We start from the raw sequence: 42,136 nt of genomic DNA on the forward strand, positions 1-42,136 counted from the left end.
CTTCAACGCGGACCTCGGCGCCGGAGCCGGTGCTTCGGTGATCCGTGGCGTCTCGGTAGGTGCGGCCACGAGGGCGATGCGTTCGTTGATGCCGGCTCGCAGCGCCCGGCGGCGGGCGTTGCGCGCGGCCTGGATCTCCTTGAGGCTGACCTTCTGGTCGTGGTGCTCTTGGTTGACGGCCTTGCAGACGAATTCGTCGTGATCGAAGACGCGGATCTCGGTGATGTCGCGGGGGTCGTAGCGGATCACGACCGAGCGTCCGACGTAGCCGGCCAGAGTTGGCGAGACGTAGCGCAGGCCCTGGAAGCGGATGCCATCGCGGCGCACGACGCGGGTCTTGGCGACGGTCAACAGCAGTCTGTCGAGGTCTTCCAGGCTCTCGGGCATTCGGGGCAGCCAGCCATCGGCGATCCACGCGCTGCGCGGGGAGGTTCCGAGCTCGCTGTGCGTGCGGTCGTTGTAGGTGGCCACGAACGCCTCCAGGGCGCTATCGAGGGCGGCCAGGGACAGTTTCGGTGTCGGCCAGGGGTGCCCTTCGGTGATGTGTCCGGGCAGGGTGGCGAGTAGCTCGGTGTTGATGGTGCCGAAGAACCGCTCGATCTTGCCCCGTCCCTGGGGTCGGGCGACGGTGGAGTGGATCAGTCGGATGTGGAGGTCGACGGCGGTGTGGGCGAGCTGGTCACTGGTGAAGTCGCTGCCGTGGTCGACGTAGAGCACGTCGGGCAGGCCGCACATCGGCCAGGCCGGGTCGGTCTTGTGCCAGATCGCTTGGCGCAGCGCCAGGGCGGTGTTCATCGCCGACGGTGCGCCCAGGAAGACTGTGTAGCCGCAGACCGCCCGGGAGCAGTCGTCGAGGATCGTTGTCAGCCATGGCCGTGCGGGCTTGCCGTCGGTGCCCACCACCAGGATGTCGAGCATGGTGTGATCGGATTGCCACATCGCGTTGGGCAGCTCTGCTTGCCGGCGTAGCACCAGCTCGTGCTTGTCGCGGTAGGACGCTGCGCCCTCCAGGGCGAGGGTGACCATGCCGGGATCCAGGGTCCGCACGATGTCCCACACCACCGAGTAGGAGGGGACCGGCCATCTCCGGGCGGCGCAGATGCCGGTGACTTTGCGGTGGATGGTGGCGATGGCCGGCCGCGGCTTGCTCAGTGCCAGGCCCTCGATCAGGTGGACGAGGTCGGGCGGAAGGCGGCGGGAGCCGGTGTCCGCCCGCGAGGCTGTCTCCAGTCCGGCGTAGCCGTCGGCGCGGTAGCGGGCGTGCCAGCGCTCCAGGGTCCGCAGCCCAACATCGGTCTCGCGAGCTAAGCGCGCGAGGGGCACCTGGTCCTCGACGTGGAGCCTGAGGATTCGCCACCGCGCTCGAGCGTCCACGACGCACCTACTGCAAGGCGTTCTCGCGCCCGCGCTCGGCGCGCTGAAGGGCGCGGTAGACCGTCGAGCGGCCCACGCTGAACAGCTCGGCCAGCTCGCCCACAGTGTGCTCGTCGGCGGCATGTAGCTGGACGAGGTGAGCTTCTTGCCGGGGGGTGAGTTTCGGTGACTTCCCGCGCAGCCGGCCCTTGGCCTTGGCGACCTTCATCCCCTCGCGGGTGCGGGCACGGATGAGGTCGGCTTCGAATTCGGCGACCATCGCCAGCACGTTGAACAACAGTTTCCCCATCGGGTCGGTCGGGTCGTACACCGATCCGGCGATGCTCAGCTTCACTTCCCGCGCCGCGAGGTCGTCGGCGATCTGGTGGGCATCACGGACCGAACGCGCCAGCCGATCGAGCTTGGTGACCACGAATGTATCGCCGTCCCGACACGCTGCCAGCGCCTGCTGCAGGCCCTCACGGTCGGCGTTGCGGCCCGTGAGCCCGTGATCGACGTAGATGCGCTTGGGATCGACGCCGAACGCCGCGAGTCCGTCACGCTGCGCGGTCAGGTCCTGCTCGTCGGTGGAGACTCGGGCATAGCCGACCTTCAAGGGGGACATGCTCCCCAGTGTGTCATATAGCCTCCCTTCACCGGACAGTTCACCGGACGGGTCTTACGGGACAGCCCGCCAGGCGTGCCGTCGTTCCTCTCGATAAGTAGCGGTGGTGTCCGGTGAGGGTTCCCCTTACGGGCATGCGATCTGGGCTGACGCCTGTGAACGAGTGTTCAGTACGCGCTGTATAGTTCAGTTCATGCTGACTATTGCTTCGCGTCTCGACGTGATGAACCGCCTGGGTCGTGCACTGGCCGACCCCACTCGATCCCGGATCATCTTGACCCTGCTCGACCATCCCGCTTACCCGGCGGAACTGGCCCGAGATCTGGACCTGACACGCCCGAACGTGTCCAACCACCTGGCATGCCTGCGCGATTGCGGGATCGTCGTCTCCGAGCCCGAGGGTCGTCGGACACGATATGAGATCGCCGATTCGCACCTGGCGCAGGCGCTGACGGCACTGGTCGATGCCACCCTGGCAGTGGACGAAGACGCCCCGTGCATCGATCCCGCCTGCTCGCTTCCCGGATGCGACGCAGCTGGGGAGGGCGCATGATCCTCACCTCGGTCTTGCAGGCGATGGGCCTGTTCGCAGCGACCAACATCGACGACATCATCGTGCTCTCCCTCTTCTTCGCGCGAGGGGCAGGCCAGCGCGGCACTACCGCCCGCATTCTGGCCGGCCAGTACCTCGGATTCGCCGGCATCCTCGGTGCCGCGGTCCTGGTGACCATCGGTGCCGGAGCATTCCTGCCCTCGGCAGCCATCCCGTACTTCGGTCTCATCCCTCTGGGCCTCGGCCTCTGGGCCGCATGGCAGGCCTGGCGCGGAGACGATGACGACGATGACGACGAGGCCAAGGTTGCCGGCAAGAAGGTCGGCGTGTGGACAGTCGCAGGCGTCACCCTTGCCAACGGCGGCGACAACATCGGCGTCTACACCCCTGTCTTCCTCAGCGTGGAACCTCTCGCAGTAGTCGCCTACTGCATCGTCTTCCTCGCGCTCGTCGCGGTCCTGGTGGCCCTGGCAAAGTTCGTCGCCACCCGCCCCCCGATCGCCGAAGTGCTCGAACGCTGGGAGCACATCCTCTTCCCCATCGTTCTCATCGGCCTCGGCATCGTGATCCTCGTCAGCGGCGGAGCCTTCGGACTCTGACGTAGCGGCAGCGATCCAAACGGCCCCGACCGGGCGCACCCCTCTCGGTTCAGACCGCGACACCTACCTGCAGCCAGTCCTGTGCGATCGCGGCAACAAGACCGCCACGGAGCGCTGCAAAAACCCCGCCACCAAGCGAACGAAGCCACAAACTGTTCCGAAACCCATGTCTAAAACCTCTGGTTCAAAACCAGCCTTGTCGGCGAGTTATGGAACACTGCGAGCTTGTGAGCGAACTTTTGGGCTATGCGAGGGTCTCGACGACCGATCAGACCCTCGATCTGCAGAGCGACGCGCTGAGGGCGGCGGGGTGTTCGCGGATCTGGACCGAGACCGCCAGCGGTGCCACGACCGCCCGGCCGCAACTCGACGACCTGTTCTCGCACCTGCGGGCTGGCGACACCCTGGTGGTGTGGCGGCTCGATCGGCTCGGCCGCTCCCTGCCGCATCTGCTTCAGGTGGTCACCGATCTCGAGGAACGGGGCATCGGGTTCCGGTCGGTGACCGAGTCGATCGACACCACCACGGCCGGCGGCAAGCTGATCTTCTCGATCTTCGGTGCGCTCGCCGAGTTCGAGCGCAACCTCATCCGTGAACGCACCTCGGCCGGACTTGCAGCGGCCCGAGCTCGGGGCCGGGTCGGGGGCCGGCCGCCGAAGATGACGGCGAAGAAGATCAAGCAGGCGAAGTTGATGCGCGACAACGGAATGAGTCAGGTCGAGATCGCGGAGATTCTTGGGGTTGGTCGTACGACGCTGTATCGGCATTTGCAGTAGAGGTGGGGTGACCACAGTCCGGCAGTCACGCCCTGCGGAAACGCTTCGCCCGTAATGAACTGTGCGAGCGCCGACGCAGCGAAGGGCTGATCGTTCCGCGGCGTTCGGGTTCGACCGTGCTGTCCCGCACGGCCGGGTTGGGTGAGCGCCGAAGGTGGATTCGGCCAGATCACCACCGGTGGCGAGGTCACACGTGTGCCGCGGGACCGTGTCAGCCTGTGCGGACAGCACGGCGCCATGCGGTCTCTCGCAGCAGCCGCAGTCCGTTGAGGCCGACGAGGATGGTGGAGCCTTCATGGCCGGCCACCGCCAGCGGCAACGGCAGGGTGCCGACCAGGTCCCAGGTCACCAGGGCCGCGATGACCGAGGCGGCGATGGCGAGGTTGGCGATGACCACGCGTCGGGCCCGCCGTGCCAGGTGGATCACCGTGGGGATGGTGGTGAGGTCGTCGCGGACGACGACCGCGTCGGCGGTCTGCAAGGTCAGGTCCGATCCGGCGCCGCCCATGGCGATACCGACATGCGCAGCGGCCAGCGCGGGGGCGTCGTTGATGCCGTCGCCGACGACGACAACTTTTTCTCCGTCGGCCTGCAGCGCGCGTACGGCGGCGACCTTGTCGTCGGGCAGCAGCCCGGCCTGTACCTCGCTGATGCCGACCTCGGCGGCGAGCCGTGCGGCGACGACCGGATTGTCGCCGGTCAGCAGCGTGGGGCGGTGCCGATGAGCGCCCGAGTGGCGGCCACGGCGATCGCTGCCTGCGGGCGCAGTGTGTCGGTCAGGCCCAGCACCCCGACGGGATGATCGTCGCGGGTGACGACCACCGCGGTGTAACCCTGGTTCTGGAAGTCCTCGACCACGGTAACGGCGGGGGTGTGGGTGCTGTGTCGTTCGAGCAGCGCGGCCGGGGCGCCGACAGTGACGATGTGGTCGTCGATCAGGGCGGAGACCCCGCGGCCCGGCAGTGCGGTGAATTGCTGTGCTGCCGGCCAGGTCAGGGTGCGGGTATGTGCGGCGCGCATGATCGCCGCGGCGAGCGGATGCTCGCTGGGGTGTTCGGCAGCGGCCGCCCACCGCAGCACTTCGTCGGGGTCGACTCGCGGGTCCACCGCCTCGATCCGGACGAGTTCGGGGGTGCCGTGGGTCAGGGTGCCGGTCTTGTCGAATGCGAGGCGGGTGGCGGTGCCGAGCTGTTCCATCACCACGGCGGATTTGACCAGCACCCCGTGGCGGCCGGCGTTGGCGATGGCAGCCAGCAGCGGTGGCATCGTTGCCAGCACCACCGCACACGGGGACGCGACGATCATGAATGTCATCGCCCGCACCAGTGCACGTTCGAGCGGTTCGCCGAACAGCAGTGGGATGGTGAACACCGCGAGGGTCACCGCGACCATGCCCACCGAGTAGCGCTGCTCGATCTTCTCGATGAACAACTGCGTGGTGGCCTTGGTGCGGCCGGCCTCCTCGACCAAAGTGGCGATGCGGGCGATCACCGAATCGGCGGCCCGGCGAACCACCCGCAACCGCAGGACACCGGTGCCGTTGACGGTCCCGGCGAACACCTCGTCCCCGGCGGTCTTGTCCACCGGCAGGGGCTCGCCGGTGATGCTGGCCTGATCGACCTCGCTGCCCCCGCCGATGACCGTCGCATCGGCCGGGATCCGCTCCCCGGGGCGCACCAGCACCAGGTCGTCGACCTCGAGTTCGGCCGCGGCAACCGAGTGTTCCCGGCCGTCGGCATCGAGGCGGGTGGCGGTCTCCGGGGCGAGCTCCAGTAGTCCGCGCACCGAGTCCTCGGTGCGGGCGGTCGCCCATGCTTCCAACGCGCCGGAGGTAGCGAAGATGACGATCAGCAGTGCGCCGTCGGTGATCTGCCCGATGGCCGCCGCGCCGATCGCGGCGAGGACCATCAGCAGATCCACATCCAAGGTCTTGTCCCGCAGCGCCCGGATCCCGGCCGCGCCGGGTTCCCAGCCGCCGGCGGCGTAGCAGGCCAGATACAGCGCCCACCATGTCCAGGTCGGCGCACCGGCGAACTGGGCGATCAGACCGAGGAGGAACAGGACGAGGGCTGCGCCGGCCCAGCGGACCTCGGTGAGTTCGAACAGGGTCGTACGGCGTACCGCTGTCGACGGGGGCGTCGGATGCGGATGGGTGGATGTGGCGGTCGGTGCGACCACAGGTCACCTCCAGGGCGACAGACAACAGATGCGAACCACGATAACAGAACAAATGAAGAGGTCTTCATGTATTGATTTCGGGGTAGGCTCCGCGGTCATGGGACACGGAATCGAGGGCCGCGACCGCCCGGCCGCCCGGCTGGACGCCGAGTCCGCCGCCCATGTCGCCACCACCTTGCAGGCCTTGGCGACGCCGAGCCGATTGTTGATCCTCACCGAACTGCGCCACGGCCCGCGCCCGGTCACCGAACTGGCCGAGGCCGTCGGAATGGAGCAGTCCGCGGTCTCCCACCAGCTTCGCCTGCTCCGCAATCTCGGCTTGGTTGTCGGCACCCGAGCGGGCCGTTCCATCGTCTACAGCCTCTACGACAACCACGTCGCCCAACTTCTCGACGAGGCCGTCTACCACAGCGAGCACCTGCGCCTGGGATTGTCCGATCAACCCGAAACCGCCGGCTGAGCCCCTCCCGCGACCGATGCCGAGGCGAGGTGCACTTGGTACCGGTCCCCTCGGTCGGCGGCGCCGAGTGGTGGGACCGCGCTCGGCAGTATCGGGTCACTCGAGGGTGTAGAGATCGTGCGCGGTGGCGGCATAGGCGGTGTCGGCATCGACGGCCAGCAACGCCTCGACCGGACCGACCATTGCCTTCTGTTCCCAATTTCGACCGGTGTGGCTGCGCCAGGCGACACCGTCGGTGTCGACACCCCACAGGGATCCGTCACCGGCGGCGGAGAGCAATACCAGTGTGGGGGCCTCGGGAATGGTGGTGAAGGTGCGGGCGGTATCGGTGCTGTGCTGCAGCCCCTCGGCGGTGGCCGCCCAGACACCGCTGTCGGTGACAGCCAGTGCTGCGGCGGCCAGCGGGGCTCCCGAACTCCACGTGGTGCCGGCGTCGGTGGAGACCAGCAGTCCGGTGGTTCCGTCGAAGCCGACGAGCACCGTCCCGTCGGTGGCCAGGGCGTGGAAGTCCACCTCTCCGGTCAGGGATTTCGGGGTCCATGTCCGTCCGCCGTCGATGCTGTCGATCAGTCCGAGCGGGTTCGGTGCCGAACTCGACGGTCCGGGATGTCCGGAGGCGAAGAGCCGATCGGTGCCGGGCACCCCGGTCAGTCCCATGAAGTCGTCGTCGGAGGTGCCGACCCGGGTGGTGCGCCCGTCGACGCCGAGGGTGACCAGGCCGGTGTGAGTGCCGGCCAGGATCGTGCCGTCGGCACCGAGGTGTAACCCGTGCAGGTGATCGAGGGCAGGGGTCAATGCCACCGCGGGCACCTCCGCGGTCGGGACAGACCCCGATCGGGTCGGTGTCGTAGCGGGCTGCTGGGTCGAGCATCCGACGAGCACGGTCAGGGCAGCGGCGACGAGCACACCCCGGCAGGGGCGCGCGAACGATATCCACATGGACGCAGAAGAACTTTCTCTCTGGGGCAGGGCCACGCAGGTCAGGTGCGGGCTAAGTGGGCGGGGTCGAGGTCGAGGCGGCGCAACAGTTGTGCGTTGAGGGCAACGACGATGGTCGAAACCGACATGAGCACCGCGGCCACCGCCGGGGAGATCGCCACCCCGACGAAGGCGAGCACACCGGCGGCCAGGGGCACAGCGATGATGTTGTAGCCGGTCGCCCACACCAGGTTCTGCCACATCTTCCGGTAACTGGCGTGGGAGAGCTCGATGATCGACAGCACCGCCCGCGGATCGTTCGCCGCCAGCACCACCCCGGCGGATTCGATCGCCACATCGGTACCGGCACCGATCGCCACCCCCACGTCGGCGCGGGCCAGGGCCGGGGCGTCGTTCACCCCGTCGCCGACCATGGCGACCTTGTGCCCGCGCTGCTGCAGTTCGGTGACCTTCGCGTCCTTGTGCTCGGGCAACACCTCGGCGAAGACCTCGTCGATGCCGAGATCGGCGGCGACGGCGTCGGCGACCTGCCGGGCATCACCGGTGATCATCGCGACCTTGACTCCGCGGGCGTGCAGGGCGTCGATCGCCTGGCGGGACTCCTCCCGGACCGCGTCCTCGAGCGCCACGGCACCGAGCACCCGATCACCTTCGGCGATGTGCAGCACCGACGCTCCGCGCTGCACCCACTGTTCGGTGACGGCGGTGACCTCCTCGGGTACCGACAACGCCAGGTCGGTGAGCATCGCGGGGCCGCCGACGGTGACCTCGGTGCCGTCGACGACCGCGCGCACGCCACGGCCGGGCAACGACCGGAAGTCGGTGGCGGTGATCTTCTCGCCCGTCGGGACACCGGTGTCCGCTGCGGCCACGATCGCACGCGCGACGGGATGTTCACTGTCGGCTTCGACCGCGGCGGCGCGGGCCAGCAGATACGACTCGCCGATCCCATCGGCGGTCGCGACGCCGGTGACCTGGTGCTGGCCCTGGGTCAGGGTGCCGGTCTTGTCGAACAGCACCACCTCGACGGTGCGCATGCGTTCGAGGGCGAGACGGTCCTTGACCAGCACCCCGGCCTTGGCGGCGCGTTCGGTGGAGATCGCGATCACCAGCGGGATCGCCAACCCCAGGGCGTGGGGACAGGCGATGACCAGCACGGTGACCGTGCGCACCACCGCTTCGTCGACGTTGCCGAGCAACGCCCACACCACGAAGGTGAGCAGCCCGGTGATGGCGGCAAAGTAGAACAAGAACGCCGCGGCCTTGTCCGCCAGCGCCTGTGCCCGCGAGGAGGAGGCCTGAGCGTCGGCGACCATGCGTTGGATGCCGGCCAGGGCGGTGTCCTCACCGATGGCAGTGATCCGTACGCGCAGGGCGCTGTCGGTGGCGACGGTGCCGGCGACCACCGTGTCACCGCTCTCGCGGGTAACGGTCTTCGATTCGCCGGTGATCATCGACTCGTCGACCTCTGCGCGCCCGTCGACGACCGTGCCGTCGGCCGGGACGCGGGCCCCGGCCCGCACGAGCACCACGTCGTCGAGGGTCAACTCCGACAGCGGCACCTCCTCGGTGCCGTCGTCGGTGATCTTCTCGGCGGTGTCGGGCAGCATCGCCGCCAGCGCGTCGAGCGCTCCCGAGGCCGAACCGAGGGCACGCATCTCGAGCCAGTGCCCGAGCAGCATGATCACGATCAGCAGCGCCAGCTCCCACCAGAAGTCCAGGTCGAAGCCGCCCAGGCCGAGCGTGGTGATCCACGAGGCGGCGAAGGCGACGCTGATGGCCATCGCGATCAGCAGCATCATTCCCGGGCGGCGCGAACGCAGTTCGGCCCAGCCGCCGGTGAGGAACGGCATGCCGCCGTAGGCGAAGATCACCGTGCCCAGCACCGGCGGAATCCACATGGCCCCGGGGAAGTCCGGCATGGGATAGCCGAGCAGCTCGGCGACCATGTGGCTGAACCCCACGACCGGGATCGACAGGATCAGCGACACCCAGAAGCGGCGGCGGAACATCTCCCCGTGCGCGCCGTGCCCGGCGTGCCGGTCGTGGCCGCCGTGCCCGGTGTGTTCGGCGGACCCGCCGAGGTGGGCGAGGTGTTCGCCGTGCCCGGCATGCGCATCTTCCGCGTCGGGCGGCGGGCTCTGTGTGGAGGTGCCGTGATCGTGTCCGGCCGGCGCCGGATGGGAGTGTCGGTGTTCCGGGTGCGACATCGAAAAGCTCCTGTCTGGGGCGGCCGACGGGGGTGAGCGGGGTGCGTTAGAGGGTGTCGAGCAGTTGGCGCATCGTCTCGATTTCCTGCTGCTGGGTCTCGACGATGCTGCGGGCCATCACCACCGTCTCGGGGAACTGTCCCTCGGCGATCTCGGTCCGTGCCATCTCGACGGCGCCTTCGTGGTGGGTGATCATCTGCTTGAGGAACAGGCGGGCCGCGTCGGTGCCCTGGGCATCCGATAGTGCCTGCATGTCCTCGTCGCTCATCATCCCGTCCATCCCGCTCATGCCGTCGCTCATCCCATCCATGCCCATGCCCGTGCCTTCGTCCGTGCCGGGCATGTCGTGAGCCCCGTCGGGCATCGAGGTGGGTGCACCCCACTGATCGAGCCAGGACTCGAGTTGGTCGATCTCCGGACCCTGCGCGGCCTTGATCTGCTCGGCCAAGGCACTGACCTCGGCGGGGATGTTGTCCTTGGCCAAGATCATGTCGCTCATCTCGATGGCCTGACTGTGGTGCGGGATCATCATCTGCGCGAACATCACATCGGCATCGTTGTGTGCCGCGGTCTGTTCGGTGGGCGTGCTCGCCGAAGCTGGCGAGGTCGAGGTCGCGGCCGTGGTGCCGGTGTCGGAGTCGCTGCAGGCAGCGGCGGTGAACACCACCGCCAGGGCGGTGACGCCGGCAGCAAGGGTCTTCTTGTTCATCAGGGTGTGTTCCTTTCTCGAACGAGCACAGGCATCGTGATGGCCCAGTTCGGCCTCGCCGGTCGGCAGGACCCAGGTCACGCCAGGTAGGACACGGTGGTCATCATTCCGGCTTCCTGGTGATAGGCGTTGTGGCAGTGCAACGCCCATTGACCCGGGTTGTCGGTGTCGAATTCGATCTCGACGGTGCGCATGGGCCCGATGGTGACGGTGTCCTTGCGCAGTCCGGTATCGGTGAGCGCGAAGGTGTGTCCGTGCAGGTGCATGGGGTGGAACATGTCCGACATGTTGCGCATCCGCATGCGCACCCGTTGCCCTTCGTTGACGGTCAGCGGTGCACTGTCGGGGTGGGCGCGACCGTTGAGGGTCCAGCGGTACGGCGACATGGTGCCGCCCATGTCCACGCTGTGGTACAGATCGTGATCACGTTCGGTCAGCCGCACGTACTCCCGTGGCGCAAGGTCGGTGCCGAGCAGTACCCGCCGATCGAGCTCGTCGGGACGGGGTTGTGGTGGCAGCTCGCCAGAGGCGGTGCGCACCACGGCCTGCCCGTGCCCGGTCTTGCCCTCGGCCTGAGCGAACAGCGGGAACACCCCGTCGTCGAGGGTGACGAGTACGTCGACACGCTCACCCATGCCGATGAGCACTGCGTCGGTGTCCTGCGGTACGACCGGGAAACCGTCGGTGTGGGTGACCGTCATCCGGTGTCCACCCAACGCGACCCGGAAGGCGGTGTCGGCGGCGGCGTTGACGAACCGGATCCGTGCTCGTTGTCCGGGTGCGGCGGTCCAGACCATCGGATCGTCGGGCACGCGCCCGCCGAGCAGGAAGTGGGGATAGCGCACGTCCCCGGCGCCCCCGAGCAGCGGGGAGAGCATCGTTTCCCCACCCATGTCCATATCCGTGGCGTCGTGGTCCATCGTGCCCATCGCGGCGCCGTCACCGTTTCCTGCTCCGCTGCCGATGCCGAGCTCGCGGGCCACCTGGTCGGGGGTGCGGCCGGTGCCGTCGAGCCAGTCGTCGAGCACCACGATCCATTCGTGGTCGTAGTCGCCCGGCTCGGCCGGATCATCGATGATCAGCGCACCGTAGAGCCCGCGGTCGAGTTGCAGACCCGAATGCGAGTGATAGAAGTACGTGCCCGCATGAGGGACGGTGAACTCGTAGACGAATCGGTCTGCGGTGGCGATCGGGTCCTGGGTCAGCCCGGGAACACCGTCCATGTCGTTGCTCAACGCCAGCCCGTGCCAGTGCACACTCGTCTCCGCTGGTAGCTGGTTGTCGACCTCCACCCGCAGGAGATCCCCGGCTCGGGCACGGATCAGCGGTCCCGGCACCTGATCGTCATAGGCCCAGGTGGACACGATGCGTCCCCCGAGGTCCACCTCGACCGGACGCGGCGTCAACCGGGCCGAGACCACCTGCTGGCCCGGGACACGTCGCTGCTGCTCGAGACGACGCACCACCGGTGACGTGGCGGCCACCGGCACGCCGGTCGCCGCCCCCGCCCCGGAACAGGCCGCCAGGACTCCGGCACCGGTCAGCATCGAGCCGATCAGGAAGGCTCGGCGGGTCAATCTACCCACGGACCTGCCCTCGCCGATCAGCAATCGCAGCGAGGTTGCCGGTCTGCGTCAATACCTGCCGCCGGGCGACGAACTCATCGGAGTCGATGTCGCCTCGGGCGAACCGCTCTTCGAGCATCCGCAGCGGATCACCCTCATGCTCGATGCCAGCAGGACCGCTCGTACGGTCGGCGCGGAACATGACGGCCACCAGATAGATCACCACCGTCCAGAACGCGAGCATGCACACGGCCATGACGGTCCATCCCGCCCAACCGATGTCACCGACCCAGCCCATCATGATCGTCTCCATCCCTCGGTTTCGTAGCTTCAGCATCGGGTTCCCACCCCACAGGTTCGATGGAGGTCGTATGAAGATTTGCTCAAGAAACTCCTTGTCGCGTCGCCGCGATACCGGCACCGCGACGGTGCTGGCGATGATGGACCCCATGACCTCCTCTGCTCGACCACCCGCACCCGGCAGCGACCCGGCGACGCCGGCGCGTCCCTCCACCGGCTTGCGGGCGATGGTCGTCGAGGACGAACCGTCACTGGCGGATCTGGTGGGCTCCTATCTCGAGCGGGACGGTTTCGAGGTCGCGGTCACCGGCGACGGCGCCGAGGCCGTTCCCCTCGCCCGGCAGGTCGATCCCGATGTGGTGGTCCTCGACCTCGGACTGCCGGGCCTGGACGGGGTGGAGGTGTGCCGGCAACTGCGGACCTTCTCCGACGCCTACGTCGTGATGCTCACCGCCCGCACCGAGGAGATCGACACCCTGATCGGGCTGTCCGTCGGCGCCGACGACTACATGACCAAACCGTTCAGCCCCCGCGAGCTGACAGCGCGCATCCAGGCCATGCTGCGCCGTCCCCGCACCACCATCGCCGCGACCGTTGCGCAGCCACACCGCTTCGGGGACCTGGCCCTCGACGTCGACGGCCGCGAGGCCACCGTCGCCGGGCGGCCGATCGCCCTGACCCGCACCGAATTCGACATCCTTGCCGCCCTGGCACGCGATCCCGGAGTGGTGCTCACCCGCACCCAGCTGATCGAAGCGGTATGGGGGCCGAGCTGGGTCGGTGACGAACACCTGGTCGACGTGCACATCGGGCACCTGCGCCGCAAACTCGGCGACGACGCCACCCGCGGCCGCTACGTGCGCACCATCCGCGGTGTCGGCTACCGAATGGGCACCGGATCATGACCGCCCGATCGTCCACACCAGGCGGGTCCCTGCGCCGCACCATCAACACCGCGAGTTTCGGCACCCGACTGTTCCTCGCCCTGACCGTGGTGGTGCTCGGCTGCGCCGTCAGCGCCTGGATCGTGGCCTCGGCGCTCGCACCCGGCATCTTCCACGATCACCTCGGTCAAGCCGGCATCGACCACAACTCCAACCAGGCCCATCACGTCGAAGAGGCCTTCACCTGGGCGATCATCCTCGCCTGGGGACTGGCCATCGCCATCGCGGTGCTGCTGTCCCTGGCGGTGAGCTGGTACATCGCCCGGCGCGTTCAACGGTCGCTGACGGCGGTGACCACCTCCACCGCCCAGATCGCCGCCGGCCGCTACGACACCCGCATGCACAGCCCCGGACTTGGCCGCGAATTCGACGATCTCACCGTCACCGTCAACGAAGTCGCCCGCCGCCTCGAAGCCACCGAAACCACCCGGCGCCGGATGCTCGCCGACCTCGGTCACGAGATGCGCACCCCGATCGCCACTTTCGACTCCTACCTCGAAGCCCTCGAAGACGGCGTCCGCAGCCTGGACGAGGACACTCTGCAAATCCTGCGTGCCGCCACCCAACGCCTCGACCGCCTCGCCCAGGACATCACCGCCGTCTCCCGCGCCGAGGAACATCTCACCCGCATCATCCCGGTCCCCACCGACACCGCAACCCTGATCACCGCAGCCGCCGAGGCGGTCCGCACGCGCTACGACGACAAGAGCGTCACCCTCGAGACCTGCATCGAGCACTCCGTGCCGGTCACTGTCGACCCGGACCGGTTCGGGCAGGTCCTGGGCAACCTGCTCGACAACGCGCTGCGCCACACCCCCGACGGGGGCACCGTCACCATCACCTGCCGGCAGACCGACCCCACCTACGCCGAGATCGTGGTCGCCGACACCGGAGAAGGTATCGCCGCCGAACACCTCGATCACCTCTTCGACCGCTTCTACCGAGCCGATCTCGCCCGCAACCGCCGCCACGGCGGCAGCGGAATCGGCCTGACCATCACCCGCGCACTCGTCGAGGCCCACCAGGGCCGGATCGGCGCCGACAGTGCTGGCCCTGGCCGCGGGGCACGGTTCATCATCGACCTGCCCATCAGCAGCGCACCGCGGATGTAGGGCGCTCACCTCACGAAGTTCCTACTCCGCCAAGCATCGGATTCGGCCACGAATTGACTGCTGCAAAGAACCAGGAGCCACTTCAACTGCCAGAGTCAGGGCGTCCATCCCGGCGCAACGAAGTCTCACCACTGCTCTGGCCCTGTACTCGAAATCATGCTGGTTAGGGATCGTCTAACAGCACATGCAAGTGCGCCCGAAGATGGAGAAGATCGGCTTGCGGTCGGCGGCGGTGTCGATCACTTGGCACCGCGGGTTGTCTCGGCATAGCACCTACGGGATGGGGCGCTCGCCTTTGTCGATCCGCTGTTTCCGCAGGAGGTACTCGTCTTCCGAGATCTCCGCCAGAGCGGGCACAACAGGGCCGGCCCACCCACCGTCGATGGTGTGGGGGCAGTAGCCGACGGCAAAGCTTGCAGGCTCGTCCTCGAGACCGACCCAGTCCACCAGGATGTGCTGCATCGCAGGACTTGTGATCCGACCCGGATGGCCGTGGAACAGCATCGGAGGCTGCCTTTGTGGGTTGAGGATGTCGCGGTCGGTGTCGCGGCCGCGATAGGCCACGGGCACACCCTGGCGTACGCGCCTCGTCGCGATCGCTTCATCCCCTCCCATGTCGTCAGTATCTCCTCCGACAACCATGAGCCGGATCTGCGGATCGGCATCGATCCGATTGCGGGCATGAGTGCTGGCGATGAAATGCGGATGCGCGCGATATCCGGCATCCATCTCGGCAAGCCGGTCACGAAACCACGAGGACCGTACGAGTCCGGCGCGTTCCCATGCCTGGTGCACGCACCAGCGCGCGAAATCGTGCTGCCGATCGTCGGCGAACCGTTGCGCGTTGCTGACCCGGCCGTAGTTTCTTCCGGCGGATTCTCCATGGCCAGCTCGTGTCTTGAATGTCCGACAGCGCCATTGATGAGCGACGCACTGCCGGTGTCGCGCCACCAGGCACCCACGACACGGGGTAAACACCACCCTTATTCGGGTGCGTGGCCGAAATGTAACGCTAGAGGCGAAAGTCCATATGTGTTTGTCGGTGGTCCCCGCTTTTTCTCCCTCCTCGGAGCGGTGGGGCCGCTCGGTCCGCGCATTCCTCCCCGTTGTGTGTGGGCCGGCGGGAAGTCCGGTGGTGCACACCCGGGCTTTCCGCACAGCAGTTGTCGCCAGTGTCAGGATGCGGGGATCGCCGAGGCGGAAGGAGACGTGGGTGCGCACTCCGGTACGGGCCGCCACTGTCGCGGTGGCCCTGGGTGTGGTCGCGGCAGTGGGGATATGGACGGTCGGTGCTGTATCCGGTCTCGATGGTGTCGTTGCCGGCGACGGTGTCGCCGAGACCGGGGCGGGCGATCACGCCGCGGTGTCGAGTCGAGGTGTGGTTCGCAGCTGGGATTTCGAGCGCATGCAGGGTGTGATCGACGGCGATGAGGTTCCCGGGGGATGTCATGTCGACTTCGCGGCCGTTGCGGTGGACGGCTTTCCCGCTCTGACGCCGGGCCACGAGGTGGAGTTCGAATGGGTCCGCGCCAAGAACCCGGCGGCGGGTGTCGAATTCGAATTCGAGTGTGTGCGGGCATGGCCGGCCGGAGAACAACCCTTCCGTCGTCCTGCCGGATTCGGGGCGCGGGCGTGGTCGGTCCGTCTCGACGGCCGCATCGAGGAAGAGCACTTCGTAGGCGAACCCTCCACACCTGTCCCCGCCCCGTCTCGGGTGACCGGCCACAGTGTCGGCACAGTCCGGGAGTGGAACGACGAACAGGGCTGGGGAGTGATCGATTCCGACCAGACCCCCGGCGGATGCTGGGCGCACTACAGCACCATCATCGGCGAGGGCTTTCGCACCGTAGCGGTCGGAGCCACCGTGGTCCTCGACTGGGAACAGGTCACCGATCAGGACGGCTACCACTATCGCGCCACCCGAATCGAGCAGCAGTCCGGCTGACACCGACCTCACCGCATGGTCTGCAGGTCGTCAGGCTCCGAACGACCCCGACCGTTCCGATGACGGCTGACCATGGAAACGAGACCGGTCGCGAGGCTGCCCGCGACCATCGCACTGTTCTCGGAGAACGGACGACCACAGCGTTAGTCGAGGAAATAGGCGAGGACTTTCTCGTCGGAGTCCAAGACCTCGTCCGAAGCCACCCCGAGCTCGAGTGCGAGCTCGACGGATCCGAGGAGGGCCACCTCCACGTCGGGGGAGAAGGCCCGTTCGAGCACCCCAAGATAGTCGGACATGCTCGCCTCGAGCTTGTCGATGAGCTCCTGGTATCGGGCGGCGAGTTGCTCATCCAGCGCCCGCTGTTCGTCGAGGTACTGCACGATCAGCGACGCCTCCCGTTTGGAGAGGGAAGACGAGACGGCCTTGTACATGATGATGCCGACGGTATTGCCGATCACGGCACCCAGTACCGGCACCGGGATGAGAGCCTGCCCGACGAAGGAGGACAGGGCGCTGACGGCGGTCTCCAGGCAGACGAGCTCCGCGTTCTCGATGAATTCCAGCTCGTCGATCTCGCCGCGACGGAGCTTGTTCGCCTGCTCGGCGACGCCGAAGGCCGCGGTGACGATCGAGCTGGCGACGGCTGCGGGGGTGGCGGTGACGTTCGTGAGCATGTAGATGCTGGCCCCTCGGATACCGCCTTTGGCGGCACCGAGATGTGCTTCGCCGGCGATGTCGGTCCAGTCCTCGACGGTGAACTCTTTGAGCTGCTTGCCCTTACGGCGTTTGGCGACCACGGCCAGCACCAGGGCGGTCCCGCTCTCGATGGCGGCGGCCGCAAGCGTGGCCTTCGCGCCCTCCGCCAGGGTCGGCCGACTTTGTTGGTAGGCGGCTTCGCGCAGGGACTGGTCGGTGGAGCGGAGGGAATCCGCCTCCGTCTCCAAAGTCGCGGCGTAAGCGCCTTTTTGAACCTCGGAGTAGGTCAGGTGGGAGGGCTCGAGCGACTCGATGCCGACCGATCCCTCGCGGAAGAACGCCTGGATCCGCTCCCAGTCCGTGAACGACGGGCCGTCGCCGCCGCGCGTCAGGAGTGTTCCGGCTTCCTCGCGTGGCAGGGCGTGCAGCTTCTGGATCACCTCGAAGTGGTCGCGGGGGATCTGGTATTTTCCGCCGCGGGCGACGAAGTCGGGATACTTGCGGAGGTGTTCGGTGATCGCGCCGAGGCCGAAGCGGCCGCCGGCCGCGACGAATTTCTGCTGGATCTCCACGCCGTTGCGCATCAGGTCCACGGGGCCGTTGTCATTGATCCACTGGTAGACAGCGTCCTCACCACGGATGTGGCTGCGAGCGTTGCCGACGCCGACCTCTGCGACCTCGGCGATGAAGCCGTGCATACCCTTGAGCCCGCCCCGGTTGGCGGCGACCACCTCGAGGTCGATCTTCCGGATCGCCTCGCCGACGCTGGCGAGCGCGTCCTCGAGATTCCGGTCCTGCCGGTGCAGAGCGCTCAGCAGGTTGTCCAGCCGGAGCTGGTTGAGATAGTTCACCCAGGCGGCGACGGCCTGCTCCTGGTTGCTCTTCCCTAGTCTTACCGTCTCACTCATTCCCGGCGTCCTGCGCGATGCGTGTGTTCAGCAGGGCCGCGCAGGCCTTCGTGTTGTTCACCAGCGCGACGAGTTGGGACTGCTGGGACGCGGACAGCGCGAGGAAGTCGGTCCCGAAGCACCTGAGCGCTTCGCGGTAACTCTGCACGAGCAGCTCGCGAAGGGAGGTGGTGCGTCGGAGCAGGTCATCGATCTGGGCGTCGATGCCCTTGATGAGCGCGGTGTTCTGCTTCACCGAGGTCAGCGCCTTGTTCTTCGCCTCGCGGTTCTCGAACTTGTTCTTGGTGAACAAAGCGATCGATGCGAGGAGGGTGGCCCCCGCAACCGTCCAGCCGATGGGGCCGGCGAGGGCGAGCAAGGCGCCACCTGCCGCCGGGCCTCCGCCGCCGGCCGCGACAGCCCCTCCACCGAGCCAGGCTAGAGCAGCCTTGGTCGCAGCAGCCCCGGACAGAGTGGAGATCGCGGTGCCGGTCGACGCGGTGCCGAAGGTGGTGGCGACCCACAGCGCCGCTGTCGGAGCCATGCTCGCGACCGCGGCGCCCGCGGCGAACCCGGCAGTGGCGCCGGCAGCCGACTTTCGCGCGGCGTCGAGATCCTTCCGCGCGAACTCCTCCGCCGCCAGGAACTGGGCTTTGTTGATGTCGATCTCGTCGAAGTCGGTCTCGAACGACTTCGGGGTGTTGGCGATGCTGTTCACCAGCAGCTCGACTAGCTCGATCAGGTCCGTCGAGCGTTCCCGTTGGCGTAGGAGAGAAACGCCCCTGTCGTTCATCGCGGTGAACGCGCCGTTGTACTCGGTGATCGCCGTCTCGTAGGGATCGGGTTTCTTCGTCGTCCGCCTCTCGGCGGTCTCCACTGCGGCGTCCTCGAGATCGCTGGTCTGCTCGCTCTGCTGCTTGGAGCTACTTCGTGCGAACCTGCCGAAGCCGCGGCCCGACTTGCCGAACCCCGGCTTGGTCATATCCATTTCGAGTGGTTCGACCATCGAGACCTCCGAACTCCGTTGTTGTGTGTCCTGGCGACAAGAGAGTATCGGCAAGAACGGACAAGCTGGACACACCGACGGTTTCGAAGTATCCGACTTCGCCGTGATTCCCCAACCAATGCGGTCCCTCCCTACGGCCGACTTCGGGCGGCGCGGGACCGGGTCAACAGCACTGACGACCGATTGCAGGGCTGGTTAACTACCGTCGCGTGAGAGACGACATGAGAAGGTCAGTAGCGTGACGACACGAGGAGGTCAGGAGCGCCGACAGCGTCCTCGGTCATTCTGCCCAGGTCAGCGCCATATTCGGCTGTTGGGTCCGTTGACATCCACTGCCGCCTGCCACTGACCTTCAACCTCGTTTTCCCAGTTCGGGGCACTGGCATTCGGGCGTCGCCTCTCACCTCAGGTCCGGTGGCACCGGACCGGACAGGGCAGGACAACACAACTGCATATGTCGAGATGCAGTGAAGATCGACAGGACACGCCGCTACAGATTGACAGAGGCTCGGTGAGACGAGAGCGCCGGTCAAGGTTTCATTCCGGGAAACCGCAGCTCAGAAGCCTTATGACACTGCGGTCGGCCCAGTTAATCTGCCCCGCCCATCTCGCTAATCTTTGCTGCATCTTGACAACAAAATCAGACAAAAAGGGCGACAGCGCCAATCTGAAGGTAGTCACTCAGGGTTTGTGCGGGGTTGGCATTGCTAATTGGCAATTACGCACCATCAGCCTCGAAACCCAAGGTGAGCGCGTTTCTGGACCGGGACGGTGCCGGAGACCGGCCGATCGCGTCCATAACTTTGCAGAACCAGGGGCAGGTCTGACAAATATTGTTCGTAGCGACAACGGCATTCAGCATCGGTAGACGACCCCGAGTCTGCTGTGTCGCTCGCTCGATCCGCGCCTCCGTTCGAGACGGCAAGAACGACGTTCCGAACGGGGCGCTTTAACTGACCGTTTCAGAAACGACGGTCCTGCCGCCGGATACTCCGGCGAGCGTTGAAGAGGTCGAGAGGCGCGCCGGCACGGGAAGCGTCGGTTACCGTGGGCACAACTGCACGTCGTGATCACATGTGGGAGTGTACGCATGGAGTTCTACTCCCTGGTCTTGCCGCGTTCGGGTCTGTCGATCCAATGGCGGGAGGACGACATGATGCGCATCGATCCCGCGTCCACGATCGAGAACGAATACTGGTCGCCGGTGTCCGTCATGTACACCACCGATCCTGAGAGTTTCCCGCACGAGATCGAACAGCAGGTCTGGCCCGGAGACAGCCCCGATCCGACATGGTGGCTGGTGATCGGGGCGCTGAACACACCGACAGCGGCAGCGGCTCAGCTCGCCGACGGCACCGCCGTCCCGGTGCACCGCCTCGGTCCACTGGTGCTGTGCGAATGGACGAGCACCCCACAGCCGCTGACGTTGACGCTCGGATCCGTCACCCACACATTGGCGCCGTTTCGAGCACCGTCACGGGGACCGGCTCCCTATCCGTACCCGCGTTCCGATACTCCCGGCGGCGAAGGAGGCTGGGTCGATTTCCCGCGAATCGAGTGAAATAGATGGTCACTTCCCGCCCACGTGGTCGACCGCTCGCCGGAGCAGCCCCACCACTGAACGGACTGCTGCTCTGGAGGTATGAGCAGCCGTGACGCAATGGGGGGTCATTCCGGCTGCGGCAACCCCAGTTCCTCGGCCAGCAGCGGCCAGGACCGGTGGAAGGCGTCCTGCCAGTATCCCCACGAATGCGTCCCGGCCGGTTGCAGATCGAACGTCGCGGGAATGTCGAGCTCGTTGAGGCGGGTCTGCAAGTTGGTGGTGCACCAGTGCACGGCCGCTTCGATCACCCCGCCGACGACGACCTGATTGGCCAACGCCAGCCCTTGCTGGTCGAGGGCTGCGTCCTGCTCCCCGATGGTGAACTCGTTGCCGAGGGTGTCGTGCGGACCGGGCAGACCCGTCGCATCCGAGATGAACAGACGCGTGCCGCGCAACCCTTCGGCGTTGACCACCGGATCATTGGCCACCCACGCTGGATCATCGTCCTCGCCGTACATATTGCGCACATCGCCGCCGCCCCAAGTCTCGACGACCAGCTTGACGAACTCGCGGCCGACCGGATCGGAAGTCTGGGCGCATCCGCTGTACCCGGCCACCGCCGAATAGAAGCCGGGCTTGGCGATCGCATACTGCAACACCGCCGTCGCCGTCATCGAATTCGCCGCGATGGCCTGCACCCCATTGGTGTCCAATGCGGCGTCGATCAGTGGGGGCAGCTCGTCGAGGAAGAACGTCTGCCACTTGTTCCTCCCGAGCTGCGGGTCTTCGCGTTTCCAGTCGGTGTAGTAGGAGAACGCCCCGCCGAGGGGCATGACCACATTGACATTCTGACCGGTCAGGAACTCCCCGACATCGGTGTTGGCCCACCACGTCGCCGAATCGGTGCCGCCCCCGGCACCGTTGACCAGATACAGCACCGGACGCGGCTCGGACGCATCGTGGGGGCGTTGCACCCGCACCGGGATGGTCGTGTCCATCGCCGCCGAGTACACCTGCACCGTCAGGTACTGGCCGTCGATCTCACTCGAGACGATGCGCGAGCCGTTCGGGGCGACCGGATCAGCGAGCAAGCCCTGCGAGGCCACGATCGGATCCGACTCGCGGTCCTGCGCCGACGCCACCCCACCGCCCAGAGACGCGATCATCATCGCCGCCACCGCCGCGGCAACCACCCTCGCCCGGACCCGCCCCATCGATGCTCCCCCTCGCACGTCGACTCCTCTGCTCTCGTCCCCCTGCCGGAACCCGGCCTGCCCCGACTCTTCGCGGCCCGGACGCGTCGACGCTACCCAACACCGGAGGGCAGAACGACACCGACACCGACCGTGAGGCACGGCCGTCACGAGTCCGTGTCGGGTCACAGCCCGCGAATCCGAACTACAAGCTGATAGAACCGGTAGGCGTCACCTCACAGCGACGGTCGGCGCCGCGAAGCCGACCGTTCCACAACATGCTCATCATTCGTCTGCTTGCGATAGGAGACAGCGATGACCTTCCCCGACGTCGATATACCGCTGTTCCGGCTCGACTACAGCCATGAGCAGGCATGGAACGACGTCCTGCACACAGCTCTCGGCGAGGAGTCCGAACGCACCGATCCACTGGCCATCGTCGACGACCCCGAGTTCGACGGCATGGACATCGACGACCTCCTCGCCCGCCTCAACGAAGACGACCCGGGACGCCGATTCTTCGTCATCGCCGATGCGGCCACCTTCACCGAGACGGACCACCCGTTCACCCTCGTCACCGCCACCAGTCCTGCGCACAGACTGCCGATTGCAGCGCACACGGTCTCGGACGTGGTCGCCAACTTTGTGGATCAGCAACCTCGACGTCGAGGACCACCTCACCGCGGCCGGCCCGGACGGAATCTACCGAGCAACCCCACCGCAGCGCACCGGACCGCAGGAGCGCACGATCGAGGTCGAGGAGATCGTCGACGCGATGGGCGACGGTCCGTGGCCGGGGTTGCTCGACGCGTTTCGCCTGGGTCTGCTCGAGTATCGCTCCCGGGCGGGATTTCGCGTGGTCGCGACCCTCGTCGATACCCAACGCGTCCGCAAGAACAGGTCCCTGCGCCCCCTCTCGGGGTACCTGAAGTACTGGGATGTGTACGGGCACGAAAGCTACACGGAGTACCTCGCCGCGCTCAGTGAAAAACGGCAGGTTCTCTTCTTCGAGTTCTCTTTGACGAGCGGTGATCCGGACAATCATTGGCGGGCGATCCTCGATCCGTCCACCCTGCGGGTACTCGCAGCGGAGCGGTGGATCAAACGCTCAACCTAGTCACCTGTGAGGTCTCGGGGTGCTGGTCGATTCATCGCGCCGCAGTCACCTCGTCACCCCGCGTGATGCTCACGCGGTGAGCATCCCTGCCGTAGCCCCGCAGCTGAACGAGTTGCTGCCGGGCGATATCGGCCGCCTCGACGCTGAGCTCGGCTCGATCGGCATCGATATCCTGTCGTCTCACCCCCTGTTCGACACCGCACACCCGACAAGGACCTGCCATGACCGCACGTCTGCCGAACAGCATCGCCGCCGCCCTTGTCGCACTCGTGGCGCTCTGTGGGTGCAGCACCGATCCGGGCGCGCCGGCCACCAGTCATGTCCCCACGTCTGCAGAAACGTTCCCACCGGCGCATTCGTCCCTCGAGTTGCCCGCCTCCACGATTCCGTCGGCGGAGCAGGTCACCGAGATGTTTGCTGCCGCGTTCGACTACGACCTGGAGCTGGATTCGCGAGTGCGTCTGTTCGAAGGCGCCAGCCTCGACACACTCAATCCCGTCCAGCAGGTAGCGCACACAGGCGAGGCGACATTGCGCGCCACCACTGTCGTATCGGATGGTGCACAGGCTCTGGCTGTCTCGGTGGTGGGCACCGGTGCCCCCGGCGGCGTGGCGCAGGCCATCACCGTCGCGCCCGGCGACAGCGCCGTCGTCCCGCTCGTGGCTGAGCACGGCATCTGGAAGATCAGCAGAGCGTGGATATGCACCTTGGCCGGGCCGCACTGTCGGTAGCCCGCATTAGTGATCGCGTCGTCGGTCCTGTTGCTTGTAGGCGACGTGCTCGGTGGAGACCCCTTATGGCCGCTGAAGCCTACGGGTACCGGTAGCTACGGCGATACTCGACGTTGCTGGACGTGGTGAACGTGAGCGTTCGCCTCGCGCATTCGTGCTCGCGTAGCCAGGCCGGCGCGGCGTCCTCGTCCGGGGGATATGAGTGATAGTGATGTGACGTCACCCGCGGTCGGTCCGCGCAACATTTATGTGCTTGGTGCGGAACCACATCCAGCTCCCCACGCCGGCCACCGCGACGACAATGCCAACGATCGCCAATGCCGACGGCCCCCATTCCACGACATGCTCGGACACGGAAGCACCGGCGTGGGGCCCGGTCGCGAACGTCCACTGACAGCGGGATGCGACGATCCCCACCCACTGCTTGCCGGCGCTCGCGGAGGTCGCTACCACTGCCTCAGAGCCGGTCATGTGCGATGTCAGTCGAGTCATGCACACCTCGGTCGGTGCGGTGATGAAGAAGGCAGCGACATACAAGATCAGGCCGACGGCGACACCTGCCAGCGCGAACACCCGGACGATATCGGTGTCGAGACGTGTCTCGGAAAGTCACAGGGATCCCCTCAGCAGCGACGTTGCGGGTAGGGGTCCACCTACCGCCCCAGAGGCGGAGCGACCAGTTCTCCGAAAGGCACCTTTCCGAGACTAGGGTCATCGTCGCTCGTGCACCCCGAGGTAGACGTTTGTCCGTGTCCAGCCCGTCTCGGAGCGCTCGATCGCGTCCACGACCTTGCAGGACCAGCCGGATGTCTGTGGGAATGTTGAATATTCGTGAGCGAAAGTTCCCGACAGCCGATACCGCCACTGCTCAAGGTTGGGGAACAGTGCGGTTATGAATGACTGTCGTGACGAGATTCGGACCTGCGTTGACCACGACGAGGTTGACCACGACGAGTATGGAGAGGACGGCGTCGAGACTCCGTCCAGGGGCCGTATTCCACAACGCCTCGCGACACCGAACGCACCGACAATGCTGAGCAGCCACCCTGCTGTCTGAGCGCGCTTGACCCGACGCGTCGGACGCACCGGATACATGCCCCACAGATAAGGAAACCGAGAGCCGAAATTCAGTCGAGCGGCTGCCACGGCTGCCCACGTATGGAGCAGACAACCGAGGACTGTGGTCAGCACACCTACCAGCACAATCGCCTCCTTCCCTCGCTCGCGTCCTGGTCCCAGCCTACGGTCCGACTGTCCTTCACCGGCGCGGGGAGCCGACAAGGACATCGACAGGGAATCGGAATGACGATCTTCGATCGTTCACGATGTCGTCCGCGCCGGTCGGCCGTCACATTGTCAAACCCACCGTCCTGGTGGTGTCGGTCGGAGCCAGGGAACTACGGGCGTGAAACTAACGGTGAGCAGGTAGGTGGCGGCACCGGCGCATCAGGTGACAGTCACCGCTGTTGATGAGGTCCGTGGCGTCCGCATCACCGGAGGCAACCCGCGCTCATCGTCGGCCCGGGCTCCAACAAATCGCCGGTCTACGTGCCGAAATGCACGTAGACCGCGGGGACCTGCGTGCCCTCGGCACCGTCGGGGGAGCGCAGGGTGCGGCGCAGCATGCCGTCGGTGTTCTTCGGGATGCGCCTGCTGCCGCGCGCGGTGTGGCGGCGTCTGCCGCGCTGACCGTCGGCGTGCAGTTCTCGTCGCCACGCGGCGTGTCGCCACGACAACTGCACGTTCGAGAGGCGGTCAGCTGCGGCGGGATTCGAGCAGCCGCAACCAGATCTCGCTGATGGTGGGGTAGGACGGCACCGCATGCCACAGGGCGTCCAGCGGCACCTTCCCGACCAGGGCGATGGTGGCGGCGTGGACGAGTTCGGCGACCTCCTGACCGACGAAGGTCGCGCCGACGAGGGTGTCGGTGGCGCGGTCGACGACGAGCGCGGCGTGGCCGGCGTAGTCGTCGCGGGCGAGCGAGGCCCCGGCGACGTCGATGTCGGCCTCGAGGACCTCGACGTCGAGTCCGTCGGCGCGGGCCTGCTCGGCGGTGCGGCCGACCGCGGCGATCTCCGGGACGGTGAAGATCACCTGCGGGACCTGGCCGTGGTCGGCGCTCGCCCGGAATCGTGACCCGTCGGTGGGGCGGTTCTCGGCGCGGGCGGCGATGACGTCCCCGCACACCCGCGCCTGGTATTTGCCCATGTGGGTCAGTGCGGCGCGACCGGCGATGTCCCCGACCGCATACAGCCACTGGCCGTCGACCCCGTCGACGGTGAGATCGTCGGCGACGGTCACCTTCCCGTCGGTCAGGCCGACAGTGTCGAGACCGAGCCCGTCCACGGCGGGGCAGCGGCCGGCGGCGACGACGATCTCGTCGACCTCGACAGTGCTGCCGTCGGACAACTCCACGGTGGCGGGACCGCCGTGGATGCGGCCGACGCCGGTGTCCTTGACGTCGGGGCGCTGCACCGAGCGGATCTCGGTGCCGTAGCGCACATTCAGGCCCTTGTGGGCCATGCGGGTGGCGACGCGTTCGGCGGCGAACGGCTCCACGCGCGGCAGCAACCGGTCGCCGCGCACCGCGAGGGTGAGTTCCTCGACGCCGAGTTGCCGCAGCCAGGTGGCGGTTTCGCAGGCGACGACACCGCCGCCGACCACCAGCACCCGGCGGGGGACCTCGAGCAGGTTCGTCGCATCGCGGGAGGTCCACGGCAGCGCGTCGCGCAGCCCGGGCAGGTCCGGGATCGAGGGCAGCGTGCCGGTGGCCAGGACGACGGCGTGCCGGGCCTGCAGGCGCCGCTCGCCGTCGGCACCGGAGACGGTGATGGTGCGTTCGCCGTCGAGGCGGCCGCGGCCGCGCACGACGCCGATACCCGCGCCCTCGGCCCAGTCCACCTGGGAACTGTCGTCGCGGTTGTGGGTGAAGCTGTCGCGGCGGGCGAGTACGGCCGGTACCTCGACGCCGTGGGCGCTGATCTTGTCGGCGACGCCGGGCATGTTGCGGGCGGTGGTGAGCACCTGGGTCGGGCGCAGCAGGGCTTTGCTGGGCATGCAGGCCCAGTAGGAACATTCGCCGCCGACGAGTTCGTGTTCGACGAGCACCGCGGTGCGGTCGCTGCCGGCGATGGCGTACTGGGCGGCGTTCTCCCCGGCCGGGCCCGCGCCGAGGACGATCACGTCATAACTGTCGGATTCCGCTGTCGGACCGCTCATCCGTCCACGATAGGCGCGGCCGAACCGTCGGCGGGCCGGATCGGGGGCGACGGTCCGGTTCGCGAAGTCCGCCCGTTCGTGCAGGTCAGCGGCGGCTCAGCGCAGATGCGGGGAGTCGGCGTCGAAGATCAACCCCATCGGGGCGAGCACCCGCACCACCTGTTCGGCGGTCCACTCGTCGAGATCGCACAGCAGCACCGACCGCCACGGGGTGACGATCACCGGACGTTCGACGGCGGCGAGGAACTCCGCCAGTCGTGCGGGAAGGATCCCGCCGGGCAGCCCGCCGGCGAGGGTGACGGCCCCGTCGGGCTGGTCGAGCCACCCGATCGGTGGCCGCGGCTGCTCCGGTACCGGTTCCGGATCCCCGGTGGGGTCGGTCGGTGGGGTGAGCAGCGCCTCGGCGGCGTCCTGCGGGTCTACGCGCACCCCGGTGTCGGCGCCGTCGCGGATCACCGCGAAGCGGCCGTCGGGGCGGGCGAGGACCGCGACGGTGGGGGCGAGGGCGACGATGTCGCCGGTGCCGTCGTCGAGCCCGAGGACGGTGCCGGCCGCCACGGGCCGGTCGTCCAGGCGCGCGATCACCGTGGCGGTGAGTTCGCGCAGGTCGTGGTGTCCGCCGATGCGGCCGCTGAGCGGGGAGACGAGAAGCCGTGCGCGGGTGGGCACGTCGACGGTGAGACCGGCGGCGGTGACGGCCGCGCTGATCGCGGCGTGGTCGCCGCGCACCCGCAGCTGGGCATGGGCGGTCAGGTGCAGTTCGCCGCCGCCGTGGGTGTGGGCGAGCTCGGCGAGCACCTGCACCTGCGCGGAGGTCAGGTGCCCGGCGGGCAGGTGCACGTCGACAGCGGTATCGGCCATGACCGCCAGCGTAGAACGCGGCGCCGGGGGGACGAGCGGTGCCGTGAGACCGGGCGGTTTGTAGGGTGGTGGCCATGCCCGAGTCGACGACCCCCACCTTCGCGGACCTCGCCGCCGCCAAGTTCGTGCTGCTGACCACATACCGCAAGGACGGCAGCGCGGTGGACACCCCGGTGTGGGCGGCGCCCGACGGGAACCGGCTGCTGGTGTGGACGGTCGCCGACGCCTACAAGGTGCGGCGACTGCGCCGCGATCCGCGGGTGTCCCTGGCGATCTGCGACGCGCGCGGCAACCCGAAGTCGGCGGCGGTGCCCGGCACCGGGGAGGTGCTCGACGCCGACGGCTCGGCGCACGCCCGGTCGGTGATCGCCCGCAAGTACGGGCTGCTCGGCCGGATCATCGTCGGCGCGAGCGTGGTGCGTCGTGGCCGCACCGGCACCGTCGGGTTGGCGTGTGCGCTCGATCCCGCCGACGACACGGCAGGCCGGTAGACGTCGTGGCGCGCTCTCACACCTACCGGTCCCAGGCGATCGCGGTGGCGCTTGCGAGCAACCCGCTGATCTCCGGTTCGAGTCGCTGGAAGTGGTTGCGCCGCGCCGGTGTCGACGCCGCACCGCCGAGCCTGATCCACACCGGCGTGGTGGTGCAGGGCCTCGGCCGGCTCACCCTCGGCGCGGGCTCGTTCGTCAACCACGGCTGCTATTTCGACACGGTCGCCGACATCACCCTCGGGCAGCGGGTGTTCCTCGGCGACCACGTGCGGGTGCTCACCAGCAGCCACCGCATGGGCACCGCCGAACAGCGCGCGTCGACGCTGACGGGGGAGCCGGTGACCATCGGCGACGGCGCGTGGATCGGCTCCGGTGCGGTGATCATGCCGGGCGTGAGCATCGGCGCCGGTGTGGTGATCGGCGCGAACTCGCTGGTGACGAAGGACTGTGCCCCACACACGCTGCATCTGGGCAGCCCCGCCCGGCACGTCCGCGACCTGGACTGACCCCGCACCAGCAGCCCCGCCCGGGTCGTCCGATCCCGTAGGGTCCGTGGTGATCTCGGCCTCACCTGCGGGGCCGAGCCGATCGAACCCAGTTCAGGAGAGCGCATGTCCGTGCACGAGTACACCGTGGCCACCGCCGACGGCGGCAGCGAGGATCTCGCCCGCTTCGCCGGCCGGCATCTGCTGATCGTCAACGTCGCCAGCAAGTGCGGCTTGACCCCGCAGTACGAGGCCCTCGAGGCGCTGCACCGCGAGCTGGGCGAGCGCGGCCTGCAGATCCTCGCGTTCCCGTGCAACCAGTTCGGTGGTCAGGAACCGGGTAGTGACAGCGAGATCCAGGAGTTCTGCCGCGTGAACTTCGACGTCACCTTCCCGGTGTTCGCGAAGGTCGATGTCAACGGCGACGATGCGCACCCGCTCTACCGGCACCTGCGCGCCGAGGCTCCCGGTGATTTCGGGCCGCAGCACGGTTTCCTGTTCGAGCACGTGAGCAAGACCCGCCCCGAGGCGATCGGCACCGACGAGGTGAAGTGGAACTTCACCAAGTTCCTCGTCGACCCGCAGGGCGCGGTGGTGCGCCGCTTCGAGCCGACGGTCACCCCCGAGGAGATCGGCAAGGAACTCACCGACCTGCTCTGAGCCCCTACCGGTCCGATCGATGGACGTCACCGACCGGACCGGAGGTCAGTGGGCGGCGCTGACCGAGGACATGTGGAAGTCGGGGATGCGCACCGGCGGCATCGCGGTGCGGGTGAACCAGTCCTTCCACTCCCGCGGCAGGGTGCGTTCGGTGGCGCCGATCTCGGTGGCGCGGCCGAGCAGATCGACCGGGGATTCGTTGAACCGGAAGTTGTTCACCGCCGCCCGCACCTGCCCGTCCTCGACGAGATACACCCCGTCGCGGGTCAGGCCGGTCAGCAACAGCACCGCCGGATCGACCTCCCGCAGGTACCACACGGTGGTCAGCAGCAGACCGCGTTCGGTGCGGGCGATCATGTCGTCCACATCGGCAGTGCTGCCACCGGTGAGCAGCAGATTCTCACCCGGCGCCGTGGGGGTGGCCCCGAATTCGGCGGCTGCGGCCCGCGGATACGCCAGCGCGTGCAGGGCGCCGTCGCGGAGCCAGTCGACCCGCGAGGCGCTCATCCCGGTGTCGAACACCGAGACGCTGTCGGTGGAGGCGGTGGCGACCACGAACGGCGCATAACCGAGCCCCGGGGCGGCCGGATCGGACGTCAACGTCACCGGCAGCGCGGCGATCTGCTCGCCGAGGCGGGTTCCGCCGGGCCCCGCCCACACCGACCGGCCCTCCTCGGCGCCGCGCCCGTCGAGGGACCACAGCAGCGGGATCATCAGGTCCGCGACCACCGAGGGTGGCAGCAGCGTCTCGTACCGTCCGGCGGGCAGGTCGACGCGGGTACCGGCCCAGTCCAGCCGCCGCGCCAGTTCGGCACGCAGCGGATCCATCGCGATGTCGGTGAAGTCGACGGTGCCGGCGCCGACCCAGGCGCTCGCCCCGGTCAGGCCGCCGCGTTTGCCGTTGATCTCGAGCGACCCGTCGCGTTGCACCCAGCGGCGCCGCACCCCGGTGGAGGTGCCCAGCCACATCGTCGTGGATTGGTGGTGGGCGAATCCGTAGAGGGCGTCGGTGTCGTCGAAGCCGGCGGCGAGCCCGTCGAGGAGCGGGGCGAAGACCTCGACGTCGGTGCCGACGGCCTCGTCGCCCCACTGCGGGTCGGTGTCGTCGCCGTCGATCAACGGCATCGCATCCGGGGCCGCCGGGGCCTGCTGCGCGGCCGCCCACGCCGCGGCAACCACCGCGCCGATGTCGTCGGCGTCGACGATCGGGGCGCTGACCACCCCGCAGTGCGCCCCGTCGGGGGTGCGGCGGATCGCGAGGATCGTGGCGCCGCGGGCACGGGCGGAGCCGTTGGTGGTCATCGAACTGCCGGCCCACCGCAGCGACGCCTCGGCACTGTCGGTGACCATCACGATGGTCTCGTCGGCAGGCGAGGTCGCCAGGGCGGTTTCGACGAGTCGGTCTCCGGGGATCATCGGCCACCTTCCTGCACCGTGTTGAGCACGTTCACGCCGCGCACCAGCACCGACGGGCAGCCGTGCGAGACGGACGCGACCTGCCCGGGTTGCGCCTTGCCGCAGTTCATCGCGCCGCCGAGCTGCCAGGTCGACGCGCCGCCGACCGCCTCGAGGGCACCCCAGAACTCGGTGGTCGACGCCTGATAGGCCACATCGCGGACCTGCCCGGCGAGCCGGCCGCCGCGGATCCGGTAGAACCGCTGACCGGTGAACTGGAAATTGTGCCGCTGCATGTCGATCGACCAGCTGCGATCGCCGACGATGTACAGCCCGTCGTCGACCCCGGCGATCAGATCGGCGGTGCTGCGATCGACGCTCGGATCGGGTCGCAGCGACACGTTCGCCATCCGCTGGATCGGCACGTGATGCGCCGAATCGGCGTAGGCGCAGCCGTTCGAGCGGGCCACCCCGAGCTTCGGGGCGAACGCCCGGTCGAGTTGGTAGCCGACGAGCACCCCGTCCTTCACGAGATCCCAGGACTGGGCGGCGACCCCGTCGTCGTCGTAGCCGACGGTGGCCATGCCGTGCGGTTCGGTGCGGTCGGCGGTGACGTGCATGACGTCGCTGCCGTAGCGCAGGCTGCCGAGCAGGTCGGGGGTGGCGAAGGAGGTGCCGGCGTAGGCGGCCTCGTAGCCGATGGCGCGGTCGTATTCGGTGGCGTGCCCGACCGATTCGTGGATCGTCAGCCACAGATTCGTCGGGTCGATCACCAGATCGGTGCGGCCCGGGATCACCGACGGGGCCTGCGCCTTCTCCGCGAGCTGCTCGGGCAGTTCGGCGAGCTCACGGCTCCAGTCCCACCACCGGTCCGAGGCCACATACTCCCAGCCGCGGCCGGCCGGCGGGGCCAGGGTGCGCATCGACTCGAAGGTGCCGGCCTCACGGTCGACGCGGGTCGCGTCGAGGTCGGAGTGGATCCGCACCCGCTGCTGGGTGATCGTCGACCCGGCGAGATCGGCGTAGAAGGTCTGTTCCTTGACCAGCGTCAGATTCGCGGCGACGTGGTCGACGCCGTCGGCGTCCTGCAGTCGCCGCGAACGGTCCTCGAGCACCGCGATGCGCTCGGCGGCGGGGACGGTGAACGGGTCGATCTCGTACGGCGAGACCCACACCGCGTCCCGGTGGACCGGTTCGTCGGCCCACTGCACCGGATCCCGGTTCAACGCGCGCAGGGTGCGGGCGACCGCGACGGCGCGGGCCGCGGCGTCGGCGGCGCCGTCCGGGCCGGGCACCGGATGCGACGCGAATCCCCAGGTGCCGTCGAGCAGCACCCGCACCGCCACCCCGCAGTCGCTGTCGTCCACCGCCGCCTGCAGGGCGCCGTCGCGCAGGGTGCTCGTCCCGGTCCGGATCCGATGCACCCGCACGTCGGCGTGACTCGCGCCCGCCGCCCGCGCGACCGTCAGGCCCGCGTCGGCGGCCGCGTGCAACGGCAGGGCCAGGAAATTGTCGTCCACCGCATTCACCCGCCCACGGTAACGCCGGGATGTGCGGCATCGGGGTTGCCGCACCGAGCCCCGCGGGGTGGTTCAGCCGAACTGTTCGATGCCGAGCCGGATCACCATGGCGATCACCACGACCAGCAACACCACCCGCACGAACCCGGCGCCGCGGGCGAGCGCCATCCGGGAGCCGAGCACCGAGCCGGCGACATTGCACACCGCCAGCGCCGCCCCGAGCGCCCACCACACGTGCCCGCCGACGGCGAACAGGACCAGCGCCCCGAGATTCGAGCCGAAGTTGAGCACCTTCGCCATCGCCGCCGAGGTGACGAACTCGCTGCCGAGCATCGCCGCGAACACGATGATGAAGAAGGTGCCGGTGCCGGGCCCGAGGATCCCGTCGTAGAAGCCGATCACCGCCGCGGCCGTGACCACGACGGTGGCCAGCCGCAGCGTGGACGGGCGGCGGGTGTTGCCGGTGCCGAGTTTCGGGCGGGCGGTGACGAACACCGCCACCGCGACGAGCACGACCATCACGATCGGGATGAACACCTCCCGGTCGATGAGCGAGACCGCCGCCGCCCCCGCCGCCGCGGCCAGCGCGGCGACCAGGGCGGCGGGGCCGAGCAGCGACCAGCGCAGCGGGATGCGCCGCGCGAAGGTCAGCACCGCCGCGCCGGTCCCGCAGATCGCGGTGAGCTTGTTCGTCGCCAGCGCCGCCTGTGGCGTCAATTGCGGGGCGACGAGGAACAGGGCGGGCAGCAGGATCAGCCCGCCGCCGCCGACCACCGCGTCCACCCAGCCGGCGGCTGTCGCGGCGGTCATCAGCAACGCCCAGTCACCTGCAGTCATGGCGGCCATTCGATCACGCGCCGCATCCGCGGGTCGGGTGCGGGAGCAAAACCGGTGGCCCGTTCGTTGACCGGACAGAAACCGCCGACGGAAGGAAGTCCCGCCGTGTACCCGTTGTTGTTCGTGCTCTACGTCGTGGCGGAGATCGCGGTGCTGGCCTGGCTCGGCTCCACCCTCGGAGCCCTGGCCACCGTGTTGATCTTCCTCGGTGTCAGCGCCGCCGGTTATCTCGTGCTCGCCGCCCTGGGTCGCCGCGCGCTGCGCAACCTCGGTGAGCTGCGCGGTGGCCGGGCGCCGCACGCGAATTCCCCGGAGCGGGTGCTCACCGACGGCGCGCTCATCGGCGCCGGCGCGGCCCTGGTGCTGATTCCCGGCATCGTCAGCACCGTGCTCGGGGTGCTGCTGTTGCTGCCGTCCCGCGCCGCGCTGCGTCCGGCGGTGCGCACGCTGGTCGCGCGGCGGGCCCGCGTCACCGGGTTCTCCGCGCAGCGGCTGGTGGTGGTCGACGGGCAGGTCGTCGATCACAGTGTCGTCGGTGGTGCCCCGCACCTGACCGGTGGTGCGGCCGTGACCGAGCAGGTCGACGACCGTGGCACCGTGCTCGAAGGGGAGATCGTGGAGACCCCGCGCCGCCACGAGGAGCGGTAACGGGCAGACTGGGCACTCGTGAGCCCTGCACCGCACACCCAGCTTCTCGTCGGCGGCCGCATCTACAGCGCCAGCGCCCCCGATGCCACCGCGATGGCCGTCACCGACGGCACGGTCGTGTGGGTCGGGCAGGACCGGCCCGGTCGCGCCCTGCACCCGGACGCCGAGATCGTCGATCTGCACGGCGCGTTCGTCGCCCCCGGTTTCGTCGACACCCACGTGCACACCACCAGCCACGGCCTGGCGTTGACCGGGCTGGATCTGACCGACGCCGTCGACCGCGACGACGCATTGCGCCGGGTCCGCGCGCACGCCGATGCGCACGACGACGCGGTGATCTGGGGGCACGGCTGGGACGAGACCCGCTGGCCCGACCCGACGCCACCGACCACCGCCGACCTCGATGCCGCCGCCCCGGCCCGGCTCGTCTATCTCGGCCGGATCGATGCGCATTCGGCGGCGGCGTCGAGCGCGTTGCGGGCCGTCGCCGAACCCCTCGACGAGCTGGCCGGCTTCGATCCGCAGCAGCCGCTGACCGCCGCGGCGCATCATGCGGTGCGCGGCGCCGCCCGCCGCGGGCTGACCGCCGCGCAGCGTGCCCGCGCCCGCCTGGCGGCCCTCGACGATTTCGCCGCGCACGGTTACGTCGCGGTGCACGAATGCGCCGGCCCCGACATCTCCGGGCTCGACGACTTCACCGAACTGCTCGGCACTGACCATCCGGTGCAGGTGCGCGGCTACTGGGGTCAGGCGGTGCGCACCGGCGAGGAAGCCGCGGAGCTGCTCGCCGAGACCGGCGCCGATGCCCTGGGCGGGGATCTGTTCGTCGACGGGTCGATCGGTTCGCACACCGCCGCGCTGGCCCGCCCGTACGACGATCTGCCGGACTGCTGCGGCACCCGCTATCTGACCGAGGACGAGCTGACCGCGCACGTGCGCGCGTGCACCTCGGCGGGCATTCAGGCCGGTTTCCACGTCATCGGTGACGCGGCGACCACCGCCGCGGTCGCGGCCTTCGAGGCGGTCGCCGCGGAGGTCGGGGGACCGGTGCTCGCCGCGCGCGGGCATCGGCTCGAGCACGTCGAGTCGTTGACGGTCGCGCAGGCGGAGGTGTTGTCGCGGTACGGGGTGATCGCGAGCATGCAGCCGAGCTTCGACGCCTTGTGGGGCGGGGCGGACGGGATGTACGCGCAGCGGCTCGGCGCCGACCGCGCCGCGGCGTTGAACGCGTTCGCGCCGCTGGCAGCGACCGGGCTGGCGTTGGCGTTCGGCTCGGATGCGCCGGTGACGGCGCCGCAGCCGTGGCCGATGCTGCGGGCGGCGGTGCACCACCGCACCGAGGGCAGCGGGATCTCGCCGCGGGCGGCGTTCGCCGCCGCGACCCGCGGGGCGTGGCGCGCTGGTGGGGTGCGTGACGGTCTGGCCGGCACCCTCGATCCGGGGGCGCCGGCGTCGTATGCGATCTGGGAGGTCGGGGAGCTGGTGGTCAGCGCCCCGAAGGATTCGGTGCAGCGATGGTCGACGGATCCGCGGTCGCGGGTGGCGCCGCTGCCGGATCTCACCCCGGGCACCGCCGATCCGGTGCTGGTGCGCAGTGTGCACCGCGGCCGGGTCGTGTACGCGCGGTGACCGGCCGGCCCTTGGCGAAGGTCACCGCGCGGGCGGTGCGTGTCGTCGCGCTGCGCGCGCTGCTGGCCGTCGTCGCGGGAGTGTTGCTGTTCGCGTCGTTCCCGCCGCGGCCGCTGTGGTTCCTCGCCCCCGTCGGGATCGCGCTCCTGGTCGGTGTATCGACTGCAGTACCGATGCGGCGACGCGCCGGGTTCGGCTACGGCTATCTCGCCGGCCTCGGTTTCCTGGTGCCGCTGCTGCCCTGGATCGGCGTCTATGTCGGTCCGTTGCCGTGGTTGGCGCTCGCCGCCGCCGAGGCGGTCTTCGTCGGCCTGTTCGGGGCGCTGGTGGTGCACCTGCGGTCGTTGCCGGTCGCGCCGTTGTGGATCGCGGCGGCGTGGAGCCTGACCGAATGGTTGCGCTCGAGCGTGCCGTTCGGTGGGTTCCCGTGGGGTCGGCTGGCGTTCGGCCAGCCCGACGGTGGGTTCGTCTCCCTCGCCGTCGTCGGCGGCGCCCCGCTGGTGTCGTTCGCCGTGGCCGCGACCGGCGCCGGGCTCGCCGCCCTCGCCCTGACCGCCTCCCGCCGTCCCCGCCCCGTGCGGGCCTGGACGGTGCCGGTCGCGGTGACGCTGCTCGGTCCGCTGCTCGCCGCGGCGGCGTGGCCGCTGGTGCGCACCGCCACCGACGAGTCGTCGACGGTGACGGTCGCGGCGATCCAGGGCAGTGTGCCGCGCCTGGGCCTGGACTTCAACGCCCAACGCAAGGCGGTGCTCGACAATCATGTCGCCCGCACCCTCGTCCTCGCCGAGGACGTCGCCGCCGGACGGGCCCCGGCCCCGGATGTGGTGATCTGGCCGGAGAACGCCTCCGATATCGACCCGCTGCGCAACGCCGATGCCGCACGCGACATCTCCGCCGCGTCCGCCGCGATCGACGCGCCGATCCTCGTCGGGGCGGTGCTCGTCAACGACGACCGCACCACCACCAATTCGGTGATCGTGTGGGACGCGCAGACCGGTCCGGGGGAGCGGCACGACAAGAAGATCATCCAGCCGTTCGGCGAATACCTGCCGTGGCGGTCGTTCTTCCGGTTGTTCTCCGAGTACGCCGACCGCGCCGGCCATTTCGTGCCCGGCGACGGCGACGGCATGGTCACCGCCGGCGGCATCGACATCGGGGTGGCGACCTGCTACGAGGTGGCCTTCGACCGGGCGTTCCGCGACTCGATCGACGCCGGCGCCCAGTTGCTGGCGGTGCCGACGAACAACGCCACCTTCGGCGACACCGAGATGACCTACCAGCAGCTGGCGATGTCGCGGGTGCGGGCCGTCGAGCACGGCCGGGCCGTGATCGTCGCGGCGACCAGCGGGGTCAGCGCGATCGTCGATCCGGCCGGTCGGGTGCAGCAGAGCACACCGTTGTTCGTGCCCGATGCCCTGGTGGCGCAGGTGCCCGTGCGCGCAGACGTTACGCTGGCTAGTCGGCTCGGAGTGGCGCCGGAGCTTGTGCTCTGCGCCGCGGCCGTGGCCGCCGCCGGTTTCGTCCTGGTGCGAGGACGGCGGGAGAAGGCCGGTGCGGCAGCTCGCACCAGCACCGGCGCAGCAGGAGCACCGGCCGGTGGCCGGTTCGACAAGGAGGACCTCTGATGGCAGCGGCGACGCCGGCCGGGAACGACAGCGCACCCAGCGCCCGCACCCTGGTGATCATTCCGACCTACAACGAGCGGGAGAACCTCGGTCGGATCATCACGCGGCTGCACGCTGCGCTGCCGCACACCCATGTCCTCGTCGTCGACGACGGCAGTCCCGACGGCACCGGTGACCTCGCCGACGACCTCGCCGCCGCCGACGAGCGCATCGCGGTGCTGCACCGCACCGAGAAGAACGGTCTCGGTGCCGCCTACATCGCCGGTTTCCGGTGGGGGCTCGAGCACGGCTACACGGTGCTCGTGGAGATGGACGCCGACGGCAGCCACGCCCCCGAGCAGTTGCACCTGCTGCTGGAGAAGGTCGACGCCGGCGCTGATCTGGTGCTCGGCTCCCGTTACGTGCCCGGCGGCACGGTGGTGAACTGGCCGTGGCACCGCGAGGTGCTCTCCCGCGGCGGCAACATCTACTCGCGTCTCGCGCTGGGGGTGTCGATCCAGGACATCACCGGCGGCTACCGCGCCTACCGCCGTGAGGTGCTCGAGAAGCTCGACCTCGACGCGATCGCCTCGCACGGCTACTGCTTCCAGGTCGATCTGGCGTGGCGCACCCTGCAGGCCGGATTCACCGTCGCCGAGGTGCCCATCACGTTCACCGAACGGGAAATCGGCGAGTCGAAGATGAACGGCAACATCGTGCAGGAGGCCCTCGTGCGGGTCACCGTGTGGGGGCTGCGCAGCCGTCTCGCGCGGTTGCGGGCACTGCTGGGCCGCTGACTCGGCCCGCGCGGCCGGGATACCAGGCGCTGTGCGGCCGAGGCGCTAGGCGCTGTGCGGCCACGGCGCTAGGCGCTGCGCGGCCACGGCCAGCGGGCGTCGAGTTCCTCCCCGAGCCCCAGTCCCGCGCACAGCCGGCGGATGGCGCTGCAGTCCTGCACCACCGGCCGGCCCTCGGTCACGGCGATGGTGTCGGCGACCAACTCGTCGCCGCCGGGGATGTTCTCGCGCGCGATGATCGCCGCCCAGGTGGAGGTGTCGGCGCCGGTGAACGCCGCGACCGCGGTACCAAGCGCGTCGAGCAGCCGCACCCGATCGGTGTCGTCGAGTTCGGTGAGCACCGCAGTGAGCAGCCCACCCGCGAGGGAGGCGTGGCACAGCTCGTCGCGGCGGTGCACCGCCACCGTCGCGCGGTTGACCGGTTGCAGCTCCGGGTCGGTGGTGAGCAACGCCAGATAGGCGCTGATCGAAGTCTCTGCGACGGTGGTGAACGCCAGCTGCACCAGCGCCGCGTCCCGCGGGGTCTCGGCGTGCGCGACCGCGGCGCGATGCTCGCGCACGGTCGGGCACGGCGGCAGCACCGACTCCTTCAGCGCCCAGCCGCGGCGGCGGCGGGTGAGCACGTTGGCCTGCTGGTGCATGAGGGTGTGGTACTGCTCGTCGACCATCGCCTGGAGCACCCCGGTGACCACCGTGTCGGACGGGCCGATACCGAAGGCGTCCTCGGTGATCAACGCGAAGCCGGGGTTGACGACGTGCTGTTCGATGTCGACGACGCTCTTGTTGTAGGCAATCCACGCCCAGGCCCGCAGCCGCGCCTGTTGTTGTTCGTCGAGCGCGAGATAACGCGGATGCTCGGCGAAGGGCAGCATCTGCTCGGGATAGTCGGCGCGGTCCGCCTCGAACAGCGCATCGAGGTCGACCTCGGGTTTCTTGACGGCGGCGCGGCGCGGCCACGAGCGGGTCAGCCCGGCGATCACCGCGCTCTCCGCCGGATCGGACGGGTCGTACTGCGGGAGTTCCGGCGCGCGCAGCTGCGGGCCGGGGATGTCGGATTCGTTCATGTCCGGCTCCTTTCCTCGCTCGGACCGCCGACCGCGCCCGGATCGCGGGGCAGTGCCGCGAACAGCTGCCCGCACAGCTGCGCGGCGGCCGGTTGCCCGTCGCCGAGCGCGGCGCGGGCCCGGTCGAGCAGCACCGCGAAGTCGGGCAGGGCGTCGGTGGCGGCGTCGAGATCGGCGACCGCGCCGGCGAGGGCGCGGCGGGCGGTGGCGGCGTACGGGTTGGTGAGCTGGATGTCGTGGTAGACCTCGGCGGTGCCACCGGAAACGCGGGCGAGCAGCGCGCGCAGCACGGTGTGCGGGGGCGCGGCGACCCGCGCGGCGGCATCCGGCACGTCGAGCCGGTCGAGGGCGATACCGAACGCGAGGATCGCGGCGTGGGTGAGCACCTGCACGGCGGCGGTGATCCGGTCGTGTTCGTCGGCGGTGGTCTCGACCACGGTGGCACCCCAGTCGCGCAGCGCCGCGACGAACTCGGTCACGACCGGTGCGTCGTGGTGACGCACCGCCACCACGGGCCGGCCGGGCAATCCGAGATCGGGGGCGAACATCGGGTTGATGCCGAGCGTGGGGGCGCCGGGCCGGTAGGTGTGCAGCGCCGCGGCGATCGGGGTCTTCACCGACAGGGTCTCCACCAGCAGGGTGTGCGGGGGCAGCAGCCGCGCGAGCACCGGCAGGGCGGCACCGGCGACGACGTCGGGGACGGCGAGGACCACGATGTCGGCGCCGTCGAGTGCCGCGGCGAGGCGGGTGTCGGGGGCGGTCAGATCGGCGCGCAGCATCCCGGGTGCAGCCGGGGCGGCGGCCGGGTCGACGACGAGCACCTGACGGCCGGCCTCGCGCAACGCCGCGGTGAGCAAGGCGCCGACGGCGCCGCATCCGCCGGCGACGATCACCCGGCCGGGCGTGGTCACGGCCCGGCCCGCCCCGGCAGCACCGGTGGCCCGTCGACGAGATCGTCCGGGTCCGCGGAGCCGACCGCCCCGGCTCCGTTGGTCGGGGTGGTGTCGCGGGCCGCGGCGAGGCAGCGGCGCATCACCACGGATTTGACGAGGGTCTCGTCGAGTTCGTCGTCCGGATCGGACAGCGCCACGATCGCCCCCCCGATCCCGAAGGTGACCTCGTGGGCGGTGGCGACGAGGGTGCGGATGACCACCGACAGGTCGGCGGCGCCGGTCGGCGACAGATATCCGATGGCCCCGGAGTACACCCCGCGGGGGCCGTCCTCGAGCTTGTCGATGATCTCCATGGTGCGCAGCTTCGGGGCACCGGTCATCGATCCGCCGGGGAAGGCGGCGCGCACACAGTCCACCGCCGAGACGTCCGGACGCAGCGTGCCGCGCACCGTGGACACCAGCTGATGCACCGCCGCATAGGTTTCCACCGCGAACAGTGCCGGCACGTGCACCGAGCCGGGCACGCACACCCGCGACAGGTCGTTGCGCACCAGATCGACGATCATCAGGTTCTCGGAGCGGTCCTTTTTGCTGGCCCACAGTTCGTCCCGCAACGCGGCGTCCTCGCCGGGGGTCCGGCCACGTGGGCGGGTGCCCTTGATCGGTTTCGATTCGACGGTGCCGTCGGCGTCGATCCGCAGGAACCGTTCCGGGGAGGCGCTGAGCACCGCGACCTCGGGGAAGTCGAGCAGCGCACTGTAGGGGGTGGGGCTGATGCGGCGCAACGCCCGATAGGTGCTCAGCGGGTCGATGCCGCCGTCGACGGTGACGGTGTTCGTCAGACACACCTCGTAGGTCTCGCCGCTGCGGATCTCGTTCTGGCACTGGGCGATCAGATCGAGATAGCGCTGCGGGGAGTGCCGCAGCCGCAGTTGCGGGCCACCGTCCGCGCCGATCAGCGGCACCGGGATCTGCTCGTCGGTCACCGGTTCGGGCAGCGCCGACAGGATCGCGGCGGTCGCGTCGAACCAGGCGAGGGTCTCGGGATCGTCGGTGTCCTCGGTCAGGGCGAGCAGATAGCAGCAGCGGTCGTCGTGGTCGACGATCACCGCCCGGTCGGCGAAGACCAGCGCGGCGTCGGCGTAGGGGGAGGTGTGCACGAGTTGCGCGCCGGCGTCGGCCTTGAGTTCGTAGCCGAGATACCCGACGTAGCCGAGCGCGAACCCGAACGGCAGGTCGTCGCGGGCGGCGGCGCGGCGCTCCGCGAGGCGGGCGGTGAGATGGTCGAAGACGGGGCGGCGGTGTTCCTCGACGGTGCCGTCGGCGCGGTGTTCGCGCACGATGCCCTCCCCGACCCGGTAGGTCAGGTAGTCGGCGCGGGGTCCGGCGCCGTTGCCGAGGACGGTGAACCGCGACTGCGGTTCCAGCGCGGCGCTGCCGTCGAGCCAGAAGCCGTGCGGGCCGGCGGCGAAGAGCGCCTCGTACACCGCGGACGGGTCGGGGTGCAGCGGCAGCCGGCGGCTGGCCAGCAGATAGCGCGGGGCCGGTTCGGGTACCGGTTCCGGATCGGCGGGGGCGGTGACGGTGATCGGGCTGCGCGGCGGGGTGGCGTCGCGGAAGTTGGCGAGCAGTTGCGCGCCGTGGGCGGTGCCGATCGATTCGGGATGGAACTGCACCCCCCACAGCGGCCGGTGCCGGTGCGCGACGGCCATGAGCAACCCGTCCGGGGTGTGGGCGGTGGCGACGAGCTCGTCGGGGACGGGGTCGGCGATCAGCGAGTGGTAGCGCACCGCCTCGAAGGGCGACGGCAGCCCGGCGAACAGGCCGGTGCCGTCGTGCAGGATCGGGCTGGTGCGGCCGTGCACCGGTTCGGGGGCGGTGATCACGGCGCTGCCGAACAGCTGGCACAGCCCTTGATGGCCCAGGCACACCCCGAGCAGCGGCACTTCGGCGTCGGTGAGGGCGCGGGCGCTGATCCCGAAGTCCCTGGCCCGGTCGGGTCGGCCCGGGCCGGGGGAGATGACGATGTTGTCGAACGGTTCGGCGACGAGCTCGTCCCAGCTGCGATCGTTGGTGAGCACCCGCGGCGGGATGCCGTTGACGCGGGTGATCAGGTCGTAGAGGTTGTAGGTGAACGAGTCGTAGTTGTCGATCAACACCGTGCGGATCGGTCGGGGCGCGGACACGACGGGCCTCAGTTCGTGCCGTCGCCGCGGCGACCGGAGCCGACCCGGTCCGCGGGGGCGCCGCCGGAGACGATGCGGTCCTCGACCCGGCATGCCTCGTCGATGAGCAGGGTGTACAGCGAGCGCACGAAGTCGCCGGACAGGCCGTGCCTGTGCGCGTAGTCCTGGGCGCGGCGGTGCACGACCTCCATGCGGCCGGGTTGCAGCACGTCGAGGCCGTGGCGTTGCTTGAGTTCGGCGACGCGTCCGCACACCTCGAGGCGGGCGCGGATCCCGTCGAGCAGGGTCCGGTCGATGTCGTCGAGTTCGGCACGCAGGTCGGCCAAATCGGCGGCGGCCTGTGTCGGCGGCGCGTCCGCCGCAGTGTGGTGACGGTCGGTCACGGACATTCACCCCCTTGCAAGCG

At 69.1% G+C, this 42,136-nt stretch carries 39 protein-coding genes and 2 pseudogenes (1 of these 41 running past the window's edge); 18 read left to right on the top strand and 23 right to left on the bottom strand.

The genetic code is table 11. From position 1 onward, the window contains the following. Nucleotides 1–1,374: the 5' portion of a Mu transposase C-terminal domain-containing protein gene (locus tag A5767_RS04955; RefSeq protein WP_082937603.1), read on the bottom strand. Its footprint begins 24 nt before the window's first position; 1,374 of the gene's 1,398 nt are visible here — the first part of the coding sequence; its start codon is at nt 1,372–1,374; its stop codon lies beyond the left edge, outside the window. A gap of 7 nt (nt 1,375–1,381) precedes the next feature. Continuing rightward, entirely contained in the window at nt 1,382–1,969 is a 588-nt protein-coding gene (locus A5767_RS04960) for a recombinase family protein (protein ID WP_432679578.1), read from the bottom strand. 202 nt (nt 1,970–2,171) lie between these two features. Between A5767_RS04960 and cmtR the strand changes: the two genes are divergently transcribed. From cmtR to A5767_RS04975, 3 genes are all read left to right on the top strand, one after another. Next, nucleotides 2,172–2,531: a Cd(II)/Pb(II)-sensing metalloregulatory transcriptional regulator CmtR gene (gene cmtR / locus A5767_RS04965; protein ID WP_006590980.1), complete on the top strand. Its 360-nt coding sequence runs from the start codon at nt 2,172–2,174 to the stop codon at nt 2,529–2,531. Next, nucleotides 2,528–3,130: a cadmium resistance transporter gene (locus tag A5767_RS04970; protein ID WP_016997609.1), complete on the top strand. Its 603-nt coding sequence runs from the start codon at nt 2,528–2,530 to the stop codon at nt 3,128–3,130. The genes cmtR and A5767_RS04970 overlap by 4 nt, the downstream gene beginning before the upstream one ends. A gap of 227 nt (nt 3,131–3,357) precedes the next feature. After that, on the top strand, nt 3,358–3,906 hold the full coding sequence (locus tag A5767_RS04975) for a recombinase family protein (RefSeq protein ID WP_065996229.1): 549 nt from the start codon (nt 3,358–3,360) through the stop codon (nt 3,904–3,906). Nucleotides 3,907–4,117: 211 nt separating this feature from the next. On the opposite strand, the pseudogene A5767_RS04980 reads toward A5767_RS04975, so the two are convergent. After that, nucleotides 4,118–6,084: pseudogene (locus tag A5767_RS04980) on the bottom strand (heavy metal translocating P-type ATPase). 97 nt (nt 6,085–6,181) lie between these two features. On the opposite strand from A5767_RS04980, the gene A5767_RS04985 reads away from it, so the two are divergent. Next, nucleotides 6,182–6,544, top strand: coding sequence for an ArsR/SmtB family transcription factor (locus tag A5767_RS04985; protein WP_006554865.1), 363 nt, complete (start codon nt 6,182–6,184; stop codon nt 6,542–6,544). Nucleotides 6,545–6,640: 96 nt separating this feature from the next. Here A5767_RS04985 and A5767_RS04990 read toward each other — a convergent pair whose 3' ends face one another. The 5 genes from A5767_RS04990 to A5767_RS05010 all read right to left on the bottom strand — a co-directional run bounded on the left by A5767_RS04990 (nt 6,641) and on the right by A5767_RS05010 (nt 12,418). After that, nucleotides 6,641–7,483 (bottom strand): F510_1955 family glycosylhydrolase, encoded by an 843-nt coding sequence (locus A5767_RS04990; protein WP_006554866.1) that lies wholly within the window; start codon nt 7,481–7,483, stop codon nt 6,641–6,643. A 41-nt stretch (nt 7,484–7,524) separates the two neighbouring features. Then, entirely contained in the window at nt 7,525–9,693 is a 2,169-nt protein-coding gene (locus A5767_RS04995) for a heavy metal translocating P-type ATPase (protein WP_082937604.1), read from the bottom strand. A gap of 46 nt (nt 9,694–9,739) precedes the next feature. Continuing rightward, on the bottom strand, nt 9,740–10,402 hold the full coding sequence (locus tag A5767_RS05000) for a DUF305 domain-containing protein (RefSeq protein WP_064851837.1): 663 nt from the start codon (nt 10,400–10,402) through the stop codon (nt 9,740–9,742). Between the two features lie 77 nt (nt 10,403–10,479). Then, nucleotides 10,480–11,988 carry a multicopper oxidase family protein gene (locus tag A5767_RS05005; protein WP_064851818.1) on the bottom strand — a complete coding sequence of 503 codons (1,509 nt, stop codon included), beginning with the start codon at nt 11,986–11,988 and terminating at the stop codon, nt 10,480–10,482. Further along, a complete protein-coding gene (locus A5767_RS05010; protein WP_231913121.1) occupies nt 11,981–12,418 on the bottom strand; it encodes an SHOCT domain-containing protein in 438 nt (145 codons plus the stop codon). The genes A5767_RS05005 and A5767_RS05010 overlap by 8 nt, the downstream gene beginning before the upstream one ends. Before the next feature lie 76 nt (nt 12,419–12,494). Between A5767_RS05010 and A5767_RS05015 the strand changes: the two genes are divergently transcribed. Continuing rightward, nucleotides 12,495–13,172 carry a response regulator transcription factor gene (locus A5767_RS05015; protein ID WP_033098383.1) on the top strand — a complete coding sequence of 226 codons (678 nt, stop codon included), beginning with the start codon at nt 12,495–12,497 and terminating at the stop codon, nt 13,170–13,172. Beyond that, nucleotides 13,169–14,323, top strand: coding sequence for a sensor histidine kinase (locus A5767_RS05020; RefSeq protein WP_064851819.1), 1,155 nt, complete (start codon nt 13,169–13,171; stop codon nt 14,321–14,323). The genes A5767_RS05015 and A5767_RS05020 overlap by 4 nt, the downstream gene beginning before the upstream one ends. A gap of 273 nt (nt 14,324–14,596) precedes the next feature. On the opposite strand, the gene A5767_RS05025 is transcribed toward A5767_RS05020, so the two are convergent. Further along, nucleotides 14,597–15,052 (bottom strand): hypothetical protein, encoded by a 456-nt coding sequence (locus A5767_RS05025; protein ID WP_231913122.1) that lies wholly within the window; start codon nt 15,050–15,052, stop codon nt 14,597–14,599. Between the two features lie 484 nt (nt 15,053–15,536). Between A5767_RS05025 and A5767_RS23650 the strand changes: the two genes are divergently transcribed. Further along, nucleotides 15,537–16,268 carry a cold-shock protein gene (locus tag A5767_RS23650; protein ID WP_231913123.1) on the top strand — a complete coding sequence of 244 codons (732 nt, stop codon included), beginning with the start codon at nt 15,537–15,539 and terminating at the stop codon, nt 16,266–16,268. A 143-nt stretch (nt 16,269–16,411) separates the two neighbouring features. On the opposite strand, the gene A5767_RS05035 is transcribed toward A5767_RS23650, so the two are convergent. Both A5767_RS05035 and A5767_RS05040 read right to left on the bottom strand, forming a co-directional pair. Beyond that, entirely contained in the window at nt 16,412–17,872 is a 1,461-nt protein-coding gene (locus A5767_RS05035) for a hypothetical protein (RefSeq protein WP_064851820.1), read from the bottom strand. Next, nucleotides 17,865–18,857, bottom strand: coding sequence for a hypothetical protein (locus A5767_RS05040; RefSeq protein ID WP_064851821.1), 993 nt, complete (start codon nt 18,855–18,857; stop codon nt 17,865–17,867). Before A5767_RS05040 ends, A5767_RS05035 begins: the two co-directional genes overlap by 8 nt. Before the next feature lie 1,090 nt (nt 18,858–19,947). On the opposite strand from A5767_RS05040, the gene A5767_RS05045 reads away from it, so the two are divergent. After that, nucleotides 19,948–20,418, top strand: a complete 471-nt coding sequence (locus A5767_RS05045) for a hypothetical protein (protein WP_064851822.1) — start codon at nt 19,948–19,950, stop codon at nt 20,416–20,418. Between the two features lie 107 nt (nt 20,419–20,525). On the opposite strand, the gene A5767_RS05050 is transcribed toward A5767_RS05045, so the two are convergent. Then, the gene (locus A5767_RS05050) at nt 20,526–21,614 is read right to left on the bottom strand and encodes an alpha/beta hydrolase (RefSeq protein WP_064851823.1); all 1,089 of its coding nucleotides are present in this window, start codon (nt 21,612–21,614) and stop codon (nt 20,526–20,528) included. Between the two features lie 294 nt (nt 21,615–21,908). Here A5767_RS05050 and A5767_RS24130 point away from each other — a divergent pair. The 3 genes and pseudogenes from A5767_RS24130 to A5767_RS05065 form a co-directional block, all read left to right on the top strand. Further along, a pseudogene (locus A5767_RS24130) lies at nt 21,909–22,175 on the top strand (DUF6924 domain-containing protein); the annotation flags it as partial. A 61-nt stretch (nt 22,176–22,236) separates the two neighbouring features. Continuing rightward, complete coding sequence (locus A5767_RS05060; protein ID WP_064851825.1) at nt 22,237–22,710, top strand: hypothetical protein; 474 nt, start codon at nt 22,237–22,239, stop codon at nt 22,708–22,710. Nucleotides 22,711–22,931: 221 nt separating this feature from the next. Continuing rightward, nucleotides 22,932–23,441 (top strand): hypothetical protein, encoded by a 510-nt coding sequence (locus A5767_RS05065; protein WP_064851826.1) that lies wholly within the window; start codon nt 22,932–22,934, stop codon nt 23,439–23,441. A gap of 219 nt (nt 23,442–23,660) precedes the next feature. Here A5767_RS05065 and A5767_RS05070 read toward each other — a convergent pair whose 3' ends face one another. The 4 genes from A5767_RS05070 to A5767_RS05085 form a co-directional block, all read right to left on the bottom strand. Continuing rightward, nucleotides 23,661–24,014, bottom strand: coding sequence for a hypothetical protein (locus A5767_RS05070; protein ID WP_064851827.1), 354 nt, complete (start codon nt 24,012–24,014; stop codon nt 23,661–23,663). 971 nt (nt 24,015–24,985) lie between these two features. Continuing rightward, nucleotides 24,986–25,183: a hypothetical protein gene (locus A5767_RS05075; protein ID WP_064851828.1), complete on the bottom strand. Its 198-nt coding sequence runs from the start codon at nt 25,181–25,183 to the stop codon at nt 24,986–24,988. 13 nt (nt 25,184–25,196) lie between these two features. Next, entirely contained in the window at nt 25,197–26,660 is a 1,464-nt protein-coding gene (locus A5767_RS05080) for a dihydrolipoyl dehydrogenase family protein (RefSeq protein ID WP_064851829.1), read from the bottom strand. 96 nt (nt 26,661–26,756) lie between these two features. Next, a complete protein-coding gene (locus A5767_RS05085; protein WP_039586446.1) occupies nt 26,757–27,521 on the bottom strand; it encodes a precorrin-3B synthase in 765 nt (254 codons plus the stop codon). Between the two features lie 74 nt (nt 27,522–27,595). Here A5767_RS05085 and A5767_RS05090 point away from each other — a divergent pair, with 74 nt between their 5' ends. The 3 genes from A5767_RS05090 (at nt 27,596) to A5767_RS05100 (ending at nt 29,157) form a co-directional block, all read left to right on the top strand. Further along, a complete protein-coding gene (locus A5767_RS05090) occupies nt 27,596–28,012 on the top strand; it encodes a PPOX class F420-dependent oxidoreductase (protein ID WP_006550019.1) in 417 nt (138 codons plus the stop codon). 5 nt (nt 28,013–28,017) lie between these two features. Then, the gene (locus A5767_RS23905; RefSeq protein ID WP_006550018.1) at nt 28,018–28,518 is read left to right on the top strand and encodes an acyltransferase; all 501 of its coding nucleotides are present in this window, start codon (nt 28,018–28,020) and stop codon (nt 28,516–28,518) included. A 105-nt stretch (nt 28,519–28,623) separates the two neighbouring features. Then, complete coding sequence (locus A5767_RS05100) at nt 28,624–29,157, top strand: glutathione peroxidase (RefSeq protein WP_006550017.1); 534 nt, start codon at nt 28,624–28,626, stop codon at nt 29,155–29,157. Nucleotides 29,158–29,202: 45 nt separating this feature from the next. Here the strand turns inward: A5767_RS05100 and A5767_RS05105 are convergent, their stop codons facing one another. From A5767_RS05105 to A5767_RS05115, 3 genes are all read right to left on the bottom strand, one after another. Further along, complete coding sequence (locus A5767_RS05105) at nt 29,203–30,573, bottom strand: metallopeptidase TldD-related protein (protein ID WP_006550016.1); 1,371 nt, start codon at nt 30,571–30,573, stop codon at nt 29,203–29,205. Beyond that, a complete protein-coding gene (locus A5767_RS05110) occupies nt 30,570–32,081 on the bottom strand; it encodes a TldD/PmbA family protein (protein ID WP_064851830.1) in 1,512 nt (503 codons plus the stop codon). The genes A5767_RS05105 and A5767_RS05110 overlap by 4 nt, the downstream gene beginning before the upstream one ends. A gap of 63 nt (nt 32,082–32,144) precedes the next feature. Then, nucleotides 32,145–32,909, bottom strand: coding sequence for a TSUP family transporter (locus A5767_RS05115; protein ID WP_039586459.1), 765 nt, complete (start codon nt 32,907–32,909; stop codon nt 32,145–32,147). A 105-nt stretch (nt 32,910–33,014) separates the two neighbouring features. Here A5767_RS05115 and A5767_RS05120 point away from each other — a divergent pair, with 105 nt between their 5' ends. Genes A5767_RS05120 through A5767_RS05135 form a run of 4 tightly spaced genes read left to right on the top strand, consistent with a single transcriptional unit; the run spans nt 33,015 to nt 37,587 of the window. Beyond that, a complete protein-coding gene (locus A5767_RS05120) occupies nt 33,015–33,557 on the top strand; it encodes an FxsA family protein (RefSeq protein ID WP_019289567.1) in 543 nt (180 codons plus the stop codon). An 18-nt stretch (nt 33,558–33,575) separates the two neighbouring features. Then, nucleotides 33,576–35,186, top strand: coding sequence for an amidohydrolase (locus tag A5767_RS05125; RefSeq protein WP_064851831.1), 1,611 nt, complete (start codon nt 33,576–33,578; stop codon nt 35,184–35,186). Further along, nucleotides 35,183–36,811 carry an apolipoprotein N-acyltransferase gene (lnt, locus tag A5767_RS05130; RefSeq protein WP_064851840.1) on the top strand — a complete coding sequence of 543 codons (1,629 nt, stop codon included), beginning with the start codon at nt 35,183–35,185 and terminating at the stop codon, nt 36,809–36,811. Before A5767_RS05125 ends, lnt begins: the two co-directional genes overlap by 4 nt. Further along, complete coding sequence (locus A5767_RS05135; protein ID WP_006554797.1) at nt 36,811–37,587, top strand: polyprenol monophosphomannose synthase; 777 nt, start codon at nt 36,811–36,813, stop codon at nt 37,585–37,587. Before lnt ends, A5767_RS05135 begins: the two co-directional genes overlap by 1 nt. A gap of 68 nt (nt 37,588–37,655) precedes the next feature. On the opposite strand, the gene A5767_RS05140 is transcribed toward A5767_RS05135, so the two are convergent. Genes A5767_RS05140 through A5767_RS05155 form a run of 4 tightly spaced genes read right to left on the bottom strand, consistent with a single transcriptional unit; the run spans nt 37,656 to nt 42,119 of the window. Further along, complete coding sequence (locus tag A5767_RS05140; protein WP_006554798.1) at nt 37,656–38,651, bottom strand: AurF N-oxygenase family protein; 996 nt, start codon at nt 38,649–38,651, stop codon at nt 37,656–37,658. Then, nucleotides 38,648–39,562 (bottom strand): prephenate dehydrogenase, encoded by a 915-nt coding sequence (locus A5767_RS05145; RefSeq protein ID WP_064851832.1) that lies wholly within the window; start codon nt 39,560–39,562, stop codon nt 38,648–38,650. The genes A5767_RS05140 and A5767_RS05145 overlap by 4 nt, the downstream gene beginning before the upstream one ends. Beyond that, nucleotides 39,559–41,730, bottom strand: coding sequence for an aminodeoxychorismate synthase component I (gene pabB / locus A5767_RS05150; protein WP_064851833.1), 2,172 nt, complete (start codon nt 41,728–41,730; stop codon nt 39,559–39,561). Before pabB ends, A5767_RS05145 begins: the two co-directional genes overlap by 4 nt. 8 nt (nt 41,731–41,738) lie before the next feature. Beyond that, entirely contained in the window at nt 41,739–42,119 is a 381-nt protein-coding gene (locus tag A5767_RS05155; RefSeq protein WP_006554801.1) for a chorismate mutase, read from the bottom strand. Nucleotides 42,120–42,136: the final 17 nt, after the last annotated feature.

This window comes from Rhodococcus sp. 852002-51564_SCH6189132-a (assembly GCF_001665495.1).
In the GTDB taxonomy this organism is placed as follows: domain Bacteria; phylum Actinomycetota; class Actinomycetes; order Mycobacteriales; family Mycobacteriaceae; genus Rhodococcus; species Rhodococcus pyridinivorans.

Excerpts from the sequence above, each read along its gene's own strand:
- cmtR (WP_006590980.1), top strand. The coding sequence starts at position 2,172 with ATGCTGACTATTGCTTCGCGTCTCGACGTGATGAACCGCCTGGGTCGT.
- A5767_RS04970 (WP_016997609.1), top strand. The coding sequence starts at position 2,528 with ATGATCCTCACCTCGGTCTTGCAGGCGATGGGCCTGTTCGCAGCGACC.
- A5767_RS04985 (WP_006554865.1), top strand. The coding sequence starts at position 6,182 with ATGGGACACGGAATCGAGGGCCGCGACCGCCCGGCCGCCCGGCTGGAC.
- A5767_RS04990 (WP_006554866.1), bottom strand. The coding sequence starts at position 7,483 with ATGTGGATATCGTTCGCGCGCCCCTGCCGGGGTGTGCTCGTCGCCGCT.
- A5767_RS04995 (WP_082937604.1), bottom strand. The coding sequence starts at position 9,693 with ATGTCGCACCCGGAACACCGACACTCCCATCCGGCGCCGGCCGGACAC.
- A5767_RS05000 (WP_064851837.1), bottom strand. The coding sequence starts at position 10,402 with ATGAACAAGAAGACCCTTGCTGCCGGCGTCACCGCCCTGGCGGTGGTG.
- A5767_RS05010 (WP_231913121.1), bottom strand. The coding sequence starts at position 12,418 with ATGGGGTCCATCATCGCCAGCACCGTCGCGGTGCCGGTATCGCGGCGA.
- A5767_RS05015 (WP_033098383.1), top strand. The coding sequence starts at position 12,495 with ATGGTCGTCGAGGACGAACCGTCACTGGCGGATCTGGTGGGCTCCTAT.
- A5767_RS05020 (WP_064851819.1), top strand. The coding sequence starts at position 13,169 with ATGACCGCCCGATCGTCCACACCAGGCGGGTCCCTGCGCCGCACCATC.
- A5767_RS05025 (WP_231913122.1), bottom strand. The coding sequence starts at position 15,052 with ATGGATGCCGGATATCGCGCGCATCCGCATTTCATCGCCAGCACTCAT.
- A5767_RS05035 (WP_064851820.1), bottom strand. The coding sequence starts at position 17,872 with ATGAGTGAGACGGTAAGACTAGGGAAGAGCAACCAGGAGCAGGCCGTC.
- A5767_RS05040 (WP_064851821.1), bottom strand. The coding sequence starts at position 18,857 with ATGGTCGAACCACTCGAAATGGATATGACCAAGCCGGGGTTCGGCAAG.
- A5767_RS05045 (WP_064851822.1), top strand. The coding sequence starts at position 19,948 with ATGGAGTTCTACTCCCTGGTCTTGCCGCGTTCGGGTCTGTCGATCCAA.
- A5767_RS05050 (WP_064851823.1), bottom strand. The coding sequence starts at position 21,614 with ATGGGGCGGGTCCGGGCGAGGGTGGTTGCCGCGGCGGTGGCGGCGATG.
- A5767_RS05065 (WP_064851826.1), top strand. The coding sequence starts at position 22,932 with ATGACCGCACGTCTGCCGAACAGCATCGCCGCCGCCCTTGTCGCACTC.
- A5767_RS05080 (WP_064851829.1), bottom strand. The coding sequence starts at position 26,660 with ATGAGCGGTCCGACAGCGGAATCCGACAGTTATGACGTGATCGTCCTC.
- A5767_RS05085 (WP_039586446.1), bottom strand. The coding sequence starts at position 27,521 with ATGGCCGATACCGCTGTCGACGTGCACCTGCCCGCCGGGCACCTGACC.
- A5767_RS05090 (WP_006550019.1), top strand. The coding sequence starts at position 27,596 with ATGCCCGAGTCGACGACCCCCACCTTCGCGGACCTCGCCGCCGCCAAG.
- A5767_RS05100 (WP_006550017.1), top strand. The coding sequence starts at position 28,624 with ATGTCCGTGCACGAGTACACCGTGGCCACCGCCGACGGCGGCAGCGAG.
- A5767_RS05105 (WP_006550016.1), bottom strand. The coding sequence starts at position 30,573 with ATGATCCCCGGAGACCGACTCGTCGAAACCGCCCTGGCGACCTCGCCT.
- A5767_RS05115 (WP_039586459.1), bottom strand. The coding sequence starts at position 32,909 with ATGACTGCAGGTGACTGGGCGTTGCTGATGACCGCCGCGACAGCCGCC.
- A5767_RS05135 (WP_006554797.1), top strand. The coding sequence starts at position 36,811 with ATGGCAGCGGCGACGCCGGCCGGGAACGACAGCGCACCCAGCGCCCGC.
- A5767_RS05140 (WP_006554798.1), bottom strand. The coding sequence starts at position 38,651 with ATGAACGAATCCGACATCCCCGGCCCGCAGCTGCGCGCGCCGGAACTC.
- A5767_RS05155 (WP_006554801.1), bottom strand. The coding sequence starts at position 42,119 with ATGTCCGTGACCGACCGTCACCACACTGCGGCGGACGCGCCGCCGACA.